Raw genomic sequence first — 57,671 nt, forward strand, 5'->3', positions numbered from 1 at the left:
CATTGTTCAAATTTTTCTTCTTTAGAAGAAAAATCTTCCAATTAGCGTTTCAACGAGCTGGGAGATATGCTCGCCAGCTGTTGTAGTTTGTTTTCCCCCACCTAAAGAGGAAGGGGACATCTTAAAGCTCGTTATTTTTTCCAAGGCAAATGAGATTTTTGCGGCTGCTTATTCTTCCAGGCAACGATTACTTCCAGCACGGACCCTGAAACACATCTTGTTTTCGCAGAAATACTCATGCAATTTGCCGGCTTGGTACTTGGGTCGATCTCAGCTATTTTCAATCCGGTACGAACCGGACAGTCATCGTGCAGCATTCCTCTCAGGACACCATCTATAGGAGACTTTAACTCCAGGACATGTCCCCCTTCTACATGTAATTTGCCGATTACTTCATTTTTACTGATAAGATATGCCGTTGGGTGTCCAGCTTCCAAATATCCATCACAAGGAGAATTAATGGAATGAGAGGCCTTCATAAGTGCCCTGAGCTCGGCAAGCTCCCTTTCCGGCATGGCAATCCCCTCGCGAATTATCCGTCCAAGATTGTGGCCCCTGGCAGTTTCAATTACACAGTTTACATCCTTTCCAGCAACAAATCCAGGTCCAACACCTATGGTAAGTGGTGCCATTTTCATATTGGTACCCAGATTTCGTTTTGCGTAGATGGCATCTACCACCACTTCCGGTTTCAGCTTACTGATGCATTTTGCCTCAGGGTCAATCATGATTACCAGCTTGCCCTCCTTGAGCATTTTCTCGGCGTGCTTCAAATCATCTGCCCTATAGCAGACGGTTCGCTCTACACTGGTTTCACCATCATATATGGCCTCTGAAAAAACAATATTACGCCGAATTGCTGAAGGATACTGTCTTTCAAGCATAAGAACCCTATGACCGGTATGATACAAACGATGTGCGATTCCTGTAGCCAGCTCACCGCCGCCACGAATAACAACAAGTTTTTTCATTACCTGATACACATCCTTTCCAGAATCAGCTGTCTTCGTATATACGGACACGGAGCTTCAGCCCGCGTTCATCACATAGCTTTCTGCACAAATCAATCTCCTGCTGATTTTCAACCTTTTCCACCACAGTCATGACCACATTTGGAATATACTCCTTGCAATTCTCAGCAAAATTCAACATTGCTTCATAAGATTCCACACCATATTTTGCCCTGGTGAGTTCCAAATATCTGTCCGCATTGGATGCATTTAAACTGATTGAAATCGTATCCAATATCCCCCCGGAGAAATCCGCCGCAGTATTTCGCTTATGTTCAAGATCTGCCAAGCCATTTGTATTCAATCGTGTTGGTATCTCAGGATGGATGGTCTTCACATAATGCAGCAGCTCCACCAATACGTCCAACCTCATAGTAGGCTCACCAAACCCACAAAAAACAATCTCCGATACATATTCCCACGGCAAATCATCCAATGCCTCCTTGACTTCATCAGCCGTAGGCTCTTTTTTCAGCCACAGCGAACTGGCCTCAGCCATTTTTTTCATGTTGCGCAGACAGAAAGTACATGCACAATTACACTGATTGGTCAAATTAATATATATTCCACGCTTTCCTGCAGGCTGTTCCTTCAGACTGTCCTCAATCTGCAGATACCTGCCTCCTGAATGAGTTGCATAAACTATCATTTCCATTACTCCATTACATTTTCTTCTGTTTTCCGGCACTGAACAGTATTTCTTTTACCATCTTCAATCCAAACAGCAACAGCCTGACAACCGGAAAAGCACACCATATCCACATAAATTAACCTTTACGGAGGATAACATCACTTTATTTTAATTCTGTAAGAAATTCTTCAAAGGCCAGGCCATAATTCCATGGCAGATTCAGCTCCACAGTATATTCCAATGCCTTATTGATAAAATCAGCGGCCTTTTCCACGGACTCCACAAGGGGCAATCCATTGACCAGACTACCGGCCACTATTGCCGCAAAGGCATCCCCGGTACCTGAACGGTCGTCCCCCACCTTTTTCCGTACAACATAACTGGAACCGCCATGCTTTTCGTATACATAATTTTTTATATTTGCAGCATCATTTAACCCTGTAATGATTACCTGATCAGGCCCCTTATCCGAAAGTGCCTTTGCCATACCGGCAAGAGCTTCTTCAGTAATGCGTCCATCCCTTGGATACTCCAGATCCAACAGCTGACAGGCTTCTGTCAGATTAGGGGTCACCAAATCTGCACACTTCAACAACCGTCGCATTTCATGGCACATTTCAATAGAATATGAGGAATACAGCTTGCCGTGATCACCCATAACAGGATCTACCATAACCCGCGTATCATCTTTTTTGAAACGCCTGATAAATTCTTCCACAATATATATCTGCTCAACAGACCCCAAAAATCCGGTACAAATTCCATCGAATTCCAATCCATGCTGTTCCCAATTCTCCATATACGGGACCATTCTTTGCGTATAGTCATCAATAAAATGTGGCTCAAACCCTGTATGGACTGATAATATCGCCGTAGGCAAAGGACAAGCCTGTATACGCATAGCTGAAATCAAGGGCAGCTCCACCGTAATAGAGCATCTTCCAAATCCGGTAATATCATTTATTAAGGCAATACGCTTTTGTCGTCTGATCATTGGTCAACCAACCTTCTAACATCATTTTGTCCTATTTAACCCGCCTTAAAACAGGTCGTTTTATTTTATTTTCCTGTCGCAGCAGCTGGGCAATATATTGTTTTTCCCGCAACCGCTGGGTCTGCCTGCTGATATTAATTAAAATTCCCACCGCAAACAGGGACATAATCAGTGAAGACCCGCCATAACTTATAAAGGGTAGTGGTACCCCGACTACAGGAAACATCCCTGACACCATAAAAAGATTGGCCACTGCCTGTCCACCAATCAGCAATAATATGCCAATACCCAAAAATTGCCCATAGCTGTCATTTGCCTGACGGGCAATGTTGGAGGTATACCGGCAAAAAGCGGCATATACAAATAAAACAGCCAATACAACTATAAAGCCCATTTCCTGACTGAACACGGCAAAGGCAAAATCAGTATGTGCTTCCGGCAAATAGTCGTATTTGCTCAAGCCCTGTCCTATACCCATGCCAAACCAGCCACCGGAGCCTATTGATGTAAGCGACCGTACCGTTTGGTAGCCCTTATCCTGCGCATAAGGCCACGGATCATAAGTAACCATTATACGCTGCATACGATATGGCTGCATATAACACATGAGTCCCAAAGCAATTAAGCCAAATATAATCAACCATTTCAGTTTACGCCATTTAAGTCCACCTACCACCATCATAAGCGCCGGTATACCTATAACAATACAGGCAGTTCCCATATCCGGTTCCAGATAGACCAACAGCGCCATAGCCGTGATAATCCCATACTGTCGGTTTATAATATTGATTTCCTTCCCATAGGTATTGCGAAAGGATAAATAGTAGCCTGCCAGCATTATGCTGCACATCTTGGCGAATTCAGCCGGTTGAACAGAAAAAAAGGGGAGAGTAATCCACCGCTTTGATCCATTGATCGCCACACCAAAAAGCAGTACAAAAGCCAGGGCCAAAATAATCAGTCCTGTTACCGGAGTAATCCATGAACGCCATTTATGATAATCCACATTGGCTGCTATGAGACAGGCCACTATCCCCAATAATGTACTGAACATGTGCCTGAATAAAAAATAGTAGGGGGATGAATAATCCCTTTCAGCCATTACAAAGGTAGAGCTAAAAACATTAAACCATCCGGCAATCACCAATATAGTTACCATTGCAATAATAGCTTCATGATTGTTCTGCCATATTTTATACCTTTTTTTCTCTTCCAGCTTCTCTGATTGTTTCACGAAAAGGTTACCTCACACCTGTTGATTTTTTCACCTAAACTGCTGAATTTTCTTTCGTATTCGGTCATGATATTATCCGCGCGATTTTCCGAATGCAAATCAAAGGACACATCCTCCACTTTGAGATTGGCAGCCTCAAACTGTTCCAAAGAAAAATCAAAAAGAGGCCTGTTGTCCGTCTTAAATATCAATTTGCCCGGGTGCTTAAGTAACCTGGCATAACGCCGCAGGAATCCCACATGGGTAAGCCTTCTCTTGGCATGGCGTGCCTTCGGCCAGGGATCACAAAAATTAATGAAAAACCTGTCTACCTCACCCTCGGCAAAAATCAATTCAATATTATTGATATCAAAGACTAACAACTTCACATTGGTCAGTCCAAGCTCCCTGATTTTTTTTGCTGCCATATAGAGCACATCCTGTTGTGCTTCTATACCAATAAAATTAATGTCAGGATTTTTCAGGGCCATTTGACTGATAAAATCCCCCTTGCCTGTACCCAATTCAACATACAGCTGCCCATCACGGCCAAATATTTCCTTCCAATGCCCACGCTGTGCTTCATCTGCAGCATTATCCTTGGCATAAACAAAATCATCAAAATCATGGATGGCCTTATCCACCCATGGTTTTCTTCTTAAACGCACAATATCTCTCCCATTTCATTAAAAGTATAATTATTTTTTTTCGAAACCATATTTTTTCAGATATCTATATAATGTAACACGACTGACATGCAAAAGATTTGCCATGCGGCTCACATTTCCACCGGCAGCCTTCCAGGCCTTTACGAAGATGTCCTTATCTTCCTTCCACTTGTTATCAGGCTTAACATCCCCCATAAGATTAATGTCTGACGGCCTGATTACTCCATCAGCAGTTTTAAAGAATGCGACCTCCAAAACTCCCTGCAGCTGCTTAATATTTCCCGGCCAATCGTAGTTGGTAAGCATCTCCACGGTCTCATCGGCTATTTCTTTTTTGTTCATCTGATGCTGATTTGCCAGCTCGGTAATAATATGTACTGCCAAATCCTTAATATCCTCCCGGCGATTTCTCAAGGAAGGAATTCTGATTACACTGCGTGAGATAATATCATATAATTCCCGTGAAAACAAGCCCCTTTCTGTAAGTCGCTTCAAATCACTGTCACAGGCACATATTATCCGCACATCTATAGACCTTTCAACATTTTCCCCAATGCGGTTTGATTGTCCTGTATTAAGGGCAACAGCCAATTCCACGGCAATATTTCGTGGCATTTTTTCTATTTCATCAATAAACAGAGTTCCTCCGGAAGCCAGCTCTAATTTCCCTGGATGGCTGATTTCGGAATTCAGGGAAACCCCAAAAAGCTCCTGTTCCAGTATCTCCGGTGTAGTATCCCCGCAATGAATAGTAATCAACGGCCCGGCAGCCCTAGGGCTGGCCTGATGAATACCATGAGCCATTCTCTGTTTGCCGGTCCCTGCTTCCCCCTGAATCAGCATATGATGTTTGTTCCTGGCGATTCTCAACGCTTTATCCTTGATGGATGCGAAATTAGTCCCCGCGCTGACCAGGGAATTCAAGCTGTATTTTGCAGTAAAGCCTGCTGCATGCGCCACTAATGTCCGCAAATCCTCAATTGGCATTGATACGGCCACAACACTATGAACGGTATTATCCATATTATAATCCAGTGGAACTACCGTGGTAATGTCCTCATAGGTTTTTGCCTGGGTAATCCAGGTCACTTCTTTATTATAGGAAGGAATGCCCTTAAAGCCACGATAAATCGGAGTATGACGATAATTCATAATCACATCGTTGAGATTAGTTTTGACTGTATTATCCTTTTGCTGAACACCAATACCCATCAATCGGCTCATTCCCAGTTTATTGGCATAGGCCACTTCATCCCCGGCCATAACATGATAAACAGCAAAAGGAGTTGCATCCAATATGGCCTCCTGGGCCTTTATCCTGGTATACTGCTGCAGGTGTTCCTCCAATGCCTGCTTAACAGTAAGCAGCATGGCTATAATGGCATCCTGGGGCATATCTGTTTGCTCCACAGCCACCAGAGTTATAATATATGCCAACTGGTTATCCACTATAATAGGCGCTGAACAGGCATCACTCTGCTGACACTCCTCAGCCCACATCTCAGGGCCAAACAACCAAAATGGTGCCTTATGCTCATGAGCAATACTGATACTTGATGTACCAATATCCTCAATGCCTACCCGAACGCCCTCAATTTCTCCGGGAGTCATTTGGTAAAACGGCATTGAATAGCTTTTCAGTACGGTACATTCAGCATCCAACAGCAACAGGCTTATATTATACTTTTGAAAAAATTCCCTTACATTTATACTGATATTTTCAAGGTAATCAATGGCCGGCTGATGCTGTTTCTGCAGTTCATTAAACTCCTCATCCGATAATCTGTTGTCCGTTGACATTTTATCAGAAGCCACTTTTAGATGGGCACTCTTTTCCCATGACCTGGCTACCCATGGATGCACATTAGGATTGATTTCTCCTGTTTCGATAAACCGATGATAATATGCCTCCAGCTTCTCCCTGCTACGCCGTTCTCTAATCATTAATCAAAACCTCACTTCCCGGCAGTAATATGATATAACGCAATAAAAGCTGTTCCCGAGGGGGCCCAGCTATGATTTCCGATTTTACATATACTGTTATTTTATCATTAGTGATTTTGCTCTGCAAATTTTACACAGGAAAAAGTTACATTTTTATGCAATAAAATATCATTTATTGGTAATATATTGTTCACTGCTTTATTCAATATAGGAATTATGCTATAATCACCTTGTGTTGTTTTAAATTTTATCAAGATAGGTGATTCACTCTTATGTCTACACAATATAAAAAAATTCAGAAAAAAAATACCCATACCAACCCTAAGGCTGAAAAAACAAATTTAAAGCCTAAAGCCAGCAGGGATTTATTGCTCATAATTCTCATAGTCTTTACGGCAGTTATACTTGTATTAGCCTGGCCAAATATGGATGTTCTTGGGCGCAGCATGTATGTGTGTCTCAGTATAGGTATGGTGATAGTGTATGTCAACAGGCATGCCAACTTCAGCGAAAAAACCCATAAAATTCTGATATATGTCAGCTTATTCACGCTTTTTTCCTCTGTAGCCCTCCTGGCACTCAGCGTTTATCAGCAATTCTTTTAAATTACATCACAGAAAAGTAGTTTCTGAAACATAAAACAACAAGGAAAAGGATCGTTAACTCATCATGAGTCAACGATCCTTTTTTATCCATTTCTGTCACAGCTGCTGAAATGTACCAGACATCAGCTTATCTGGTCTATTACCTCACCTATATCACCATTAATGCATATACTCCTGGCCTGAATATTCTCCGGACAAGCTGCTTCTCCATCATTTATACAGGCATATACAGCCTCACGGTTTTCCAATGTCTGTTCCCAAAATGGGTATTTGATTATTCCTGGAGTATTATAACCTACCCCCAGCTCCAGATATAAAACATGTCCATTTTTGCTCCTTAAAAAATTTGTATATCTTTCACTGGCAGCATGCCACCCTGCATCCTCCACAAAAGTATTATCTGAACGAAGGTTCATGGTAAGAGGCTTGCCACAATAAGGACATTTAGGAATAAGTACAGAAGGTATTCTCATATTCTCCTGACTCTCCACCATATCCCGGATAATCTCTTCATTATCCAAGGTATAATCACGACAAGGCTCACTGCATTGAAAAAGGCCATAATCACCCTGAGTGTAAAATAATCGGTCTTTGTCAAAGCCTGCTTTTTGGAAACAATGATCCACATTTGTCGTAATAACAAAATAGTCTTTCCCCTGTATCAGAGAAAGGAGCTGTTCATAAACCGGTCTGGGTGTATCCAAATATCTATTGATATATATATACCTGGACCAATAAGCCCACATTTCTTCAGGGTTTTCATAGGGATAAAAGCCACCTGAATACATATCCCTAAAGCCGTATTTATGTGAAAAATCCGAAAAATATTTTTCGAATCTCTCACCGGTATAAGTAAAGCCTGCAGCTGTGGAAAGTCCCGCGCCGGCACCAATCACCACCACCTCGGTATCCCTGAGAACATCCTGCAGTCTTCTGATATTATCCCAGTAATCTCCGATAGATTTCATAATCAATTCCTTTCCATACATTAAAAATCACCTTTATTTTACTTCCCGTGCGTTCCTTAAATGCTTTTACCGTTTCAACGGCAATTTTCGCTGCCCTGTCATTGGGAAACATAAATACCCCCGTTGATATACAGCAAAAAGCAATGGATTTTAATCCTTTATCATATGCCAGTTTCAGGCATGAATCATAACAAGACCTCAACAAGCGTTCATGCTCTCTGGTAAGAGCTCCATGAACAATAGGTCCAACTGTATGTATCACATATTTACAGGGAAGGTTAAATGCCGGAGTAATTTTACCCTGCCCTGTAGGCTCGCCATAGCCTTGGGCATCCATTAAATCCTGACAATAAATTCTTAGCTGAATGCCTGCATAGGTATGAATACAGTTATCAATACATGCGTGGCAGGGCTGATAACAACCTGTCAAGCCACTATTGGCCGCATTTACTATGGCATCACAGGAAATCCTGGTTATATCCCCCTGCCACAAATACACCCCAGGCTTCATTTCTTCCATATCGGCAATTTCCACTATTCCTCTATCGCGAATTATGCCCTGGAGATATTCATCCTGTACTTCCCGGAAGCCCTTTGGCATCGGTGCTGCCGGCCTTATGTTCATTAAGGACCTCAGTTGCTTTCTGGCAGCATTTGTTTCCCGTTCCACCTGAACCTCGGCAAATTTAGGATTTTCACCCAGAAGCATTTCAATAAGGAATTTCCGCCTTTCCTGCTGATTCATACCAACACTGCCAACCTTTCATCATAAGCAACCATGATTTCCCATTATTGATTAAAAGAATCATCACGACTAACCGTGTTATAACGCCATTGTTCAAATTTTTCTTCTTTAGAAGACAAATCTTCCAATTAGCGTTTCAACGAGCTGGGAGATATGCTCGCCAGCTGTTGTAGTTTGTTTTCCCCCACCTAAAGAGGAAGGGGACATCTTAAAGCTCGTTATAATGCACTTTTTTACTGCCAGTGACATTTTTAGTTTCCATGAATTCCTCTATAGCGGCCCAGGTAACCCTAAAATTATCTATAAATGCCGAATGCCATGCCTTTGGAACTACACAAAGACGAGAATCAGGGATTGCCTGATGTGCTGCCAGAACTGTAATAACAGGTGCATGATCATCTTCATCGCCTACTATTAATAAAACAGGACATGTTATCGTATTAAAGAACTCACTGTCTACTCTCATTCTACTCCAAAAACTCATATAATTGGTACAAAATTCCTGGTAACGCTCAGGCTCAGGCATAATCTCCTTCTGTTGAGCAATAAAAGCAGCATCTATTTTAGCCAAGTCATCTACTTTCATGTCTCCGCTAAAAAATCCTGGTTTAAGAGTCCCTGCACCGATTGCAATCACACGGTTAACTCGTTCCGGACACACAGAGGCTACTTTGTAAGCCGTATAAGCCCCATCACTGAAGCCTAATAATACTGCTGGTTCATCTGTCACTTCTTTCATCACAGTCAGCATATCCTCGGCTTTCTGCTCATAAGTGAGTCTCGTATGACCTATCTCTGAACGGCCATGTCCACGGGTAGATACAACAATGACCTGATAATTTTTACGCAAATTATCAATCAGCTGTCCCATCTCATACGGACTGCCCACTCCTCCGCCATGAAATACGAATACAGGCTTCCCTTGACCATAGACTTCATAATAAAGTCTCGCATCTCCCACTTGGCAATAATGACCGACCTCAAGATTATTACCATAAGCCTCATTGCTTTTATATGCACCTGGTTGCTGCATAAAGTATCGTATATTATTTTCATCGTCATTTTTAGCTGCTCCATCTGCCATTGCTCCCCCAAAAAGCATAACGCCTACCAGAAAAGCAATCATTCCAGTTAATATTTGTTTTGGTTTCATAGTCGCCCTCCACTTTATCGATTTACATGTATTTTTAAAGACTGCTTACCCGCCTGCGGTAATTATGCAAGCTTTCTTCTCCTCTTTCATCCAATACCTTCTGAAGCTTATTAATCATACCATCTTTATCTTCAGGAATACGGCCATTAATCCTGATAGGCATGGTAACATGTTCTGCCCGGAATATGGTTGGGATATTCAGGCATCGAATAAATTCCTGCATTTCCTGAATGCGTTCTGTCTCTGTAGCCTCTTCATATTTTCCGGCAGCCACATCAGCAGACAACGGTGTATCAGGAAATAATGTCAGCTCTGACGCATAAATCATGGCGGGCTTCAACTGATTATAAACTTTAGCGGTCTCCCGCGCATGTGAAAGCCCCCAGTTATGACCTCCCAGCCCTCCTAAAAAGTTGCCGATCCAGGGCATCCCGGCATTATCCATCTTTCTACACTGTTCCAGCACAAAATCGGCATGATATCCTTTATGCATACGGTCAAGGAGTTTATCATCTCCGCTTTCCACACCAAAGTAAAAATAACCATATCCTATGTCAGCCAATTCCTTCAGCTGCTCCACTGTCTTATTCTTCAGATTGTCCACTCTAGCATAACCGCCGATAGACCGTACCTGGGGCAAATAATAATGAATCAAATCAGCAATTTTAATCAAATCCTCTGTGCGCCGAATAAAAGGATCAGCCCCCTGCAAATAAATACGGTCAAAATCCCAGTCAGACTGCATAAGTTCCTTGATATCTGACTCGATTTCCTCCATCGGTGAGAGCTTAAATGGACTATCCTTATAGAATGTACAAAACTCACATTTTCCATGACTACAACCTGAAGTTATCTGCAAAAAACCATCTGAAGCTTCATACGGTGGACGATTAATTCCACTTGAAAAATGCATCACTAAAACACCTCTATAAATAACAACATATTAATATCATTCAACCAACATAACCCGTCCCGGCCTTCGCGGTTTGCCCTTGGGGTATTCCCCATCAATATATCCCAATATAACAAAGGCCCTGCATATATAATTTGACGGAACCTTCCATTCCTTTAAAAGAGCCTTACCTTCATCTGTAATAAAAGTTTCCTCGCCCCGGGAAATTATACAGGAACCCAACCCCATATCTGTTGCCATAAGTACCATGTTTTCTGCTGAGCAGAAAGCATCAGCTACACTGAAGGGGAAATCAGCCTGTCCGAATAATACTACTACTGCAGGAGCTCCATAAAATCCGTCCTCAATGCGGGAATCATCTATTACACTTGGCTGTTCATCAGAAACATGACCCCCTAAAAGCTTACTGCGATCAAATGGTAAAAAATTTAATCTCCCTATTCGGCGTACTATTTTTTCATCTCTGATTCCCACTAAATAGCTGCGTTGACCTCCGCCGGCATTGGGGGCGTAAGTCCCAGCCTCCAGTATTTTCACCATTGCTTCATGAGAAATCTGCTTTGATGAATATTTTCGTATGGAGCGGCGTTTTTTCACCAATTCAAGAACATCCATGACCATTCTCCTCACTTTATCAGCAAGCCTTCCAAAGAATCCGCCCAACATTGCGGATCCTCTGCATAAAAATCGCCCCCACTGCTGCAGGCCACTGCCGGACACCCCCTGCACCAGGCCAAAAGTTTACATTTACTGCACTTTTTGAAATTATCATAATTTCTATATTGCTCCAATTCATTAATCCATAAATCCGACAATTTATCGCTAAATACATTGCCTACACAACTGTTTTGTACTCTGCGGCATGCATATACATCTCCAGTGGGGAGAATAGTCAAATGGCAATTGCCACAATTACAGCCACCATAAATCATCTCCGGCTCTGCATCTGCAGGAATATGGAAACGACCCTTTTCGTAATCAAATAATGTCCATAAGTGATCCTTACGATTAAAATAGGTTTCACACCCTTCTTCTTCATAAGAACGATATATATTGTCACAATCCTCCAACAATTTCCGATATCGCTTTGGAGAGATGCTATTTTCTTTATCATCACTTGTAGGGCAATAGCGGGCGAAGGCATATACATTTGCTCCGGCCGCCACCACTGCATCAATAATATCAGGTATTTCATCTATATTTTTATCGGAAACTGTTGTCATTATAATAGACCTGATACCAGCTCCATTTATAATCGCAACTTTTTCCAATGTAGTTTTAAAGGACCCGGGCTTACGAAACCAATCATGGGTTTTCTCAGTACCATCGATTGACATTTGATACCGCAAGCATCCGCAATCCGCTAGCTTCTTACAAACCTCCTCCGTAAGGTGGAAAGGATTTCCCATAATAGTAAATGGAATTTTCTTTTCTTTAAATTTGTCTAATAATGTCCAAAAATCCGGGTGTAAAATCGGATCTCCACCTGTGAGGTAGAAATAAGGTTGACGGCCATATGTATCACAAAAATCCAGGCAATTCTCCAATACCATATCCATTTGACCTATATTCATAAAGTCAGGACACTTATGAGTATTCTCAGCAAATATATAGCAATGCTTGCATCTTTGGTCGCATTCATCAGTGATATGCCATTGGAAAGAAAAATATGGTTTCATACAGCCGTCCTCCTTACCTCTCTACTTATTTGTCTCCTGAACCACAGGATGAACCGCAACCGGAAGCTGCCAGTTTATCCCCTGACCCACAGGACGAACCACAGGCTGCGGAGTACTTGTCCCCCGAGCCACAAGCAGAGCTATTAGTTCCACTTACTGCTGATTTGCCAGACTTCATGTTCCAGGCTGCTAAATTTTTTAATGCCATAATAAATCATCCTTTCTATAAATAGGCTGAACTAAACTACAGGTACATCTTAGCATCTGTTATCCGCCCTGTGAAATGATTTTATCGCATAATTAATGCACCAAACGCATTAATATGATATTATAAAAACAAAAATGAGGTAATACAATGAACACTCAACAGCTGGAATGCTTTACTACTCTTGCCAATACCCTGAATTACGCAAAAACTGCCGAACAGCTCTCCCTGTCCCAACCAGCTGTTTCCAGACAAATACAAAGTCTGGAAATGGAACTTAATACCAAATTATTCAACCGCACCACCAGATCTGTAAGTCTTACTCAAGTAGGCTTTCAGTTTTTGGGCGATGCTCAGCAAATGTTATCCCTTTACTATCATTCCCTGGAATGGATTTCCACCTTTCACAAACATAAGCGCTCTGTGCTGCGGATAGGATACGCCGATTCACATGCCAACTGGCTTATAAGCAAAATACTATCGGGATTATTAGAGGAAAATCCTCAAATTGTTCCTGAACTTAATCTGGATCAAACTGATGCCAACCTTCAACGCCTTTCAGTCAGTCAATTGGATCTTATTATAGGGATCAAGGATGCTAAATTCTCCGATGACGATATCATATTTGAACCATTACATAATGATGCCTTTGTCTGCGTAGTGAACAAAAACCATCCTCTTGCAAAATATAAAAAGAGACGCCCCAAAAGCGTCTCCTCTGAAGATATATGGCCCTTCCGTCAAATTATTGATATTCCGCCATACTTGTTAAAACATGTCTTTTCCCGTGGACATCATATAGTTCCTGTAAATGATGACCTGGATAATATCATTTGTACCACCACCAGTGAAGCCTACAACCTGGCATTGGCCGGTGCCGGTTTTGCACTTATACCCCAGCATTTAACCCTCCCTCACAAAGAACTGATATTTCTCCCCTGGAAGGAATCCCCCCATGCCCCTATGGGAATATACTATCGCAAGCAGACTGCCCTGGATAAAAAATCAACGATTTATAAATTTGTACAGATTGCCAAAAATTGCATTGATTCAGCCATGCCACACAACTGATTTTACTGTCGCCGTACAGTATAAAACCAGCTGACCTCCTCCAATAATGTAAGTCAGGCTTTATTTTATCAGCACATGAAAAAACAGGTGGTATGAAATACCACCTGTAAAATCACAAAATCACTCAATATGACTGCCAGTAGCGGTCAGTCTTGCCACAGCACGCTTCAATGCTGCTTCAGCACGAACCATATTGATATCCTCTGCTCCGGACTTACCGGATTCTATGCGCTTTTTGGCACGGTCAAATGCCCTTTGGGCACGATCCGTATCAATATCCTCTGGCAGCTCTGCCACAGATGCCATAACCGAAATTTTATCCGGCTGGACCTCCATGAAGCCACCACCTACAGCCACCAGCTTTTCATCACCATCAAGCTTTACCCTCATGGCATGAGGCACAAGACTGGTTACCAATGGTGCATGATGGGGTAAAATACCCAGCTCACCGGCAATAGAGCGGACAATCAGCATATCAATATCAGCAGCGTAAACCATCTTATCCGGAGATACAATCTCTAGCTTTATTGTAGCCATGGATTATCCCTCCTTTTTCATCTTCTCAGCCTTCTCCAGAACCTCTTCGATGCTGCCTACCATGTAGAATGCAGCCTCTGGGAGTTCATCGTATTTACCTTCCAGAATTTCCTTAAATCCACGAATAGTATCGCGAAGCGGAACATACTTACCAGGTGTACCAGTAAAGATTTCTGCTACAGCAAAAGGCTGAGACAGGAAACGCTGAATCTTGCGGGCACGGGCTACAGTCAGCTTATCTGCATCGGAAAGCTCTTCCATACCCAGAATTGCGATGATATCCTGCAGTTCCTTATACTTCTGAAGAACTGCCTGAACCCCACGCGCTACCTCATAATGCTCAGTACCAATAACATTTGGATCCAAAATTCTTGAAGTGGAATCCAGCGGATCCACTGCCGGATAAATACCCAACTCAGCTATCTGACGGGACAAAACTGTGGTAGCATCCAGATGGGTAAATGTACCAGCCGGAGCCGGGTCAGTCAGGTCATCTGCAGGAACATATACTGCCTGAACAGAAGTAATTGAACCCTTGTTGGTAGATGTAATACGCTCCTGCAAGGCACCGATATCAGTACTCAGAGTTGGCTGATAACCTACGGCTGATGGCATACGACCGAGCAGCGCAGATACCTCAGAACCAGCCTGAATGAAACGGAATATATTATCTACGAACAAAAGCACATCCTGCCCCTGAACATCACGGAAGTATTCCGCCATGGTCAGTCCGGTCAGGCCGACACGCATACGAGCTCCAGGTGGCTCATTCATCTGCCCATAAACCAGGGCAGTCTTATCAATAACGCCTGATTCAGTCATTTCTGACCACAGGTCATTACCCTCACGGGTACGCTCACCTACACCGGCGAATACAGAATATCCACCATGCTGGGTAGCAATATTATGAATCAGCTCCATGATCAAAACTGTTTTACCTACACCGGCACCACCAAACAATCCGATTTTACCACCACGGGAATATGGTGCAATAAGGTCAACGACCTTTATACCGGTCTCAAGAATCTGAGTTGCAGTCTCCTGATCATCGAATTTTGGAGCCGGACGGTGAATAGGCCAGAACTCCTTGTTGCCAACTGGTTCAGGATTGTGGTCAACAGTCTGACCCAATACATTAAATACACGACCAAGGCAGGCATCTCCTACTGGAACTTTAATAGGAGAACCAGTATCCACAGCCTCCATGCCACGAGTGAGACCATCGGTAGAACTCATGGCGATACAGCGGGTAACAGAATCACCCAAATGCTGCATTACCTCGACTACCAGATCTATATCTACATCGCCGGCTTTACCCTGGATTGTAATTGCATTAAGAATCTCTGGCAGTTCACCTGCAGGAAATTCAATATCTACGACAGGTCCTATTACCTGTACGACTTTACCGTTTGCCAATGGTAAACCCCCTTACTTCAATGCCTCAGCACCGCCCACGATTTCTGTGATTTCGCGGGTTATGCCGGCCTGACGAACTTTATTATAGTGCAAATCCAATTTTGCGATAAGCTCCTGAGCATTATCCGTAGCGTTACTCATTGCATTCATACGGGAACTCAGCTCACTGGCCGCAGCCTGGAGCAGAGCAGCATAAATAGTAGTAACAAGATACTGTGGCAGCAAATATCCCAGAACATCTGCAGCATCAGGTTCATAAATATATTCGGTACGGATTTTGCCTTCCTCCCCGGCCAAGCCACTGAAAGGAAGCAACTTTACCGTTTCCGGGACACAACTGATAGCTGATACAAATCTAGTATATACCATATATACCTCTTCGATATCACCGGCCTCAAAGCGGGAAATGATATCTTCAGCTATAGTCTTGGCATTTTCATACTTCGGTCTCTCACTGATACCGGTGTATTCACTGCATATATTATAGCTACGGTTGGAAAAATACTCTTTTACTTTACGGCCCACAGTAATAAGCTGTGTATTGCCCTTATCCTTTATCTGGGCAACAGCTTCTTTGATGGCATTACTGGAATATGCTCCGGCAAGACCTTTATCTGAAGCCATTACCAATATAAGGCATTTCCCCCCGGGATGCGTCTCCAGCAGGGGATGACTGAAATCAGTCACATTAGAAGCAACATCAGATACTATCTGAGCCATTTTTTCTGCATAAGGCTTATTGGCAACAGCAGCTTCCTTGGCCTGACGAAGGCGGGAAGTTGCTACCATATTCATGGCATTTGTGATTTGCTGTATACTTTTTACGCTCTTAATACGACGGCGTATGTCCTGTAAACTAGCCAAATAAAATCACCTCACTGCCTTATGCCATTTTATAGGTTACAGTTTCCTTAAATTCCTCAATACACTTGGAAATTTCTGCTTCTAAGGCATCATCCAGCTTCTTCTGGTCCATAATCTTCTGAAGGACATCCTCATGCTCACTGTGCATGAACTTCAACAGATCAGCCTGGAAAGCAACAACCTTCTCCACCGGAATATCAGTGAGGAAGCCACGAACTGCTGAGAAGATTACTACTACCTGCTCCTGAACGGCAAGCGGTGCATATTGAGCCTGCTTCAGAGTCTCAACCATTCTGGCACCACGATCAAGCTGTGCCTTGGTAGTTTTATCCAGGTCTGAAGCGAACTGGGCAAATGCAGCCAACTCACGATACTGTGCCAAATCCAAACGCATGGTACCAGCTACCTGCTTCATGGCCTTGATCTGAGCACTACCACCTACACGGGATACTGACAAGCCTACGCTGATTGCAGGACGGATACCGGAATAGAAAGCGTCTGTCTCCAACATAATCTGACCATCTGTTATGGAGATAACATTGGTTGGGATATATGCAGATACATCGCCTGCAAGAGTTTCAATAATTGGCAAAGCCGTAATTGAACCAGCGCCCATGGCGTCTGACAATTTAGCGGCACGCTCCAAAAGACGGGAATGTAGATAGAATACATCACCCGGATAAGCCTCACGCCCTGGTGGACGACGAAGCAGCAGAGACATTGCACGATATGCAGCAGCGTGTTTTGTAAGGTCATCGTATACACAAAGTGCATGACCACCTTTATACATAAAGTATTCTGCCATTGCAACACCGGCATATGGAGCCAGATACTGCAGCGGTGCACTGTCAGATGCAGTTGCAACAACTACTATGGTATATTCCATAGCTCCACCGTCCTCGAGGGTCTTAACCACACGGGCAACGGTAGATGCTTTCTGACCAATGGCTACATATACACAGATACAATTCTGTCCCTTCTGGTTGAGGATTGTATCAACAGCTATAGCTGTCTTACCTGTACCACGGTCACCGATAATCAACTCACGCTGACCACGGCCGATAGGAACAAGGGCATCAATTGCCTTCAAACCAGTCTGAAGTGGCTCATGTACAGACTTTCTGTCTGCAATACCAGGAGCCTTATATTCTACTGGACGATATTCAGTTGTGTTAATAGGTCCCTTACCATCTACCGGGCGTCCCAAGGCATCGACTACACGGCCGACCATTGCTTCGCCAACAGGAACCTGCATGATGGTACCGGTTCTCTTTACAAGATCACCCTCCTTGATGGCTGTATCACCACCAAGAATAACTGCACCAACATTATCCTGCTCCAAATTCAGAACAAGACCATATATATCGTTACCGAAATCCAAAAGCTCTCCTGCCATAGCCTTGCTGAGACCATGAACATGGGCTATACCATCACCGATTTCGATAACAGTGCCTACATCATCAACATTCAAATCAACATTGTAATTTTTGATTTGATCCTTGATAATGGCTGTTATTTCTTCCGGATTCATTTTCATACTTCGCTGTCACCCCATTTTCTCAATTACTTGCCATCAATTCAGCCTTTAGTGCCTGTAATCGCCCGGTAACACTGCCGTCAATCCGCTTATCACCGATTTTGACAATCACACCACCAATAATCCTGGGATCATTATGCATGCGCAGTTTAATTCTCTTACCGGTTACTCTCTCCAGCTTTCTCCCAAGGCTTTCCTTGAGCTCAGACTTCAAATCAAATGCACTGGTTACATCAGCAATCATTATGCCCCGTGCCTTATTTGACAGCTCCTGATAGCACTCATTAATGGCCTCCAGCAGTACAATACGACGCTTGTCCACCAGAAGCAGCAAAAACTTAAACATCAAGTCCGAAATTTCTCCCTGCAAGAGCTTGGAGAGGATATCCTTCTTAGCCTGAGGCTGTACCTGCGGGTTGGTCAGGAAGCCCTTTAAATCAGCATGAGAAAAAAGGTCTTTGCTAACCTTGGCCAGCTCATTACCATATTTCTCTAGCTTTTTTTCTTCTTCAGCAATCTCGAAGATTGCAACCCCGTATTTACGGGCAAGCTGTATATTTAACATGGCAAATCACCAATCTTATCCTTATCGAGCTGATCTATAAATTCCTTGATAAGCACTTCATTTTCAGCAGCATTAATCTTCTTGGAAACGATTTTCTCAGCAGCCGCTACGGATAATGCAACGACCTCACCCTTGAGTTTTTCAACTGCCTGGGCGCGTTCCCTCTGGATTTCCTGCTGAGCAGCTTCTTTCATCTGCTGAATCTCAGTCTTTGTTGCCTGAATGCTGGTTTCATGCTCCTCATTTGCACGCTTTTCAGCCTTATCCATAATATCCTGAGCCTTTAAGCGGGCACCAGCAAGCTGATCCTGATATTCTTTCAGGGTTGCCTGAGCAGCAGCAGCATCGTCATCAGCCTTTTTGATGCTATTAGCGATTCTGTCCTCGCGCTCTTTAAGGACCTTGACAATAGGCTTATAAGCAAAAATACGAAGAAGTACAACCAAGAGAAGGAAGTTCAGCATCTGCGCAATTAAGGTTGCGTTAATATCTATCAATTCTATTGCCTCCTCTACTTATCACCTCATCAAAACGCTGATTATTTAATAAGTGGGTTAGCGTACAGTATAATCAGGGCAATAACGGTTGCTATAATACACATTGCCTCGATCAGACCTACAGAAATCAGGGTGTTGGTAAACAGTGCATTCTTGGCCTCAGGCTGACGGGTAAGGCCCTCAATAAACTTACTGGTAACCAGGGCATCACCCAATGCAGCACCAACTGCTGCCAATCCCATAATAATACCTACACCGATCATAGCTGCCGCTATCATAATTGCATTTTCCATTAGATAATCCTCCTTATAGTCATAACGATAATTTACCGCCTGTCAGTGGCATTCCACTGCAGCAAAAACTGTTACTACTCTTCACTTTCCTTAACCGCATTGGCCAGATAAGCCATGGAAAGGCTGGTGAAGATAAATGCCTGTACTCCGCCGATAAATAAGCTGAATGCCAGCCATGCTACTGATGGAATTGGCATCCAAATTGGAACCAGCTTCAGCAGGATAATAATCAGAATTTCACCTGCAAGAATGTTACCAAATAAACGGAAGGCCAGTGTGATTGGCTTTGCCACTTCTTCAATGACATTGATAACTACAAATATTGGAAACGGCTGAAAAAAATGCTTAACATAATGCATTCCCTTCATATACAATCCCAATACATGAACTATCAGCACGATCAGAAGCGCCAATCCTAATGTGGTGTTCAGGTCGTTTGTCGGTGATGCCATTGTAGGCACCAGTCCTAACCAGTTAGCTACAATCAGGAAAAGAAACAGGGTCACAATCAATGGACACAGGAATTCTCCCTTTGGTCCGAGATTTGTTGCAACCTGCTCCCTCAGCCAAACGATAAGTGCCTCAACTATATTCTGGGCACCTGTTGGTACCAGCTTGAGATTTCTGGTGGCCAGCACGGCAATGAATAACACTATTGCCATACTCAACCAGGTCATCACAAGGGTTTCCCAATTGAAGGTCAGTCCGGCAAACTGCACTGTTTCGCGAACACCGATTTCGTGCATAACCTATACCCCCTTCTGCTGCGTCTGCATAAAAAAATGCATCTCTTGAGAAATTACATTGACTTAAAGATATTTACTGTAATTGGTATGAATTAACAACAGCAATCCCAATACATAAACAACGGCAAAGCCCGTGACCACTGCCACGAACTGCGCCATTGAAACATGAATGGCTGCACCAAATACAGCAGCCAGCAATAACAGCCGTATAATAAGTCCAGATGCCATAGTGCTTTTTGCCCTTGCTACAGTCATATCCGCACTACGCCAAAGTCGTCCCAACATGACACCATACCAGGCAGTTCCCATAAGATAACCCGCAGCCAGTCCAAAAATAAGAACACCCTGATCATATGCCAGTAAAGAAACAACAAGCATGGCTGTAATTATTGCCAATATACCCAGCATTTTTCTGATGCCGGCCAATACAACTTCCCTCATATTCCTCCTCCGACAAGGCACAACCTCATCTTCGTTGAATACTTTATTAAACCATATAGGAGTACAAACTCCTATACAGATTAATTATAACATATTTTAACCTTAATTATCATTAATATTTTAATGACAATATCGTTGCAAAATAACCATCAGATTATTTCTTTAAGCTGTTTCCATATCAGGTAGAAGGCTATCGGGAATCCCAACAGAATCCCTGTCAGTTTTCCGGCATATTCCAACCCCAGCCATTCATCTGCCATGGACCCCAAAAAAATGCATATACCAATGACAACAGCAAAAAAAATTCCCGTGCCCCCTAACACTCCAAGGATTTTTAATCCCTGAGCCAAGCCACCGGATTCTGGTTTTCTGCTCATAAAAAGATCTCCTTCAATGATAAAAGAACAGCTTATTATTGCTCAAAAAGCTAATATACTCATTATATCAAATTATTTTTTGGAAAAAAAATATTACAATATAATGCAGCAATATGTTTTAATAAATATCATTTATCAAAACATGCATTTCCTTCTTCTCCTTAAAATACCGCAAAAATGGATGCTTTCTGTATTACACAGTCCAGCATCCATTTCTGCAGTGATAACAAACCGGCACCATCGGCACAATAATTAGCCCCTAGGTCTTTCACCATAAAAGATATATTTCGGCTGGAACAGCTCAAAATATTTTGTGTATGGTATGTTTATCTCCATTGTTCCTATAACATATGGTCCAATATCATAATCACTGAAAAAAACAATCATTCCGTCATTATCCAACCCAAAGGCCAAGGTATTATCATCCAGCATTTGTTGAATTTCACCTACCATGGTATTATAGTCCAACATTTCTACCCGCTCACCCATTTGCTTTTTCGTCTCAGTAGCAATAATTTCAGCAAGCCCTTCCTTTGTTTTGAATATATCACTCAGTTTTAATTCCCTGCCAGACTTGGTATCAAATGAATGAGTTATGTAATAATGTCCCGGATGGGCTCCACCCATATAGATATATTCCATCGCAGCAAAGCTGCAAACCGCAGTGTCCACTCTCAGCCCTTGAAAATCATGCTCATAGGCAAAGGGAACCACAGTGTCGTCTGCATATAACCCATTGGCCTTCCCCAGCTCATACTCCTCTATGAGACCGCTCCGGCAATCATTGACCATATTTTTCAAATCATCCAGGTTTTGACCGGATAATTTTTTTAAGGATTGCTGCAGACGGGGATGGTCAACGGCACTGCTGCCATCCAGCTGGACCTCATAGGTAAAGGCATCCATCAAAAGCTTATGGCCTGATTCGTCATAAAGCATCTCATGGTTCTCCCTGGAGCTATATGCCAACGGCCTGCTGTAAGGAATTCCCCCAGGAGTGCTGAGGCTGGCATTCCCCTCTTCACAGGCATTGACAATGGGAATGCCGCTGCAATCCCCGAAATCTGCAAATAAGCCCAAAGCCAATACCGCAGCCCCTGATGCCAACATCTTTTTCCACATATACTTTCTCCTCCCTTATAACACAGTTGTTCAAAATTTTCTTCCCAGAAGAAAATATTTTCCTTAATTTAGAAAACAGGATATAGGACACATTCTTTTTATCACATATTATACGAAAAAAGATAAATATACCAGCTTATTTAAAAAAATAGCACCTTATTCCCGTCATGTCCGCCCTTGGGCCTATTAAAGGGTAAATCCCCCAAAATTAAAAGACACATTGAAGCACATGCGTCTTCAATGTGTCCTGGAATATTTTAATTACCAATTTGCAGGATTATTTCGCTATAAAACGATCAGGCTTCTCCTTCACGATACCATATTTGTACAAAATGGCCTGGACAATGCGTCTTGAGGCCTCACCATCACCATAAGGGTTGCAGGCTTCTGCCATGCAGGTATACGCTTTACTGTCGGTCAAAAGTTTTTTTGCTTCGTCATACACAACTTTTTCGTCAGTGCCAATCAACCGTACAGTACCAGCCTCAACAGCCTCAGGCCTTTCAGTGGTATCACGGAGTACCAGTACAGGCTTGCCAAGAGCAGGTGCCTCCTCCTGCACCCCACCGGAATCAGTCAGAATCATATACGCACGATGCATAAGATTGGCAAACGGTTCATAGTCCAAGGGATCAACCAGATAGACCTTGTCCAAGCCGCCTAATTCAGCCTTGACCACTTCCCGTACCTTAGGATTTTTGTGGACCGGGAAAACGATTTCCACATCGTCAAATTCCTGAGTCAGCTGTCTGAGGGCCTTATATACATTGCGCATAGGTTCACCCAAATTCTCACGCCGATGTGTAGTTACCAAAATGATGCGCTTGTTTCTATAATCTATGTCCTGAAGCATTTTATTATCAAAAACAAAGTTTTCATTAACTGTCTTATGCAATGCATCTATAACAGTATTGCCTGTTACATAAATATCAGCATCATCAACAGCTTCTGCCAGCAGATTTTTCTCTGATGTATCTGTCGGTGCAAAATGAATATCTGCAATAGAACCTGTGAGCTTCCGATTCATTTCTTCAGGAAATGGCGAATACTTGTTATGAGTCCTTAATCCAGCTTCAACATGACCTACAGGCGTTTGATGATAATAAGCCGCCAACGCCCCGGCAAAAGTAGTAGTGGTGTCACCATGTACCAGTACAATGTCAGGCTTTGCCTGGGTAAGAACCTTATCCAGCCCTGTCATAGCTCTGGAAGTAATATCAAACAGGGTTTGTCCGGCCGACATGATATCCAGATCATAATCCGGCTTAATATTGAATAGCTTCAGCACCTGATCCAGCATATCACGGTGCTGGGCTGTTACAGCAACTATTGGTTCAATGGCTTCAGGATACTTCCCCAGCTCCAATACAACCGGTGCCATTTTGATTGCTTCCGGGCGGGTACCAAATACAGTCATTACTTTTATCTTTTTACCCATCATTATCCCCTTCTACACTTGATACAGAAATGTACATGCTTACGGATTTTTCATCCTGAGAATTCCCAGCTTCTTTGCTCCCAGGAACACAGCCAAAATCACACATACAACGATTGCAATTGCGACTCCACCGGATACCTCATTAAGCAATACCGCACTCAGGCCAAGCAAGGCACTGATTATGTACATCAACAAAACGGCCTGCCGCTGATTAAAGCCTAAATCAAGCAATCTGTGATGCAAATGACCTTTATCAGGCTTAAATATAGGCACGCCACCACGATAACGACGAATAATTGCAAAGGAGGTATCCATAATCGGAACGCCCAATGCCAATATTGGAACGATCAACGCTATGGTTGCCGCACTTTTTACTGCACCAATTACCGATATTCCGGCCAACATGAACCCCAGGAACATACTTCCGGTATCACCCATAAAAATCCTGGCAGGATTAAAGTTATAACGCAAGAAACCTATGGCAGCTCCAGCCAAAGCAGCAGTCAACAGTGTTACCAGTGCAAAATCATTCTGCAATGCCACCAGCAGGATTGTCAATGAAGCAATTGTTGAAACCCCTGCTGCTAAACCATCAAGGCCATCAATAAGATTGACGGTATTCGTCAGTCCTACAATCCAGAAAATAGTAGCCGGTACGGCAAAATATTCCAAATAGAAATAATCACCGAAAGGGTCTGCAATAAAGTCTATCTGGGCACCAAAGGCCACCAATATGCAGGCCGCAACAATCTGTCCCAGCAGCTTCACCTTAGCCGGCAAATTCTTGTAATCATCTATAATGCCCAACAGGACAATAAATGTACCCCCTGCCAGCAGGCCCCATACATCCATGCGAATATCCTCAGGCAAGGCCCCAAAATCCAATGTAGCCATCACCCCGGCAACAAACGCAATATATATTCCTATCCCACCAATCCGAGGGATTGGTTTTTGATGAACCTTTCTGGCATCCGGTGCATCCAAAGCACCTGTTTTGTCTGCAAAGATTATAACAAATGGTGTAACAATAAAGGATATCACCAATGCGACTAATAATGCCCATATAAAATCTGGCATATAATGCACCTTCTTTCTCAAGACCATACCGATTTTACATCACTGTGCCCCCGTTGTCAATATTACCCAATTTTCTGTAGCTGTGCAGTACCCACAACAGGCGGATTCACATGCCATCAACCAGTATGCTGTTCCTGAGAGAATTATTTTATGTCCTTTGGAGCTACCTCGGTTACTGAGCCATCAGGTTCAAGATAGATAACCTTGTCCAGCATTGCATTTCTCAGCATCCTGCGACATAACAGGCAGGGTTTTCCTGATGCCAGTGTGCCATCAGCATTATAGCCCACAATATATGCCGTAGCACCCTTCATTTTTTCCGGATCACCATTGATAATGGCATTTTGCTCCGCATGAACAGCTACACACAGCTCGTAATTCTGGCCTGGCTTTATACCCAACCGCTGACGCTCGCATACTCCGGTATCAATACAGTTAGCCTCACCCCGTGGAGCTCCATTATAGCCGGTACTGATAATTATCTTATCCTTGACTATAATTGCCCCGTATCTACGCCGTAAACAAGTTGATCTTCTGCCTACAGCCTTGGCAATATCAAGAAAATAGTCATTCCATTCTGGTCTATCCTGTTTGTCAGCCATTACAGTCTCTCCTTTATTTCCGCAAAATATCGTTTCGCCAATATCACTGCCACAAAATCATCCACGGGCTCCGGAGGAACCTGCATACTGGTAGGCAATAATTTTCTCCACCCCCTTGGAGGCTTTGCCTTCCAGTATTCCTTTCTTGCCAGCTGGGTAGTATAATACTCATCCCTAACCGCAAGCTGTATATCCGGGAACTCACTCTGCAGCCGCCTGGAGGCTTCCTTGCTGGTAGTACCATTACCTATGATAATCATGCTGAAATTATACTCATCGTACAGCCTATGGACTTCCTCCAGCAATCTGCCCGTATCAACCACCTGCTGGCAACATACCTTGTCAGCAGCCGACAATATGGCCACACCACACTTATCACGCCCCGGGTCAATTCCCAAAATACAAGTATCAGACATCCTTTACCCCAATATATCTACACATTCGTTAATACCACTATTGAAATTTACACAGAAAGTTTTTCCCCTGATATATCCTGGTACTCCGGTATCACATCAAAAAACCTGTCCCGTACCAATTATTTTCAGCTTTAATCTCAAAGGCCCAAAAACCTCACAGGTTCCCTTGGAATAGGCATATATCATGCCCTTACCGTTATAAACATGCAGTGTATCTATGGCCTTATAAATCTCTTCGCCTTCTATTACACCAACATTGCCTGAAATAGGATCAGGTAGCATTCCCTTGCGGGTAGCAATCCCATTTACCCGTTTAAGGAAGGAGGTAATAGCCATATCCACAGCTTCCTCATCGTTGATATCTACATCAATACTGGTACTAGTAATCAGCTCATCCGCATCGAATACCTTTTTATTCCGGTAGAGCTGAAGAACTGTACGGACGTTTTCACCACGAATCAGATTACCAACAGATACGATACGCACAATCATATCATCCTTGCTTGCAGATATGACCTTTGATGCCTGGAGATAATCCGGCTCCAGTATCCAAATCTGCTTTTCAGCCTCACTCGCCTGGTCTCCCAATCGTCTGGATATATTGTTTCTGGCGATTTCCGTTAACACCTGGAGATCACTGTATATTTCATGCTCGTCCCTGCCAGCCTTGATTACACCACTGGACAGGACTTCCCCTGCCCGGAAGGTTATATCGCCTTCACGCATGATCTGTATACCTGTAGTCAGGCTTTCATTGCGTGATTCCAGCTGTTCATTGGTCTCCACCAGTTTGCGGTTGCTTTCCTCAAGCTTCCGGTTCCCATCCTCCAGCTTTTTATTGCTATCAGCAAGAACGGTGTTTTTTTCTGTCAGTTCCTTTTTAGCTGCCTCCAGCAGGCTATTACCATTTTGCAATTCCCTGGTTCTTTCCTCCAGCTCATCACGCTGAGCATGGAGGTTGGCCACGGCCGCCTTTGCCTTCTGCAGCTCTTCATCAGTATATTTCTGCTCAGCCTTTGCCCTTTCCAGCTCCTTGGCAGCTGTTCCCAAACGCTGTTCAGCCTCCACCATGGATTGCTGCAGCTTATCCATGCCAAACAGGGCAGTACGGACATTGTCGGATACAGTGGTCATCACTGCCAATGTCATCGTGGTAATACTTATACCGGTTAATATTGTAACCAAAATAGATGTATATTTAGGCCTCATGCCGAATACAGTCAATTTTTTCTTGCCGACCTTTGATCCCAGTCTGTCACCAATAAAGGCAATGGCCCCACCTGTAACTACCAGAACCATGATCAAAAACACACCATACATGCAGAGTCACCTCCTACATAAAAACAGATGATCACCTTGATGCCCTGTGCATCAGCCAGCCACCGGCAAACAGCCCGATAATATTAGGCAGCCACACAGCCAGCATAGGATCAACTGCTCCACTCTGTGCTATGGCTCCTGCCATAGTCATCAAACTATAATAGATAAATATAATTATGATACTGATGACAAATCCCCTTGAAGAGCTGTTTCTGTTCGGCTGCATCCCCAATGGAATAGCCACCAGTGTAAATATCAGACTGGCCATTGGAATGGTAATTCTTTGATACAATTCAGTTTCCAGCTTCTTCGTATTGACATACTGAGCCTTCATGATATCAATCTGTGCCTTAAGCTCCTTCATGGATAACTCCTCAGGCTTCTTCTGCTCCCTGATGATTTCACGGGGGCTTTCATTAATAGGTAATATCTGACTGGAAAAATGCATCGTATGATTTGTCTCACCCTTCGATACATCATAAATAATCCCGGAATACATAGTCCACTGATTATCATGCCATTCAGCATATTCTGCATTTTCAACATGACTCAGGCTGCCATTTTCAAAGGCCTGCATGGAAATACCATACATGGTATTTGTCTCAGCCTCGTACTGTCTGGCATACACCAGTCTCTGAATCGTGCCATCCTTAATTTCCTTGATAATGATATGTTCCTGGGATTGAGGTGCCAGATTGCCCTTGATTTCATAATTCAATACATTGCTGTAAGCCTCATTGGACCACGGTACCACATATTCATTAAAGGCAATGGCAAACACACTGACCAGGGCGCCCAGAATAACAGCCGGCATTGAAATGCGGTAAAAGCTGATACCACATGATTTAATAGCTGTAATTTCACTATTACCGGACATACGGCCAATGGTCAGCAGGCTTGCCAACAGCATGGACATAGGAAATGTCCATATGATAACCCCTGGCAGGCTAAGAACAAAAATCTTGGCCACGGAAGCAAGGGATGCCCCATATTCCGTTATGTACTGGGCAATACGAAACAGAGTACCAGACCCAATAAATACAGCAGAAAACGCACATATGCCAAATATAAAGGTCTTGAATACTTCTATAAAAATATACCTGTCTAAAATTCGAATCCGCATGCGCTTTACCCCTATAATTTAAAGTCCTTGCCAAGATAAAATTTCTTGGCCAATTCACTGTTCGCTATTGTTTGGCTGTCACCTTCAAGAAGGATTTTACCATTATTCAGAATATAGGCCCTGTCAACGATGTGCAAGGTCTCCCTTACATTATGATCTGTGATCAGAATACCCATTCCCCGTTCCTGCAGGTACTTGATTATCCCCTGAATATCAGCTACAGCCAAAGGATCAACACCGGCAAAAGGCTCATCAAGCAATATAAACTGTGGCTCTAAGGCCAGGCACCGTGCTATTTCCACTCTACGGCGCTCACCTCCGGACAATTCCGTCCCCAACCGATCTATCACATGGGATACATGGAACTCCTCCAAAAGCTGATTCATCCTTTTTTTGCGGGCTTCAGGATCCTTTATGTGGGCTTCAAGTATAGCCATAATATTTTCTTCCACCGTCAGATTTCGAAAAATGGAGGCTTCCTGTGCCAAATAGCTTATTCCCAATTGAGCCCGCTGATACATAGGCAAATTACCGATTGGAATCTCTGACAAAAAGACCTCACCGGAAGTAGGTTTTTCCAGCCCTACAATCATATAAAATGTCGTAGTCTTACCGGCACCATTTGGTCCCAACAAGCCAACGATCTCTCCCTTGTATACCTTAAGGGTTACATTATCCACGACATTTCTTTTTTTATATGTTTTTACTAAATTTCTGGCCTCAATGTGCACTGATCAGCCCTCCAAAATCATTTTGCAATCCCTGTTATTGAACCTTTGCCTTACCATTATCAGCCAGGAATACAGTGAGTTTTTTACTCTTTAATGTATTGTTATCCTGAATAGCCCAGGCATTACCGGTAAGTACAGCCTTTCCCGTACCGTCACCATAATAATCCACCTTGTCACCACCGGCTTCCATATTGTTAGGTGGACTTACCATATGGGCATTTCCTGTACCAATAATGTGATTGGACTGCAGATATCCCTCCATGCGGTCAGCTGTAAAGGTTCCCTCCGGAGCAGTTATGCTTCCCCCGGAAGGGATCAGCACATACTGGTTTGTATCAAAATATTCCACCCTTGGTCCGGCAAAATGCTTGTCCGCTTTTGTTCCCCGCACTGAGCCAACAGCTATCATATGCTCACCGCCATCAGTAGACACCATTTCTGCAGACATTCTCATATCATCCTTAACAGCTACAACATTTCCTGTTACCTTGCCGTCTTTTGTTTTTGTATTAAATTCCGCATAATTTCCGGTCACAGTGGAGTTGCCCTTCACCATGACCACATTACCGGTCGCGGTAGACATGCCGGTTTCCATATTGTATTCTACAACCTCTGCATCCAGAGACGCCTTTTCCGAGCTGTTCTCAGCCGCAAAAAGGGTACCTGATACTGTCAGTAAAGCTGCACAGGCCATAACACTTATTTTTTTCCCAGACTTCATATCCATAGCTAGTTCCCTTTCTCCAAGTGAGCATTTCCACTTATCTTAAAATTCCTGAATCCATTAGCACTTTCTATTCTGTCACCTGAGGCCTTTACTGCCTCCTTTTCATATTCAATGCTGGCATCGCCCTTCATGGCCAGCAATTCTTTCTCAGCCAACCATTCTATCTCAGTACAGGAAAATCTGCCACCATCGCTGCTCTCGCCTGATACGCCGTTTAAGACCTCCAGATGATGTGTCTTATCATTGAATATTGCCTTAGGAGCTGTCAGGTTTACCGTGCGTCCATCCTCAAAATTAAACACAGCCTTAACATCAGTCAATGAGGCATCCTTGGTATCAATATCCATCTCAATATTAGCAGCAGTAATGGACCATAAAATCCGGCCATCCTTTTCCTCCTGAATGGTATTCCCCTCAAAACTTACAACTCTTTTTTCCAGAGGAACACGATTAATATCAGGTCCATCAGGTATATTGTTGACTGCCCAGGCAATCAGCACAGCCAGCAATATGGAAAAAACAGCTATTATCGCCTTGCCCTTTTTACTCATTATCCTGTACCTCTGCCTTCACTGTATGATGCTTGTGAACCTGCTGCTCAGGCGGCGTATTCCACCTTTTCTGAAACCATAACCACTGTGTGGGATTATCTATAATAACCTTTTCAAGTATTTTTGTCATCTTGTATGTCAAATCAAACAAATCTTTATCTGCATCCCCTGTATCTTCATAGCGTAATACTTCACCAACCAGAACCTTGTGATGGCCATCAGGCTGACGAAGAATAAATGCCGGAATGATTGGGGAATTAAACTTTCTGGCAAATACAGCAGCCCCCATGGGCGTGGATGCAGTCTTACCGAGAAAGTCGATAAATGCACCGCCAGGACCCGCATCCTGATCCGCCAAAAATCCTAAAATCCTACCTTTTTTCAATGCCTTGGCCGCCGAAAGAAGCTCACTGGTCCCACGGGAAAAAATCTCGACATTGATAGTTGCCCGAAGGTCATTCAACGCATTGGTATAATCCATATTTGGCTGTTGCTTTGCTATGGCACTGACAGGCAAATCATTCATGGTAAAGGCTGCAGAGAGCCATTCCCAGTTTCCAACATGTCCGGTCAGTACCACTACCCCATGCTTTTCCTTCAGGGCATTCTGCATTCTCTCCAAATGCTCTATCTGAATATGTTTATGAAAATTCTTCTTGTTCAGGGCAGGCATATACAAAACTTCCATGAAGTTTTTCCCCATATTTATAAAGGATTCCCTAATGAGCCTTTCAGCCTCAGGCCTTTCAATCTTCAAGGACTCCATCATCTGCTTGATAGCCAGATTCCTCTGCTTTTTTATGAATCTGTAATATAAAATTCCCAAGCCCTTACCTGCTTTCATCAGGAAGCTGTACGGCATCCTGCAGGTAATCCAGCTCATAAGCATAAGAAGTTTGTATACCATAAAAAATCCCTCACCAAAAGAATACACTTATTGCCCAATGTTATCAACAGGGTGGCTGGCCATAAAGCTCTCTACCAAAGCTTTCCATTTGCCCTGTTTTTTCAATATATACTCAATAATCTCCCTTACTGCTCCGGTGCCCCCATGACTTTCAGCCACCAGCATTGCATATTTCTTGATTTCCGGTATGGCATCACCAACACCACAACCCAGCCCTGCTGTTATGATGAGCGGCAGGTCGTTCAGGTCATCCCCCACATAGGCAATTTCCTCATCCTTCAAATCATATTTCTGCTTAAGTTCACCATAGGCTTTTCTCTTATCAGCACAGCCTTGGGACACAGAGGAAATTTTCAGCTCGGCTGCCCGCCTTGCCACTATCTGGGATTCTCTGCCTGTAATGATGGCGCTTTGCAGTCCGGCCTTATGGAGCAGGGTGATTCCCATACCATCCCTGGCCGAAAAGGATTTGGCGATTTCACCTGAAGGCCCCATATAAATCTGCCCGTCAGTAAGAACGCCATCCACATCAAAAATGACCATTTTGATTTTTTTTGCAGCCTGTTCTGCTCCTGCACTAATAACCATATCAAACAACTCCCTGACGCAGCAAATCCGTCAAATGTACGATACCTACAGGTTTTTTATCAGCATCCACCACTGGTAAAACCGTAATAGGCCTTGGCTTATGCTTTTCCATAATACTCAGTGCTGAAGCCGCAAGCTTTTCCTTGGATATGGTCAATGGTGTCCTGGTCATCAGCTCCTCCACTGATTCATCGAGGAATTGACTTCCCTTGGCCAGGCACCGTCGTATATCACCATCAGTGACAAGTCCAATAAATACCCCATTATCATCTACTACAGAGGTAGCACCCAACCCTTTGTCCGTCATCATAAAGAGTGCTTCCTTGGCAGTAGCACTGTAATGTATAATCGGATTGTCCTCCCCACTGTGCATGACATTTTCCACGGTAAGGAGCAACCTCCTGCCCAAGGAACCTCCCGGATGAAACAATGCAAAATCCTGACGGGTAAAGTTCCTTGCCTCAAGGAGTGCCACCGTTATGGCATCTCCCATGGCCAAAGTGGCAGTAGTACTGGCCGTAGGTGCCAATCCCAAAGGACAGGCTTCCTTTTCCACACTCACATCCACATAAAAATCAGCATTTTTCCCAAGGGAAGAATCACGACGCCCTGACATTGCTACAATTTTAGCCCCTATACGCTTGATAACAGGCAATATATTGACGACTTCAGCACTTTCTCCGCTGTTAGATATGGCAATAACCACATCCTCGGCAGTCACCATTCCCAAATCACCATGAAAGGCCTCTGCCGGATGCATAAAGAAGGCCGGTGTACCTGTGCTGGCCAGGCTGGCAGCAATTTTCCTGCCAACATGTCCTGACTTGCCCATACCAGTTACTATGACACGCGCTTTACAGTCCAGTATACACTGTACCACGCGTTCAAATTCATCATCCACATGATTAATAAGCTCAAGAACCGAATCTGCCTCTATACGCAGCGTAGCAATTGCCGAATCCTTTATCATTAATATGACTCCTCTATCTTATGACGCATTGTTCAAATCCTTATTCTCCACAAAAACCATATGCTGATACAATCCGGGAGAAAAATATCATTTTCTTACCACATCATGTATTGCTATAGCACTCTTTAAAAGATCTTCCAGCTTATCAAGATAAACCATGTTAGGACCATCGCACAAGGCTTCCTCAGGATTATCATGAACCTCCATAAAGAGAGCATCCACGCCGGCACCCACTGCAGCCCTGACGAGATGAGGTACATATTCACGGTTTCCCGCTGAGCAGGTACCTGCTCCACCAGGTAACTGCACGCTATGAGTACCATCAAAAACTACAGGATAACCAAAGGACCTCATGATAGGGAATGCACGCATATCTACAACCAGATTGTTATAGCCAAAGGTTGCACCACGCTCAGTAAGCATAATCTGTGAGCATCCACCCTCGTGGAGTTTGTCAACAACATTGCGCATATCACCAGGCGCCATGAACTGTCCTTTTTTGACATTGACCACGGCACCACTTTGGGCAGCAGCGTATAAAAGGTCAGTCTGACGGCATAGGAACGCAGGAATCTGGATAATGTCTGCCACCTTGGATACCGGCTTTACCTGCTCCTCAGTATGAACATCCGTAACAATAGGCACCTGCAGTTCATCCTTGATGGTCTGAAGCATTTCCAGCCCCTTTTTCAAGCCAGGACCACGGAAGCCATTAAAGGAAGACCGGTTAGCCTTATCAAAGGAGGCCTTGAATACATATGGTATACCCAGTCTGCTGGTTATTTCCTTGATAGTACGGCCTATCATCAGGCAGCGGTCCAAACCTTCCAGTACACACGGACCAGCCAACAACGCCAACGGCTTGCCATTACCAATCTCAAAATTTCCCACCTGAACCGTATTCATATTCCTTACCATCCTTTCTAGGCTTTATGCCCATTTAAACGCTTTTCATATTCTATATTGACCAACTCCAGATCCTCCGGTGTATCTACACCAACAAAGTGGAAGTCAGTTTCTATAACCTTTATCCTGTAGCCATTTTCCAGGGCCCGAAGCTGCTCAAGAGATTCGGTCCTTTCCAAATCTGTAGGTTCCATTTTGGCATAACGCAGTAAAAAGTCCCGTTTATAAGCATATATTCCGATATGCTTATATACCTTCACCCCAGTATTTTCCCGGAAAAAAGGCAATACCGATCTGGAAAAATACAGTGCATAGTCCTTTTTGTCGGTTACCACCTTTACATTATTTGGATTATCAATCTCGGCTTTATCCAATATCGGCGATTTCACTGTTGCCATCTGCAGGTCCGGATCCTCGTCAAAAGCCCTTGCCAGGGCATCTATGATGGCAGGCTCTATCAAGGGCTCATCCCCCTGAACATTTATGATGAGCTCTGCCTCCGGATGTGCCGCTGCCACCTCTGCCAGACGATCTGTCCCCGTAGGATGATTTTTTGCTGTCATCATGGCCTTGCCGCCATTATTCACTACAGCATCATAGACCCGTTTGTCATCAACGGCCGCTATTACATCAGTAATTCTTTTCGCCTTTGCTGCCTGCTGGTATACTCTGACAATCATAGGCTTACCGGCTATATCTGCCAAAGGTTTACCCGGCAGTCTGGTTGAGGCGTATCGCGCCGGAATAATACAAAGAGTATTCATAAAATCAGCCTTTCTTCCTGCGACCCTCAAGCTTTTCCCTGAGCATCGCCTCAAATTCATCTTTTCCATCCTGCAATACCACCTCTACAGTGAGGATATACACAGGAATCGCCTTATCCTCCGGTACAGCCGCCAAAAATTCCATAGGCAGCTTTACCGCATCCTTCTCAGTAGTAACAATAGCCTCTGCACCTTGGCGTACAGCCTGTTCCATGGCATCGACCATTTCCTCCTGGGTATACTCATGATGATCCGGGAAACGGAAGCTTTCAATTATGACGGCACCGGTACTGCAGACAGTCTGCTCAAAGGACACCGGATTGCCAATAGCTGACAGGGCAACTACCTTTTTCCCTTTGATTATTGTTACAGGCATTCCCTCGTCGGCAATATTCCGCTTCCACTCACACAGTTCAATACAGGACTGCGGATGATGTATACTTTCGACAATAATAGGCTGTTTACCGTATTTTGCTATCTGATCACGGACATATTTATTATATCCTGGTAATCCCTGATCAACCTTGGTCATCAGGCACACATCAGCCCGTTCCAGATGATTCAGTGGCTCCCGCAGGGTTCCCCTTGGCAAAACATATCCATTGCCAAATAAATTTACTGAATCTATAAGCACCACATCTATATCCCTTACCAGCTTCCAATGCTGAAAACCGTCATCAAGGATTGCAACCTCTGCCCCAAAGTTATCGACTGCATACTGTCCGGTTTTGGACCGATCCGCCCCAATGAGTACAGGTACATCCGGCAAATGCTTTGCCAGCATGTACGCCTCATCACCAGCCTGATCAGCCTCCATATAAATATGTTTGCCGTCAGAAACCAATCCAACCTCCCCCTGCCATTTGGCACGGTAACCACGGTTCAGTATTACCACCTTGTAGCCCATATCCCTGATATACCTTGCCATTCGCTGTGCAGTAGGCGTCTTGCCGGTACCTCCAACAGTTATATTACCAAGACTGATAACAAAGCAATCAAGCCTGGTACTTTTGCAGATACCAAATTTGTAGCTGTCCAGCTTAATGTTGACCAACAAGCTGTATACATGAGACAGGAGATAGAGTATATGGACCACACAACGGGTAAGAAAGCCCTGGGGTTCTTTATTATGCACTATCTGCATGAAATAGGTCTGGAAGTTTTCCAGCTTATCTGTAGCCTTGACCTTATTCTGCTCAACCTTTTGCAGTAAATCACCCAATATTACAGCGGTCCGTTCTGCAGCTCCCTGGTTTTCACTTACGATGGACAGGGTTTCACGCTCCATACGATGACGCTCATCATCATCCTGAAACAGTCTTTGCACCTCATCCACCAGCTGATTACCGTCACTGACAGTGACAACTGCATTGCGGTTCTTGAACAGCGTATGGGTATCCTTGAAGTTAAACATATTATCCCCCACGATAATCGCCTTACCGTGAGCTGCCGGCTCCAGTATATTATGTCCCCCATGGGGTGCCAGGCTGCCCCCCACAAAGATAACATCCCCTACACTGTACATCTTGCCAAGCTCGCCAATTGTATTGAGTATTACCACATCATGATCTGTGGAATATTTTTCCTGCAGCTGGGTTCTGGTAACAGCCTTAAAGCAATATTGATCACAAAGCTCCAGGATTGTATTGGTGCGCAGGATAGCCCGGGGAGCAATAACCAGCTTAGCCTTCGGAAACAGCCTTTTCAGATTGTTATAGGCCTTCAGGACATGCTCCTCCTCCCCTTTATGGGTAGAACCAGCCAAAAAGATTCCCTGATTGTCATCCAGGCCCAATTCCAGCAGCAGATTATGTTTTTCCTCTTCGCTTACATTTGTGTAGGTCTGATCAAACTTGGTGTTGCCTGTAACAGTAACAAGCGCAGGGTCTGCACCAAGCTTTATTATATTTTCGGCATCCACACTGGACTGCATGGCAAAAACCTTAATGGTACTGAGAATTTCATCCCACAGGCTGTACATATAGCGATAGCGCTTTACGCTTTTATCACTGATACGGCCATTTACCATCAATACCGGGATATCCAGGCGTTTGCAGGCCCTGAGAAAATTGGGCCATAACTCAGTCTCCACAGGCATAAAAACCCGTGGGCGGACACGATAGAGGAGATTTGCTGATAACCAGGGCAAATCAAAGGGAAAATGGATAATACTGTCTGCATCCTTTATTATGCGATTGGCCATTTCATAGCCGCTGTTGGTAAATACAGACACCAATATCGGACTTTGCGGAAATTTACGATGAAATTCCGTTATTAAAGGACTGGCGGCGACTATTTCCCCCACCGAAGCAGCATGAACCCATATACAATTTTTACGGACAACCTTGTCCAGGGAATGCTTCGGCAAAAAACCAAGCTGCTGTTTGATTCTCTGAACAAATCCTTTTTCCCGGACAGCCCGAATACAGAATACCGGTGTCATCAGTATAACAACCAGTATAGCTGTAATATTGTACACTAAATGCAGCATTAATATATGTCTCCTCGCTTATGCGTTGTTATTACGGAACTGTATGTTGTATAGGTTACTATACAGACCATTCATGGCCAACAGCTTCTCATGAGTACCATGCTCAACAACATGCCCATTCTCAATGACAAAGATCTGATCGGCATTAAATATCGTGGACAGCCTGTGGGCAATCACAAAGGAGGTACGCCCACGCATCAGCTTATCCAAAGCATCCTGAACGATTTTCTCACTTTCAGTATCCAAAGCTGATGTGGCTTCATCAAGGATTAAAACCCTTGGATTTTTCAAAATAGCCCTGGCAATAGCCAGTCGTTGGCGCTGTCCACCGGAAAGATTCAGCCCCCGCTCACCAATTTTGGTATCGTAGCCTTCCGGCAGTTCAACGATAAATTCATCTGCATTTGCAGCCTTGGAGGCAGCAATAATTTCCTCATCAGTTGCATCCAGCCGGCCATATCTTATATTCTCCATCACAGTGGTGCTGAACAGCATGGTTTCCTGTGGGACCAACCCGATTTGTTCCCTAAGGGAATCTGTGGTGACATCTCTTACATCATAGCCATCCACACTTATACTCCCGGAATCAATATCATAGAATCGGGGAATAAGGTTAGCAATTGTGGATTTACCGCTGCCGCTTGGACCCACCAGGGCTATCATCTGTCCGGGCTCTGCTTCCAGATTTATATTGGACAGTGCATTCTGTCCTTCCTTGTAAGAGAAGGTAACATTATCGAACACCACCCGGCCCTTAACAGCCGGCAATTCAACGGCACCAGGGCGGTTTTTGATTTTCTCATCCATATCCATTACATCAAACACCCGGTCAGCAGCGGCCATGGCCTTCTGGATACTGCCATATACACGGCTGAGGCGTTTGACAGGGTTGGCCAAATTGACTGCATAAGTCAAAAAGGCCACCAGTTCACCGGCGGTAATAGTCTCGTTAACCACTTCATATCCGCCAAACCAAACAATAAAGGTAACTGCCACAGCAGCCAAAAATTCTACGGTTGGTGTAAGCAGACTCATGAGCTTTACATTTTTCATGGCCGCCTGGAAATTCAAAATATTTTCCCGCTCAAACCGTTTTATTTCATAGGCTTCCCTAACAAATGACTTGACCACCCTGATAGCAGAAATGCTTTCCTGAAGCATGGAGGTAATATCTGCCATTCTCTCCTGAATCAAGGTTCCTGATGATTTGAGCTTGCGCCCGAAAATCTTCATAGCATATCCGACCAATGGAATAGTCATCAATGTCAGCATGCTAAGCCGCCAGTCAAGGTACACCATCATCACCAGAGAACCTATCAGAATCGATGACTCTGTGACCATTTCAATAAGATTGTTGACAATGGCATTCTGCATGGCAGAAACATCATTGGTGACATAGCTCATAACCGTACCTGTCTGTGTCTTATCATAGTAAGACAACGGCATGCGCTGAAACTTTTTAAACAAAACGCTTCTCACATCTATGATAACGCGCTCACCTACATAGGATACAAGATAACTCTGCCCATAATAGAATACGCCCCTGATGAACATAACCACCAAAATACCTATGGCAATAAGATTCAGCATATACATATCCCGGTCCAGGAGTACCTTATCTATCATGTCCTTGATGATCCAAGGCAGATAGAGATTGGCTCCTGCCGCCATAATAATACACACCACTGCCATCAGCAGCCGTTTAATATATGGCTTTATATACATAAGCAGACGCTTATAATTCTTCATTGATTTACCTCCAGCTCAGCCCCATTATCTCGGGCTGCCGCTATAATCCTTTCAGCCACACGGGACGCAGCCCCAGGCTCGCCCAGCTGTTTTACCGCAGCAGCAAGTCCATCTATGACCATATTGCGGTAATCCGGTGAAGCATAATACTTCCTGGCCTGTCTGAATATCTCAGCACCGGTAACCTCATCCTGCAGAAGCTCCTTTTGGACCTCCTTGCCTGCCAAAATATTAGGCAGCGTGAAATAATCTATATCCACCAGCAGCTTGCCTATGGCATAATTTAACGGTGCCATACGGTACAGGGCTACACAGGGCAATCCCATAATAGCTGCCTCCAGTACCACTGTACCGGATGTAGCAATAGCAAACTGACAGATATTCATTAAATCATAAGTATGATCCCGGGTATAGTGAATAACCACACCACAATCCCCGGCAAATTCCTCCAAAAAGTCCTGGCTTATTCCCGGGGCCACAGGCAAATAAAATTCGAGCTGCGGATTATCCTCCTGTAGCAATTTAGCCCCATCCAGCATTGGTGGCAGCAATTTGGCAATTTCCTGTCTTCTGCTCCCAGGCAAAAGAAGCACCGGTACAGCTTCCGGCGAAACCGAAAAATATTTTTTGGCCTCATCAGCTGACATAGATGCCTTCACAGTATCAAGCATTGGATTGCCACAAAATGATATATTCGCCCCTGCTGCCTCATAGACAGGCAGCTCAAAAGGAAATATGGCCACCAGCTCATCTGCAACAGCAGCACATTTCCTTGCCCGGCCCTTACGCCATGCCCAGGCCGAGGGCGGAATATAGGAAAAAACCGGTATTCCCATTGCTTTTGCCTTAGCGGCCAACCGCCAGTTAAAATCAGGGTAATCAATAAGTACCAGAAGATCCGGTTTTTCACTGCGCATAAAATCACATAACCTGTTTAAAAGGAGAAAAATGCGTCTAATGTTTTTAATTACTTCCCAAACGCCCATTACGCTATATTCACGCATATCAGCACACAAGCGTACCCCGGCATCTGCCATTTGCGGACCCCCAAAGCCAATTAATTCAGCATCAGGACATTTTTCCAGCACAGCCTTGGCCAAGCTGGCCCCGTGCAGATCGCCGGAGGGCTCACCGGCAGAAAACATTATCTTTAACATTTTCCCCCTCATTTCTGAAGCATAATGATTTATCATACAAAATGCGTTACACTATATTATCGCACATTTCCTGTTTATGCACAAGAAAGGGACTGCTTCCGTCAGCCCCTTTCTTTTAATATGAACTAAATTTCTATTCCATGACAACAATAGCTATGTCATTTGCATCTGCCAGCTCTACCACCCTGGCCTTATCGACCAGCAGCGTTCGCCCGGCCTCTATTACCAACGCCTTGGCTCCTACAGCAATCATACTTTCCAGTGTAGTAACTCCCACTGCAGGAACATCAAATCTGAAATCCTGTTTTGGTTTTGCCACCTTGGCAACAACTGCGCCTCCCCGTGCCAGCTCACCGCCACGACGGATACACGCATCTGTACCCTCTATAGCCTCCAGGGCCATAACCCCCAGATTCTTGACCACTGCAGTCTGCCCTACATCCAAGCGTCCTATTTCCCGGGCCATTTCCATACCGAATTTCATATCTTTTATTTCATCATCAGTAGGTTGACGCCTGGTAAGCACTCCGGCCGCAGGCATCAATGACTTGATCAGTTCAGTCTGGTCAAAGGCCTCCAGCCCGTCCTTTGCCAACTCATTAATAAAGGCCAGCATCAAGGTATCATCCTTACGGTCCGGCAAGGTAAATATAAGTGACAGCATCCTTAAATCCGGCTGAACATGTTGGCCACTATATAAAATCTCCTTGGTAACCTTGCCCAACATGGTAACCTTATGGACACCATTCTCTTTCAAATAATCTATTATAGCCTGCAACTGGGCAACATTGATATCTGTATATCCGGCCACACATTCCTGCAGTTCTTCATCCACTCCGGGAATCAGACCAACAGCATATACCTCATATCCCAGCTTCCCTGCAGCTATTGCACACTCTACAGGCAACCTGCCAACACCGGCCAACAGCCCGATTTTTTCCATATTTAACCTCCGCCAATTAATCCTCAGCGTCGTCTGCCGAATCCTTGGAATTATGTCTGTTACTTGGACGGCAGATTCCCCGGTCAGCATTCTTCAGGAATGTAAGGAGGTGCTCTACCTCCTCACAGGATTCCACCTGATTTTCGATTTCCTTAATGGCATCATCCAGCCTGAGCCCGGAACGATACAGCAGCTTGTATGCCTGCTTTATCTTTTTGCGTGATTCGATTGAAATGCCTGCCCGGGACATACCTATAGTATTAAGCCCACAGGCCTTGGCAGGAGACCCCTCCACCAATGTAAACGGCACAATATCATGCACATTCCGGGACATGCCACCCACCATGGCATTGCGCCCAATACGCACGAACTGATGAAAGCCTGCCATTCCACCAACAACGGCCCGGTCCTCGATGATTACATGCCCTGCTATCATAGCTGCATTGGCCATAACTACATGATTTCCCAAAACGCAGTTATGTGCTATATGTACATATGCCATCAGCAGACAGTCATCACCTATACGGGTCACTTCATCTTCCCCGCAGGCACGATGCACAGTGCAAAATTCATGAATCTTGGTACGATCACCTATTTCAACGAAGCTGCGCTCTCCCTTAAACTTCAGGTCCTGAGGCTCCTCACCTACAGATGCCCCCTGAAAAATATGACAATCCTTACCAATTTTGGTCCATCCGGTAAGCACTACACTAGGTCCAATCTCAGTACCATCACCTATCTCGACATGCTCGCCAATCACCGAAAATGGTCCTATCTTGACATTTTTCCCCAGCTTGGCATTTGGATGTACCACAGCAAATTTATGTATATCTGCAACAGAATTGTTATTATCTGTCATAAAACTACACTCCTTTAGTATGCCCAATAATATGCACCTACTATTATATAAATTAATATAATGTCATAAGCAGTTACATCTCATTTTTGGCGAAAATAAGCCATATATGGGCAAATACTAAAAATTATTCCATTTTTCACAGCAATATACCCATATTACTGATTTTCTGGTCGCTGCAGGGCAAAAGTAAAATCTCCCTGTGCCGCAAAAACATTATCAACAAAAGCCTCTGCATGAAGGCGGCCATAGTCGCCATGCACTTTCATAAGCTCAGCCTTCATAATAAGCTGATCCCCCGGAACAACCATTTTTTTAAATTTAATATTATCCATGCCCCCAAACAGAGCTATTTTCCCCCTGTTTTCCTCAGGATAAAGCATGGCAATGCCCCCCACCTGCGCCATGGCCTCAAGGATCAGAACGCCAGGCATGATGGACTTATGAGGAAAATGACCATGAAATTGCGGTTCATTGAAAGTTACATTCTTGATGCCTGTTGCTGATTTAAAAGGATCAATTTCTATAATCCTGTCAACCAGAAGAAAAGGTGCACGATGAGGCAAAATTTTCTTAATCTCGTCTATTTCTAATATCATGGTAAAAACCTTCTTTCTTTTAGCGTAGTTTTCTATTTATATTTACTTTCTGCAAAACTGGTCATATAAACATTTTGCCAATGTGGTATTCAATGCATGGCCCGATTTCACTGCAATAAAATGTCCCTTTACAATGCCGGTCAGCCGCAAATCGCCAACTATATCCAAAATTTTGTGCCTCACCAGCTCATCGGGATAAATCAACTCATTCATCCAGCCCTCATCATTATACACAATGACATTTTCCATTGTGCCCCCAAGGCCGAGTCCCATTTTGCGCAGGGCCTCCACCTCTGCTTCATAAGCAATAGTTCTGGCCGGAGCAATCTCCCGTTGAAAGACCTCCCTGGAAATCTCATAGTCTCCATACTGTATGCCAATGAGCGGATGAGGGTTTATAGAGGTAAAACTCACCCTGAAGCCATCATAAGGCAATGCAATGACAAACTTATCCCCATCATCAACGCGGTATAACCTGTCAATAATTATTTCCTTTCGTGGCGCCTCCAGGGATTTAACCCCTGCCTTCTGAATCAGCTCGCAAAAAGCTCTGCAGCTGCCATCAGCCACAGGCGGTTCCTCCGCATTCATGAGCACTCGGCAATTATCAATTCCCATGGCATGAAATGCCGACATCAGGTGTTCAATGGTAAACACCTTGATTCCATTATCTTCAATTGTCGTTGCCCGCATAGTCGATGTCACATTAGCTGCGATTGCCCTTACCTGTGGATTCCCTGGCAAGTCACTTCTTACAAACACTATGCCAGTATCAGCAGATGCCGGCTGCAGCACCATTTCAACATTTATTCCTGAATGCAGGCCAACCCCTGTATAACTCACTTCTGAGTTAAGGGTAGTCTGATTAACCAAATTCAGCCCTCCTTAACAAAACGTATCATCTTAATTTTAGCGAATAATTATCAATACTGCAAGTTTACTAATCAAGGCCTATACTGCGAACAGACTTCCATCTGTCATGGAGCCAGAACCAGTCCTCAGGATATTTTCTGATATGGCTTTCCAGCACATCCATCAAGTGTTGTGTCGCAACTTCAATATCCTTTTTCTTATCCTTGGTCCGTTCAACATAAACAGGCGGATAAACCTTTATATGATGACCGCCATCCGGCCTGTGCATCATTTGAGCATGAAAGATAGGTGCTTTCTTGGAGCGTGCTATTGTAGCCGGTCCCACAAAGCAATTGGTCTTACGGTTAAAGAATTCTATGATAATTCCATCCCGAAGGCTGGGATCCTGATCAGTGATTAAACCAATCATCCACCCCTCCTGAATCATATTAAACATTTCCCTGACCCCACTTGTATAGGTAATATGCATGCCCACAAGAGTCCGATATTCATTAATAAACCTGTCCATGGCGCTGTTTTTCTGCTTGCGTGCCACCCCCACCAGGGGAACACCATAATAGGCCAGAGCTGCTCCCATAAGCTCCCAGCTGTCGCTGTGGGAAGTTGCAATTACCGCCCCCTGCTTACGGTTAATAGCCTCCATTAAATACTCAAGGCCTTCAATGGACACATATTCCTTCATAAAATCATTTTTTATCAGCTCAGGATACCTTAATACCTCCATGAGCATTGGGCCAAACTGTATCCATGAGGCTCTTGCAATCCGCTCTGCTTCCGTCTCCTCAACGGTCAGGCAGCGGATAATATTATCGACTGCCATTCTTTTCCTTTTTGCCGGAACAAGCAGCCAGGTAACTTTCCCCAACCATCTTCCAAAACTGTTACAGGAATCCATGGAAAAACGACATGCCAGCCAGCTAAAAAATTTCATCAAATAATATCCCATAAAATTTCCTTCCAACCCGAATCTTTTCCTGAATAAGCATATAAATCGACCATTAATATAAATTTTACTCTTGAACAGCGAATAGTCAAGCCAACACAGGTCACGAAGGACATGGCTGTCCATCATCATTGGCTGTCCCTGTTAAAGGAACAGGTCAATGCCTGCCTTATCGGAAAAAAAGCTGCCCCAAGGCAGCTTTTTTTATTTTGTATTCAGTTCAGCCAGCTTTTTTTCCAAAGCCTTAATTTTCTTACTCATATCAGTTATCTTCTGCAAATGGGCCTGCATTCTCAGCCACTCCTGGTGAGGACGGGCCGGGAACCCGGCGTAAAATACTCCCTCCGGAGTATTGCCGATTATACCGCTTCGGGCAGCAAACACAGAATTCCCACCGATATTAATATGACCGACTGTACCTGTCTGACCACCAAAGGTAACATTGTCACCTGTATTGGTGGAACCGGATATTCCCACCTGAGCAACGATCAGATTATTGGCTCCAATATGGCAGTTATGTCCAATGTGTACCAGATTATCCACCTTGGTACCATGACCTATTATTGTAGATCCTATAGTGGCCCGGTCGATACCGGCATGGGCCCCTATTTCCACATCATCCTCCAGAACAACATTGCCAACCTGTGGTACCTTGGTATGGATACCATCCTTTGTAGTGAAGCCAAAACCATCGGCCCCTATTACAGCAGAGCTGTGAATGATTACCCTTTTACCGACCTTACAGTGTTCCCTAATGGTAACACTGGAATACAGTACTGTGTAATCACCAATCTCAGAATATTGTCCCACATATACATGAGGATATATGGTAACGCCATCGCCTATCACCGCATGGTCATCCACATAAGCAAAAGGCAGGATAGTAACGCCTTCACCGATTGTTACATCCTTGCCAATGTGGGCATCTTCACTTATTCCCTTTTCATGGCGTATTGGAGGGAAAAATGTGGTCAACAGAACTGCAAAAGCTGCTCTGGTATCCTCCACATAAATCGCCGGCAATGGAAAATCTGTTTTTACAGTATTTGGCAATAACACTGCACCGGCCTTGGAAACGGCAGCTGCCTCCACATGAGCCTCATCAGCAAAGGTAATGGAAGCATTGTCAGCGCCCTCTATGTTATTTACACTGCTGATAACAATGGAAGAATCGCCTTCAAGGCGACCACCTACCAGCTTCGCGATCTCCTGTAGTGTCATTTTCATAATATTTTCTCCTCTTACTGGAGCTTTGCTATGACCTCATCAGTAACATCAATGCCACCAGAAATCATACTGTCCTTACCATTGCTCTTAATTACAGCATCCAACTTCTTTTCCTGGGCTATGCCATCCATTGCTGCATAAATCTTTGTCTGCACCTGGGTAGCATACTGCTGCTGAATACCTGCACCCTGCATCCTGAGCTGCTGCTGCAAATCCTGCAGTTTCTGGACATCCTCTTCAGAATTAATATTGGCAGCGTGCTCCTGGAGCTGCTTTTCTGCATCCTTCTGGAAATCCTCCATACGGGTCTTCATCTCATCCATAGAGCTTTTTACCTGAGGAGCCTCCTGCTGTATACGGGTATAATCAACATAGCCTATATTGACCTTGCCACATCCGGCAGTTACAAGCATAACACAAACTGCCATTAACATTAAAAATAACGATTTTTTCTTTGCCTTCATCGTACATTTCCTCTTTCCATTACTGTATATTTTTCATTTCCTGCAGCATTTCATCGGTAAGATCCATGGTATTGATTCCAATAACCGGAGAACGCAGCTCACGCCAGTCACCGATCCCCAAAGAATCATACTCCATCCCCCGAATATTATCCACAGGATCTGCAATAATCAGACTAAGATGATGAATGATTGCCAACTTGGCTGCCCTGCCGGAAATATCATCAAAAATTTTCTGCCTTAAAAGTTTTATTTCCGTCAGCTTAATTTCCAGTGCAGCCCTTTTCTTTGCCATATTCATCTTTTGCTGTATAGGCTGTAAAGCATCATTAACCGCCTGGGTGTTGCGGTCCTGTACCTGCGTCATGTGCTGTATTGCTTCCATCTGGGACTGATTTCTTATGGTATCCCTTTCAGCAATCATCCTGCGTCGTTCTTCTCCAATTTCTGCTTCGACCTGCTGTTCAAAACGGGCCTGCTGGGCCTCCAGTAATTCATTTTGCTTTTGATTGCGTTCTTCCTTGAGCTGTTTCCATTCGGCTTCTATGGCCTTTTTCTGATCATCACTCAATTCCAGAACTATTGCATTATCAGCCTTGAGCTGGAGATTTAATATCCTGTTCCCATACTCTTTGTCAATCGCATCACGCTCCTGATCAAACAGTGGCTTCATTCTTTTGTATATTTCATCAGAACGGGCCTGCAGCTCCTCCATCTTCTGAGAATGTCTGGTAATCATCTCCAGATTGGTCTTTTGCCGGGCCTCGTCATCAAAGAGCTTTTTCTCTGCATCCATCTGTTTCATGGTGAATTCAAAATTATCAAGGCTGACTTGCGCTGACAGACTGGCTGCCTCCCGCATCATGGTCTGTAGCTTTCCATAATCACGATGGGACCTGATCAAAGTCTGCATATCCAAAACCCCGATTTGTGGCTCATCCTGCTGGGGGTGGGAATCATTATTTTTGAAGAAAAGGAAAAGAACCACTATAACAATAACAGCAATAGTGGCCATACCAGCACCCAAGTACTTCGTTCTTAAGCTGTTATTTTTCTTTTCTGCATTACGCTCCTCAACAGCCATAAGAATCCCCCTCTAGTAATAAAGTACCGAGCACCTACTGTGCTCGGCACCAAAATAATTATATTACAGACAAAAATTACTTATTCAGCTTCTTGATAACATCCTGAGTAAGGTCAGTACCGCCATAAACAACAGCTTCCTTATTCAGAACTACGGTGATACCCTTTGCTTCAGCAACCTCTTTTACGGCTGCATCAATCTTCTGGCGGATAGGCTCCATCATGTCGTTGTGCTGCTGCTGAAGGCGCTGCATGGTCTGCTGATAATACTCCTGCTTCTGCTGATCATTCATATTAGCAGACTTTTCTTTAAATTCAGCCTCTGCATCCTTTGCCAGCTTTTCCATCTGGGCCTGTACATCAGTATAATCCTTAAGGGCACCAAACTGCTGATAATCAACTACGCCAACATTTGAAGATGCTGCTGCAGAAGCGATGCTGTTATTGGACTGTGATAATGCCAGTGCCACAACACTGCCTACAAATACCAGTGCAATAAGCACGCTGATAATCTTAACCTGAGTTTTCTTTAACTGAATCATATTTTTCTCCTTCTTTTCACTTAGAATATACGCTGCTGTCCCCCATGTCCTATTTCATTGAACACGGACAAGCCAGCCACATAACTGCACTTATTATAACAAACTCTCATTGTTCATTCAATAAGATAATTAAAAATAACCTATAAATCGCAACCATTTATCATGATTATCCATTGCACATTCCACACTTAAAAAATCGTGAAGTTTATAGCGCAGGGCAATCTCGTTAATCGAGTTTTTCTCCCGGTATTCATACAAAACAGACCACCGACCGGTAAGGTCATATTGCAGGGCGCCTTTCCAATACTTATCCTTGATATCATAACGGACATGCCCCCTAAGACCTGGAAGCAGGTCCCTGTAATAACCAATATCCCAGTTCCAATGAGCATGCTGCGGGAAAAAATCCAATAGGGTAAATACTCCATCACCATTATTGAATTGTTTGCCAACAATGCCGCGAACCATAACTCCACTATCATTTTCACGATCATCCCTGCTGTGACCGATTTCGGCCCGCCCTTCAAACCGCAGGAAATATTTATCAGAATTAGACCTGCTCATTACACCCATGCGTTCTTTTGGAATAATGGTCACCGTAGTATGGACACCCCAGCTTCTGGCCCCTGAAGTATCATCCACACGCCTTTCCAATAGCTGTTGAATGACATCCTGATGTCTGCTCACAAAAGCCACCGGTACACCAACAAACATATCGGCACCGTCCTGCATATTTTGCCGCTGTGTCAGCAACGCTGCATTTGGCAATGTATCAGAACGCATACTTAAATCAACGGTCCTCACCACAGGCAGCAAAGGATAAATATCTATGAATACCTTTGTATCCTCATCTACCGACAGTTCAAAATCAGCCCTGAATTCAGGTGCCCTCTTGGCCATAAACTCATTCAGCCGATGCTTAACAACACCATTTGACCAGTCCACTGCTGCTACCGGCAAATCCAGAAGCAGGTCATCAAACAAAGTGTCAATACCGGATATATCCTTCATCAGCAGTTTTTCAACCTCTTCAGGCATACCTATAATTTTAGTTTCAACAGAAAGCTTATCTATCCTGTCATTCCAGGATAGCAGCTTCACCGAAATTTTCAATGAGGAATCCGCTGTTATACTTGCTCCCTCAACGGTATATCCCACCAGAACCTTATCAAACACCTGCCGGATAATGTCTTCATAATGGGTCTTCCGTTGCTTTACTTCCTGAACAGTATGACCTTCCAAAAGCTGCACGCCAATTGCCTGCACGCTTTTTTCCATCCGCACCTTTACATCGGTAGGTATGTGGATATTACCATATACCTCAGCAGAAACCACCTCTACTCTGGCACCTACAGGACCGGAGGCTGCCTGACAGCTCCCACTGCCTGGCATACAGGTAATAGCCAGCAGTAAAAGCAGCCTGATGGAAAACCTTATGAACTTGGTATGGTCTATAAATACGGCAACCATCAGAAGGATGTTCCAATATTAAAGTGCACTCTGTTGCCCTGAGAGCCGTGACCCAAATCAAGGCGTATAGGACCTACAGGCGTATCAATCATCATTCCCACACCTATACTGCTGTGGAAGTGCTTAGGGAGCCAGCCATTATTCCAGGCAGCACCATGATCTGTAAAGATAGCACCCTTCATTTTGCTACCCAGAGGGAACCTGAATTCAATGGTTTCCAGGAACATACTGTTACCACGGAACTGATCATCACGGTAACCACGGATGGAATCCTGACCACCAAGACGGAACTTGGCGAATTCAGTCAAATCACTTGTAGAATGACCATAGGAGGTATGGAACGCCAATATCTGATTGCGTCCGACCTTTCTGTAAACAGCATCATCAATGGTATACTTCCAATACTTGAAATCACCGCCAAGTCCTGCCCATTCAACACCCAGGGCCACACTGTGCCCGGAGGTAGGATACATGATGTTATCCCTTGTATCTGTAGCATGGGTAAAGGTAATAGATCTGGTAAGGCCGAAATTCTTATTGCGCCAAGCAGCATAGTCGGAAGTACTGCGATCTACAGAGCCGCTCTTATGCTGATCATAAGTATCCTTCTTGTTGCGGAAATAAATGCTGTTTGAAGAATACTCACTCTGTGGACGGGTAAAACCAAACTCAAAGCCGGAAGCCTTACGGAGCATTTCCTCCACCAGGCTACCACTTTCATTATAGTCATTATAAACATAAGTACGGTTATACAGTCTGATTATTCCCGATGTTTCCCGCTTATCCAGCCATGGGCGACGATAGGAAAATGACCATCCACGGGCATCCTTGGAGTCACCACTCATGGTGAACACCAGGTTTACAGCATCTCCAACACCACGGAAATTGGTATCACCGACGTTTATCATTCCGATAATACCGTCTGATGTACTATAGCCGGCACCTACACCAAAGGTTCCGGTATTTTTCTCTGTAATATCAATCTCCAGGATACACGCATTTGGCTCGACTCCTGGGATTGGCTTCATATCCACGGATTCAAAATAATTCAGGTTGGTAATGCGCTGATAGCTGCGCACCATATCCTTCTTGTTCAATGGCTTACCCACCACAGTACGGAGCTCACGCAAAATAACCTTTTCCTTGGTCTTTTTCAGGCCCTTGATTTTATAGCCTTCCAAAACACCTTCATTAACCTCAATACTTAATGCGCCATCATCACTGATACCCATGTCATGAACCTTGGCCATGACATAACCATCCTTGGCGTACTTTTTCTTTATGGCAGCCATATCCTCCTGCAGGGCATGTCTGTTAAGTCTGTCACCTGGCTTGAGCTGCATGACACCCAGCAAGCTGTCTGTGGATTCAATGGATGTATTGCCCTTGATCTCAATTGACTTGACTATAGGTGTGGAAAACACATGATAAGTCAGCACAACACCTTCAGGAAGCTCCTTGAAGCTTGGGTACAAATCATAGAAATATCCTGTATCATAAATATTATTGGCATCCTTGGTGAGCATATCAATGGTTAATTTATCGCCCACCTTACTGCTTAATGATGCCTCAGCAGTTTTGATTACATCATCTGTAATGCCTTCAAATTCGATAGCCATAATAGTCCGCCCGACCAAACGCTGGGCTGCATTGGTAACAGTGGCATCCGAAGGTCTCTTTGCTTCCCATTTGCTCCTTGCCAGGGCGGATGCACCACCAACCTCATTATCATTAGCTGCAGGGGCGTTATTGGTTACTGCAGCAGCTTTTCCTGCCTCATTAGTCTCTGCAGGAGCTGCCGGAGCTTCACTTGTCACAGCCGGCGCATCAGCCACCGTCTCTGCACTGGCAGTCTGAACCATGGTAAAACTAGTCATTACAGCCAAGGCACAAGCCAAAGACCTATAATTCTTTTTTGAAAGCTTTGAACTAAATCTCAAAGAAAATACCTCCCACATTCTTTGTCTATAGAAATCTCTAAAATAATTAGATTATTCCCTCAATGTTTTTCCTGCAGACTGCATCAGCCTCTGCATATCAGCCTCAGGAAGTTTCCCCGCCTGATTTTCCGGCGGCTCGTCAACTTTTACATCTCCCGAGGCACTGGATGATTCACTCTTTACAGCAGATGCTTCAGGACTCACCGGTTTGATTTCATCCACAGTCCCACTCCCTGCCCCGGAAGGCAATATCACATCTACCTGAATTCTTTTATCTGCATCCTTAACAATTACATTTTCCTGACCGCCAACACTTTCATCAGCAGTCACTGGTATATCTGCACGATTGTAATGCAGAAATAAAATATAACCTGCGCCTATCAATATAGCCAAAAGCAAAGGAGCTGTCCGCAACAGCCATTTTTTCCAGGCACACCTCATTTTGGTCTCCTGTGCATGCTGCAGCTCAGCCTGAGCCAACATCATATCTAAATCACTGCGCACGTCATTTTCCTTATCTATGGAATTTTCCGCGCGTCCCAGCCAATCCTTTGCAGCTGATATATGTTTTCTTACCTTTTGCCGTCTGTTCATATTTGCCTCCTAAAGCTCCTATGAATAAAGTTACACATATCACTTCAGAATAAAATGGCAAATTAACGAATTTTAGCTTAAATTTCCCAATATTTTGAAAAATTCTTCTGTTTCCTACCGTAATCAGCTTATTTCCAATTATGCATAAATTTGGACAACATCCCCCTGATACGGCGGACACCACTTTTTTGCAACCTGTATATATGGGCTGTACTGACATTCATCATATCAGCCACGCTCTTGACATCCTTGCTGTGTACATATACCTGGTCAAGAACCAGCTGCTCCCGGGTAGGAAGTCTGTCCATAGCCTCCATGACAATATCAGATGCGGCATGAATCTCGGCTATTTCCGGCACGGAAGTCCCCGTATCGGCCAACATATCCAAAAGAGAGCCCCCGGATTTCTGGTTGTCCTCCAAGCAGGCAATATCAGCTCTACCTTCCTCCTTCAGAAACCGATACATCCTTCCCCTTATGCGGAAGACAGCATACAAGCTGAACGCCACCCCCTTATTGGGGTCAAAGCTCTCAACCGACTCAATCAGACCCACCGTTCCTTCCTGGATAACATCCATGATGTTGTCTAATGAACGGAAGGGAAGTGCTGTTCTGAAAACAAGGGGCTGATAGGCTTCAATCAAACGGCTGCGGGCATCCATATGGTGATTCACCTTAAAATCATGCCACAGCTGTCTTTCAACATCAGGTTCCAGAATTTTTACCTTATTTAGTTCCTGAACATAATCTGCCAAATTCATAGTTCTTACCTTCTAACACTACGATAGCCCATATTATCCCTGTATATCTTCTCATCATCCACATCACTTCTCGGCGATGCCGTTGAGAATCGGAATTGTGCCTTTAATCCAAAAACATTGGCATTCTTTTCATCCCTGTAATATGCAAAGCTCATATTGTCATTCAGCTCATATTCAAAGCCGGCCCTGTATTTATCAGAGTTAATGCTCTTGGTATACTGCAGCATAAACCTGTCAGTTATCTCCTTACCCATCTTGATATTATACACTTCGAAATAATTTTTGTCGCCTGTTTTTTCATCACCAAATTCAGTGGTATCCCGTTCTACGCTGAACAAGTCCAGATTAAGAACATTTCTCATGGCAGTTTCCACCTCTGAGAGGATAGTCATCTGCAGGCCAACACTGAACATGGAGGAAAATTGACTGCTGTCACTTTTCTTTGAATTGTATTCACTGCGCAGGGTCAGCAGCTGTATAATTTCCTTTTCAGACATTGCCGGTGATGACATGAGTCTGAACTTCATGTTCTCCACCGGTCCTGACAGGCTGGCAAAAACCCTGGTATTGCTAATCTTTGTACCTGCCTTCAGGCTGATGGACGGCAACAGTGTCTCAAAGCGATCAAATTTAATAACACCCTCAACCACATTAAATGGAGTTTTCAGATAAGTAATGGTCCCCTTCTTGACAGTGATGGCCCCGCTGGTTTTTGGCTGTAGGGTAGTACCGCCAAAATGAGCACTTCCAACCAATCGCAGGTCACCCAGATTGGCACTGACAAACCTCACACCCTTGCCCAGCTCAACATCATAATCCAGGGCTACCTCAGGCATATCTGAACTGTCGTCCAACAAAGGTGGCGTTGACAAAACAACATTTTCCAGGAACAGCTTACCGGAAATTTTTGGTATTACCCTTTCCTCCAGCTGCTCATCCCCTACCATACCAGCAGGCATTTTCACGCTGTCAATCTGGACTGTACTGTTTAAAGCCCCTTTGAAGAAATTGCTTTTTACATTTAATCCGTCGGAATCGAAAACAAAATGGTAATCAACAGGCTTAAGCCCATCAAGGGTAACATAGCCTGACATGGAATAACTGCCCTTGCCCATGATACCAACACATTTTTCCAGTGTAATATTATTTCCCATGAGCATAATCTTCATGGAAGCATCAGTCACCGGTTTTTCAATCCCTTTTATCTTGTAGGCACCATCAGGTATCGTAACTATCCCCTCAAAGCACGGATGACTCAGGGTTCCGGTTATTTTTACCGAACCATCGGTGCTACCCACAGCCCAATCAATATAGTTGGAAATTGTCGGCAAGAGACTCAAATCTGCATCCTCAAGAGAAATGTTAAGATTGAGCTGAGCCTCATCATCCTCATCATCAGTCAATAATGCCCGTATAGGCATTTCTCCGGTTATCAGTACCTTATTATCTGTTTTTCCCACCATTTTACGGGCAACCAGCTTATCAACTATCCTGATTGTCTTGTCCTTTACCAGGAACTTGCCTGTCATGGTATCCAGCTTAGCCCCATGGGCACCAAAATCTGTTACCAGCAGATCTATCTGGGCAACCGGATTGTCCAGCTCCCCTGCAGCTTCCAGATGGCAGTCTATTTTTCCATCAACAGGGCTGGTATATCCTGCAGCCCCTGCCACAGCTCCTGCATCAATCTGAGACATATCCGCAGTGAGGGATATATCACCATCAAGGTCAACGGTGCCCAGCGCGGTAAATTTACCCGTCTGACCTTCCTGACCTGACAGACTGGAAATTGTTATCACCCTGTTTTCCATGATGGCCTCACATGCCACATCCGTAAGGGAGTAATTCCCCAGCTTCCCATCATCCAGATAAGCTGACATACTGACACTTGGGTTATCAACAGTACCGCTGACATTAAAATTACCATTCAGCTTGCCGGTAACCTTGTTGTCCTTCCAACCGCCCATAGCCACCAGAGATCTTATATCCCCTCGGATAATCTGAACATTACCGCCAATCATGCGGTAATTCATATTATACTCGGCATTCAAAGTATATTTTCCGGTCCCCTGTTTCATATACATATCGGAGAAATAAACAGTATGATTTCTGTAATCTATATTTCCTGATACATCGTCAAAGCTCTCACCACGGATACTCAATGATTTGGAGGCTACCGTACCATGGAAAAATGGTGATTTTATATTACCTGTAAGCTGACCCTCAAAATCAAAAAGTCCAGTAATTGGAATTGGCAGCTTATTGCTAAAGGCATCTATATCCATCCCCCTGGCAACCAGCTTTATGTTCATGTCGCCATTAGAATTAACAGTCCCGTTATCAATACGCCCAATAATGCCCGGAGAAACAATATTTACATCCTTCAGGGTGAGCACATCATCCTTGTAATCGTATGTCCCCTTGATGCTCTGTATAACTATTTCACTGTTATAGGATCCCAAATGATAATCAAACTGCCCTGTAAGCACAGGATCATCCAAAGTACCTGTTATCTTTATGATATTATCAACATTACCGGTTAACGGGAAATCAATCCCCATGGACTTGAGCATGTTTTCCATGCGGGCATTTTGTGTCACTACCTCCAGGTTTACGCCTTTCTTACCCATAAAGCCCATTACACCCTTGACGCTCCACCTGTTATCCTCGCCATGCTCCATGACAAAGTCAGATATCTTGATTCCCCTGAGGCTGCCACCAGCCTTGCCATGAAGCCTGTCAAATGGCTGACTGAAAATACTTCCATCCCGTGCGGCAAAAGAGGCCTTCACCTTCGGGTCATCAAAAGTTCCCTTGATATGTCCCTTTATATCTGCATAGCCGGAAATATCAATCTTTTCATCGATTGCCCTGGCCATGGACATATCCAGTCCGGCACTATAAAAATCAATGTCCAGCCCCTGATTGGCAATAATATCCCCATGAAGACCCAACTCACCACCGGTGGCAAAAATCAAGCTGATATAATCAATGTGAATATTATTATTTTCATATATAAATGATCCGTCAAGCGCTGTAGTCTCAATGCCATTCCAACCCATATCAGAAGACTTCACGGTCCCTACCGCCTTGGTCCCTGCAATGTTATTAATATTTCCATCCAAAAGCACCTCACCGGATATTCTGCCTGATATTCCGGACAAAGCAGGCAGCACATTGTCCAACTGCCGTGGTTCAATACCGGCCACCTCCGCCTTAACGGCAAAATCACGGCTTTTAGCATCAAAATTGCCAACACCAGTAACACGACCACCAAAAACATCAGCGCCGAACTCATTGACAGCTATATTACCCTCATCATATCTCACCTTGGCCGTGCCGTTATGGAAGCTGTATCCATCTACACTGCCCTCATTTATTCCCACAAGGGCATCCACAACAGGGTTAGTTGCATCTCCTACCACCCTGGCAGAGAATTTCACCGGACCACTATAAGGAATATCTGCAATCAAAACACCTGGCTCAAAACCATCTGATGCCACTGTCAAATCCAATATTGGACGGCCCTCGACCAGCTTCACCTTTCCTTTGGCCGTTGCCTCCTGCCCGGAGGTGGAGGCGCGCATAAACACCTGTGCCTCTTTTTCATCAAATAAAACCAGTCCACCAATGTCCTCCACCCTGGTATCCAGGATAGTCACATGGCCATCTCTTAGCTCCAGTTGCCCGGTATAATAAAGATCATCTTTGACCTTTTCCCCGGAAACCATAAGGCTTGTCACATTACCGGAAATATCCCTGACTATGTCCTCAGGAATAATTCCGGCAGGAATCATTGGTACATAATTAGCCAAGGCTACATCATGCAGCTCCACATCAAAGGTCTCCCTGGCCCCGCCGATACTGGCAGTCAGTCTCATATCCGCGCCCTGGTTTTTCCCGGAACCTTCCAGCCTTATTGCAGGATAGCCATCGAAATCAAGATTGGCATTCAGGTCCTCCAGCAGCGTCTCCTGCCCATTAATGCCAAGCAACAGTGAACTATTGGTGATATGTACCTTTCCAACAAATTTGTTCTCACTGGGCTCCTCCGATATAAGGTCAGAAAAATTCCAGCTGCCGTCACTTCTCTGGCGAACAGTACCTTCCACTCCATCCAGATATACATCACTTATACCTTCAGCAGGAGAATCCTTAAGCATGCCAAAAATACTGAAACCAACTTTGGCATCAGCAACCTTGGCAATAAGCTCATTCTGTTTATCGTATACGGATATATCCTTTATCTCTACCGTATTGAAGGCATCCACCCGCACCAGGCCGATATCTACCCTTGTCTCCAGCACATCACTGGCTGTGGCAGCAGCATTTTCAGCTGCCATGGCCATAAAACTGCTGCTGGAGGAAAGATACCAATATGATGCCGCCAGTACCAAAGTGATACACCCAACTAAAATACCGACCAATCGCACCAGCTTGCGGTCCATTTAGTGTCCCCCTAAAATAAATGCCACGCAAAATAGCGTGGCATAATAATTAAACTTGTTCAGCGCTAACAATCACTCCGCTGAAGTCCAGTCGAGTTTACCCATTGAATAGCAGAGCCTCATTCTCCCAAGAGGAAACAGCTCCCCCATCCATTAACACCGGATAAAATTATTTATACAGCATATTTCCATTACAGTATATCATAAACCTCTGGACACTATATAAAAATTAAATTAATTTTTCGTTTCACTAAGCTTGAATTTATCAATATTGGTATCAACCATAATACCCATGGCCCTATCCAAATCAGCCTTGCTGCTGTTGTATTGATAAAGGGCATTGTAATAAGTGCTCTGGGCCGAGGTAAGTTTTTCTTCTGCATCCATTACATCAAGATTAGTACCTACACCAGCTGTATATCTTACCTGGGCAATCTTATAATCCTCTTTGGCCTTTTCCACTGCTACCTTTGCAGTGTCAATACTCTGAGCAGCAGAGGTCAGGTTCAGATATGCAGTCCTTACCTCCAGATCCCCGGTTTCGCGGGTACTCTGGGCAGCCTCCTTGGCCTTGGCAATAGCAGCCTTGGACTGATTTACCTTGGCCTGGGTCACATTGTTGTCAAAAATATTCCAGGACACACCAAGCCCCATATACCAGGAATTCTGGGAAAAATAATACTGATTTTTCTCATCATCACTGCCAAAAGGCTTCTCGCCAACTATTGTCTTGGATACCTCAGCTTGCACCTTGGGCTTTGTCCCGGCACCGGCAATTTCCTTTTTCTCTTCGGCAATCTTTACCTGATAATCGGCGACCAAAATATCAGGGCGGTTATCCCTGGCATATTGGGTACACTCATCGAGGGAAATCTCATAGGGAATATACCCCAGTTCATCTTTAGGATTCAGCTTTGTATCAGCCGGCAATCCGATTATATTGTTCAATTTTGATATGGCAATATTATAGTTGTTCTGGGCAGAAACCAGTTTCAGCTGAGCATTGGACAGCTGTACCTGGGATGCCAGCACATCCGTTTTAGCCACAGTTCCCACACTGTATTGAGCATTAACATTTTTTAAATGCTCTTCAATAGTTTTAACGGAATCCTCAGACACCTTTATCATGTTACGGCAATTCAGTGCGTTGAAATATGCAGCCTGAGTGCTCGCCTTAATTGCCTGCTTGGTTGCCTCCAGGGAAATTTCACTGGCATTCA

Annotated in this window: 58 protein-coding genes (1 of these 58 running past the window's edge); 2 read left to right on the forward strand and 56 right to left on the reverse strand. The window is 44.1% G+C overall.

Annotated elements, in window-relative coordinates:
* Nucleotides 1–131 precede the first annotated feature (131 nt).
* The 6 genes from yqeB to K6C05_RS04805 all read right to left on the reverse strand — a co-directional run bounded on the left by yqeB (nucleotide 132) and on the right by K6C05_RS04805 (nucleotide 6,460).
* Entirely contained in the window at nucleotides 132–971 is an 840-nt protein-coding gene (yqeB, locus tag K6C05_RS04780; protein ID WP_296731893.1) for a selenium-dependent molybdenum cofactor biosynthesis protein YqeB, read from the reverse strand.
* 25 nt (nucleotides 972–996) lie between these two features.
* Nucleotides 997–1,659 carry a TatD family nuclease-associated radical SAM protein gene (locus K6C05_RS04785; RefSeq protein WP_296732045.1) on the reverse strand — a complete coding sequence of 221 codons (663 nt, stop codon included), beginning with the start codon at nucleotides 1,657–1,659 and terminating at the stop codon, nucleotides 997–999.
* 145 nt (nucleotides 1,660–1,804) lie between these two features.
* A complete protein-coding gene (locus K6C05_RS04790) occupies nucleotides 1,805–2,632 on the reverse strand; it encodes a pyridoxamine kinase (RefSeq protein ID WP_296732047.1) in 828 nt (275 codons plus the stop codon).
* Nucleotides 2,633–2,666: 34 nt separating this feature from the next.
* Nucleotides 2,667–3,869 carry a putative peptidoglycan glycosyltransferase FtsW gene (locus tag K6C05_RS04795; protein ID WP_296731895.1) on the reverse strand — a complete coding sequence of 401 codons (1,203 nt, stop codon included), beginning with the start codon at nucleotides 3,867–3,869 and terminating at the stop codon, nucleotides 2,667–2,669.
* Entirely contained in the window at nucleotides 3,866–4,516 is a 651-nt protein-coding gene (trmB, locus tag K6C05_RS04800) for a tRNA (guanosine(46)-N7)-methyltransferase TrmB (RefSeq protein ID WP_296731897.1), read from the reverse strand. Before trmB ends, K6C05_RS04795 begins: the two co-directional genes overlap by 4 nt.
* A 30-nt stretch (nucleotides 4,517–4,546) precedes the next feature.
* On the reverse strand, nucleotides 4,547–6,460 hold the full coding sequence (locus K6C05_RS04805) for a sigma 54-interacting transcriptional regulator (protein WP_296731900.1): 1,914 nt from the start codon (nucleotides 6,458–6,460) through the stop codon (nucleotides 4,547–4,549).
* A 272-nt stretch (nucleotides 6,461–6,732) separates the two neighbouring features.
* Between K6C05_RS04805 and K6C05_RS04810 the strand changes: the two genes are divergently transcribed.
* On the forward strand, nucleotides 6,733–7,065 hold the full coding sequence (locus tag K6C05_RS04810) for a hypothetical protein (protein ID WP_296731901.1): 333 nt from the start codon (nucleotides 6,733–6,735) through the stop codon (nucleotides 7,063–7,065).
* Between the two features lie 122 nt (nucleotides 7,066–7,187).
* Here K6C05_RS04810 and K6C05_RS04815 read toward each other — a convergent pair whose 3' ends face one another.
* The 7 genes from K6C05_RS04815 to K6C05_RS04845 form a co-directional block, all read right to left on the reverse strand.
* The gene (locus K6C05_RS04815) at nucleotides 7,188–8,033 is read right to left on the reverse strand and encodes a Sir2 silent information regulator family NAD-dependent deacetylase (protein WP_296731904.1); all 846 of its coding nucleotides are present in this window, start codon (nucleotides 8,031–8,033) and stop codon (nucleotides 7,188–7,190) included.
* Complete coding sequence (locus K6C05_RS04820; RefSeq protein ID WP_296731906.1) at nucleotides 8,005–8,778, reverse strand: protein-ADP-ribose hydrolase; 774 nt, start codon at nucleotides 8,776–8,778, stop codon at nucleotides 8,005–8,007. The genes K6C05_RS04815 and K6C05_RS04820 overlap by 29 nt, the downstream gene beginning before the upstream one ends.
* A 208-nt stretch (nucleotides 8,779–8,986) precedes the next feature.
* Complete coding sequence (locus K6C05_RS04825; protein ID WP_296731909.1) at nucleotides 8,987–9,931, reverse strand: alpha/beta hydrolase; 945 nt, start codon at nucleotides 9,929–9,931, stop codon at nucleotides 8,987–8,989.
* Between the two features lie 34 nt (nucleotides 9,932–9,965).
* A complete protein-coding gene (locus tag K6C05_RS04830) occupies nucleotides 9,966–10,844 on the reverse strand; it encodes a radical SAM protein (RefSeq protein WP_296732050.1) in 879 nt (292 codons plus the stop codon).
* A gap of 36 nt (nucleotides 10,845–10,880) precedes the next feature.
* The gene (locus K6C05_RS04835; RefSeq protein WP_296731911.1) at nucleotides 10,881–11,459 is read right to left on the reverse strand and encodes a nitroreductase family protein; all 579 of its coding nucleotides are present in this window, start codon (nucleotides 11,457–11,459) and stop codon (nucleotides 10,881–10,883) included.
* Nucleotides 11,460–11,470: 11 nt separating this feature from the next.
* On the reverse strand, nucleotides 11,471–12,523 hold the full coding sequence (gene acgM / locus K6C05_RS04840; protein ID WP_296731913.1) for a radical SAM/SPASM domain protein, ACGX system: 1,053 nt from the start codon (nucleotides 12,521–12,523) through the stop codon (nucleotides 11,471–11,473).
* Nucleotides 12,524–12,548: 25 nt separating this feature from the next.
* On the reverse strand, nucleotides 12,549–12,731 hold the full coding sequence (locus K6C05_RS04845; RefSeq protein WP_296731915.1) for a hypothetical protein: 183 nt from the start codon (nucleotides 12,729–12,731) through the stop codon (nucleotides 12,549–12,551).
* 147 nt (nucleotides 12,732–12,878) lie between these two features.
* On the opposite strand from K6C05_RS04845, the gene K6C05_RS04850 reads away from it, so the two are divergent.
* Nucleotides 12,879–13,799, forward strand: a complete 921-nt coding sequence (locus K6C05_RS04850; protein WP_296731917.1) for a LysR family transcriptional regulator — start codon at nucleotides 12,879–12,881, stop codon at nucleotides 13,797–13,799.
* Nucleotides 13,800–13,919: 120 nt separating this feature from the next.
* Here K6C05_RS04850 and K6C05_RS04855 read toward each other — a convergent pair whose 3' ends face one another.
* The 43 genes from K6C05_RS04855 to K6C05_RS05065 form a co-directional block, all read right to left on the reverse strand.
* Entirely contained in the window at nucleotides 13,920–14,336 is a 417-nt protein-coding gene (locus K6C05_RS04855; RefSeq protein WP_296731919.1) for a F0F1 ATP synthase subunit epsilon, read from the reverse strand.
* Between the two features lie 3 nt (nucleotides 14,337–14,339).
* Nucleotides 14,340–15,752, reverse strand: a complete 1,413-nt coding sequence (atpD, locus tag K6C05_RS04860; protein WP_296731922.1) for a F0F1 ATP synthase subunit beta — start codon at nucleotides 15,750–15,752, stop codon at nucleotides 14,340–14,342.
* A gap of 12 nt (nucleotides 15,753–15,764) precedes the next feature.
* Nucleotides 15,765–16,616 (reverse strand): ATP synthase F1 subunit gamma, encoded by an 852-nt coding sequence (gene atpG, locus K6C05_RS04865; protein WP_296731924.1) that lies wholly within the window; start codon nucleotides 16,614–16,616, stop codon nucleotides 15,765–15,767.
* A 19-nt stretch (nucleotides 16,617–16,635) separates the two neighbouring features.
* The gene (gene atpA / locus K6C05_RS04870; protein WP_296731927.1) at nucleotides 16,636–18,153 is read right to left on the reverse strand and encodes a F0F1 ATP synthase subunit alpha; all 1,518 of its coding nucleotides are present in this window, start codon (nucleotides 18,151–18,153) and stop codon (nucleotides 16,636–16,638) included.
* 22 nt (nucleotides 18,154–18,175) lie between these two features.
* Nucleotides 18,176–18,718, reverse strand: coding sequence for an ATP synthase F1 subunit delta (gene atpH, locus K6C05_RS04875; protein ID WP_296731928.1), 543 nt, complete (start codon nucleotides 18,716–18,718; stop codon nucleotides 18,176–18,178).
* On the reverse strand, nucleotides 18,712–19,215 hold the full coding sequence (atpF, locus tag K6C05_RS04880; RefSeq protein WP_296731931.1) for a F0F1 ATP synthase subunit B: 504 nt from the start codon (nucleotides 19,213–19,215) through the stop codon (nucleotides 18,712–18,714). The genes atpH and atpF overlap by 7 nt, the downstream gene beginning before the upstream one ends.
* Nucleotides 19,216–19,256: 41 nt before the next feature.
* Nucleotides 19,257–19,508, reverse strand: a complete 252-nt coding sequence (gene atpE / locus K6C05_RS04885; RefSeq protein ID WP_296731933.1) for a F0F1 ATP synthase subunit C — start codon at nucleotides 19,506–19,508, stop codon at nucleotides 19,257–19,259.
* A 74-nt stretch (nucleotides 19,509–19,582) separates the two neighbouring features.
* Complete coding sequence (gene atpB / locus K6C05_RS04890) at nucleotides 19,583–20,254, reverse strand: F0F1 ATP synthase subunit A (protein ID WP_296731936.1); 672 nt, start codon at nucleotides 20,252–20,254, stop codon at nucleotides 19,583–19,585.
* A gap of 63 nt (nucleotides 20,255–20,317) precedes the next feature.
* Nucleotides 20,318–20,695 (reverse strand): hypothetical protein, encoded by a 378-nt coding sequence (locus tag K6C05_RS04895; protein ID WP_296731938.1) that lies wholly within the window; start codon nucleotides 20,693–20,695, stop codon nucleotides 20,318–20,320.
* 149 nt (nucleotides 20,696–20,844) lie between these two features.
* Entirely contained in the window at nucleotides 20,845–21,072 is a 228-nt protein-coding gene (locus tag K6C05_RS04900) for an AtpZ/AtpI family protein (RefSeq protein WP_296731940.1), read from the reverse strand.
* Between the two features lie 252 nt (nucleotides 21,073–21,324).
* Complete coding sequence (locus tag K6C05_RS04905) at nucleotides 21,325–22,194, reverse strand: DUF3298 and DUF4163 domain-containing protein (RefSeq protein WP_296731943.1); 870 nt, start codon at nucleotides 22,192–22,194, stop codon at nucleotides 21,325–21,327.
* Between the two features lie 277 nt (nucleotides 22,195–22,471).
* Nucleotides 22,472–23,635 (reverse strand): UDP-N-acetylglucosamine 2-epimerase (non-hydrolyzing), encoded by a 1,164-nt coding sequence (gene wecB / locus K6C05_RS04910; protein WP_296731945.1) that lies wholly within the window; start codon nucleotides 23,633–23,635, stop codon nucleotides 22,472–22,474.
* 36 nt (nucleotides 23,636–23,671) lie between these two features.
* Complete coding sequence (locus tag K6C05_RS04915; RefSeq protein ID WP_296731948.1) at nucleotides 23,672–24,709, reverse strand: MraY family glycosyltransferase; 1,038 nt, start codon at nucleotides 24,707–24,709, stop codon at nucleotides 23,672–23,674.
* Between the two features lie 143 nt (nucleotides 24,710–24,852).
* Complete coding sequence (locus K6C05_RS04920; RefSeq protein ID WP_296731950.1) at nucleotides 24,853–25,311, reverse strand: dCMP deaminase family protein; 459 nt, start codon at nucleotides 25,309–25,311, stop codon at nucleotides 24,853–24,855.
* The gene (locus tag K6C05_RS04925) at nucleotides 25,311–25,727 is read right to left on the reverse strand and encodes a pre-16S rRNA-processing nuclease YqgF (RefSeq protein WP_296731952.1); all 417 of its coding nucleotides are present in this window, start codon (nucleotides 25,725–25,727) and stop codon (nucleotides 25,311–25,313) included. Before K6C05_RS04925 ends, K6C05_RS04920 begins: the two co-directional genes overlap by 1 nt.
* Nucleotides 25,728–25,823: 96 nt before the next feature.
* On the reverse strand, nucleotides 25,824–27,047 hold the full coding sequence (locus K6C05_RS04930) for a DUF3084 domain-containing protein (RefSeq protein ID WP_296731954.1): 1,224 nt from the start codon (nucleotides 27,045–27,047) through the stop codon (nucleotides 25,824–25,826).
* Between the two features lie 31 nt (nucleotides 27,048–27,078).
* Nucleotides 27,079–28,170: an LptF/LptG family permease gene (locus K6C05_RS04935; RefSeq protein WP_296731956.1), complete on the reverse strand. Its 1,092-nt coding sequence runs from the start codon at nucleotides 28,168–28,170 to the stop codon at nucleotides 27,079–27,081.
* An 11-nt stretch (nucleotides 28,171–28,181) separates the two neighbouring features.
* On the reverse strand, nucleotides 28,182–28,901 hold the full coding sequence (lptB, locus tag K6C05_RS04940; RefSeq protein ID WP_296731957.1) for an LPS export ABC transporter ATP-binding protein: 720 nt from the start codon (nucleotides 28,899–28,901) through the stop codon (nucleotides 28,182–28,184).
* A gap of 34 nt (nucleotides 28,902–28,935) precedes the next feature.
* Nucleotides 28,936–29,628 carry an LptA/OstA family protein gene (locus K6C05_RS04945; RefSeq protein WP_296731960.1) on the reverse strand — a complete coding sequence of 231 codons (693 nt, stop codon included), beginning with the start codon at nucleotides 29,626–29,628 and terminating at the stop codon, nucleotides 28,936–28,938.
* A gap of 2 nt (nucleotides 29,629–29,630) precedes the next feature.
* Entirely contained in the window at nucleotides 29,631–30,179 is a 549-nt protein-coding gene (lptC, locus tag K6C05_RS04950; protein WP_296731962.1) for an LPS export ABC transporter periplasmic protein LptC, read from the reverse strand.
* On the reverse strand, nucleotides 30,172–31,086 hold the full coding sequence (locus tag K6C05_RS04955) for a lysophospholipid acyltransferase family protein (protein WP_296731965.1): 915 nt from the start codon (nucleotides 31,084–31,086) through the stop codon (nucleotides 30,172–30,174). The genes lptC and K6C05_RS04955 overlap by 8 nt, the downstream gene beginning before the upstream one ends.
* A gap of 27 nt (nucleotides 31,087–31,113) precedes the next feature.
* On the reverse strand, nucleotides 31,114–31,674 hold the full coding sequence (locus K6C05_RS04960) for an HAD-IIIA family hydrolase (RefSeq protein ID WP_296731967.1): 561 nt from the start codon (nucleotides 31,672–31,674) through the stop codon (nucleotides 31,114–31,116).
* 1 nt (nucleotide 31,675) lies between these two features.
* The gene (locus tag K6C05_RS04965) at nucleotides 31,676–32,644 is read right to left on the reverse strand and encodes a KpsF/GutQ family sugar-phosphate isomerase (RefSeq protein ID WP_296731970.1); all 969 of its coding nucleotides are present in this window, start codon (nucleotides 32,642–32,644) and stop codon (nucleotides 31,676–31,678) included.
* 87 nt (nucleotides 32,645–32,731) lie between these two features.
* A complete protein-coding gene (gene kdsA, locus K6C05_RS04970; protein ID WP_296731972.1) occupies nucleotides 32,732–33,550 on the reverse strand; it encodes a 3-deoxy-8-phosphooctulonate synthase in 819 nt (272 codons plus the stop codon).
* Between the two features lie 17 nt (nucleotides 33,551–33,567).
* On the reverse strand, nucleotides 33,568–34,314 hold the full coding sequence (gene kdsB, locus K6C05_RS04975; RefSeq protein WP_296731974.1) for a 3-deoxy-manno-octulosonate cytidylyltransferase: 747 nt from the start codon (nucleotides 34,312–34,314) through the stop codon (nucleotides 33,568–33,570).
* Nucleotides 34,315–34,318: 4 nt separating this feature from the next.
* Nucleotides 34,319–36,802, reverse strand: a complete 2,484-nt coding sequence (gene lpxK / locus K6C05_RS04980) for a tetraacyldisaccharide 4'-kinase (protein WP_296732052.1) — start codon at nucleotides 36,800–36,802, stop codon at nucleotides 34,319–34,321.
* Nucleotides 36,803–36,823: 21 nt separating this feature from the next.
* Nucleotides 36,824–38,554 (reverse strand): lipid A export permease/ATP-binding protein MsbA, encoded by a 1,731-nt coding sequence (msbA, locus tag K6C05_RS04985; RefSeq protein ID WP_296731977.1) that lies wholly within the window; start codon nucleotides 38,552–38,554, stop codon nucleotides 36,824–36,826.
* Complete coding sequence (gene lpxB, locus K6C05_RS04990) at nucleotides 38,551–39,711, reverse strand: lipid-A-disaccharide synthase (protein WP_296731979.1); 1,161 nt, start codon at nucleotides 39,709–39,711, stop codon at nucleotides 38,551–38,553. The genes msbA and lpxB overlap by 4 nt, the downstream gene beginning before the upstream one ends.
* A gap of 133 nt (nucleotides 39,712–39,844) precedes the next feature.
* Nucleotides 39,845–40,654, reverse strand: coding sequence for a UDP-2,3-diacylglucosamine diphosphatase LpxI (gene lpxI, locus K6C05_RS04995; RefSeq protein ID WP_296731980.1), 810 nt, complete (start codon nucleotides 40,652–40,654; stop codon nucleotides 39,845–39,847).
* 16 nt (nucleotides 40,655–40,670) lie between these two features.
* Nucleotides 40,671–41,513 (reverse strand): acyl-ACP--UDP-N-acetylglucosamine O-acyltransferase, encoded by an 843-nt coding sequence (lpxA, locus tag K6C05_RS05000; protein ID WP_296731982.1) that lies wholly within the window; start codon nucleotides 41,511–41,513, stop codon nucleotides 40,671–40,673.
* 155 nt (nucleotides 41,514–41,668) lie between these two features.
* Nucleotides 41,669–42,109, reverse strand: coding sequence for a 3-hydroxyacyl-ACP dehydratase FabZ (gene fabZ / locus K6C05_RS05005; RefSeq protein ID WP_296731986.1), 441 nt, complete (start codon nucleotides 42,107–42,109; stop codon nucleotides 41,669–41,671).
* A 42-nt stretch (nucleotides 42,110–42,151) separates the two neighbouring features.
* A complete protein-coding gene (gene lpxC, locus K6C05_RS05010) occupies nucleotides 42,152–42,982 on the reverse strand; it encodes a UDP-3-O-acyl-N-acetylglucosamine deacetylase (RefSeq protein WP_296731988.1) in 831 nt (276 codons plus the stop codon).
* 67 nt (nucleotides 42,983–43,049) lie between these two features.
* Nucleotides 43,050–43,928: a lysophospholipid acyltransferase family protein gene (locus K6C05_RS05015; protein WP_296732055.1), complete on the reverse strand. Its 879-nt coding sequence runs from the start codon at nucleotides 43,926–43,928 to the stop codon at nucleotides 43,050–43,052.
* A gap of 201 nt (nucleotides 43,929–44,129) precedes the next feature.
* Nucleotides 44,130–45,152: a UDP-3-O-(3-hydroxymyristoyl)glucosamine N-acyltransferase gene (lpxD, locus tag K6C05_RS05020; protein WP_296731992.1), complete on the reverse strand. Its 1,023-nt coding sequence runs from the start codon at nucleotides 45,150–45,152 to the stop codon at nucleotides 44,130–44,132.
* A gap of 14 nt (nucleotides 45,153–45,166) precedes the next feature.
* Complete coding sequence (locus K6C05_RS05025) at nucleotides 45,167–45,616, reverse strand: OmpH family outer membrane protein (RefSeq protein ID WP_296731994.1); 450 nt, start codon at nucleotides 45,614–45,616, stop codon at nucleotides 45,167–45,169.
* A 19-nt stretch (nucleotides 45,617–45,635) separates the two neighbouring features.
* Nucleotides 45,636–46,697, reverse strand: a complete 1,062-nt coding sequence (locus K6C05_RS05030) for a hypothetical protein (protein ID WP_296731996.1) — start codon at nucleotides 46,695–46,697, stop codon at nucleotides 45,636–45,638.
* Nucleotides 46,698–46,773: 76 nt separating this feature from the next.
* Nucleotides 46,774–47,238: an OmpH family outer membrane protein gene (locus K6C05_RS05035; RefSeq protein ID WP_296731997.1), complete on the reverse strand. Its 465-nt coding sequence runs from the start codon at nucleotides 47,236–47,238 to the stop codon at nucleotides 46,774–46,776.
* Nucleotides 47,239–47,367: 129 nt separating this feature from the next.
* A complete protein-coding gene (locus K6C05_RS05040) occupies nucleotides 47,368–48,708 on the reverse strand; it encodes an acylphosphatase (RefSeq protein ID WP_296732000.1) in 1,341 nt (446 codons plus the stop codon).
* Complete coding sequence (locus K6C05_RS05045; protein WP_296732003.1) at nucleotides 48,708–50,648, reverse strand: BamA/TamA family outer membrane protein; 1,941 nt, start codon at nucleotides 50,646–50,648, stop codon at nucleotides 48,708–48,710. Before K6C05_RS05045 ends, K6C05_RS05040 begins: the two co-directional genes overlap by 1 nt.
* 51 nt (nucleotides 50,649–50,699) lie before the next feature.
* On the reverse strand, nucleotides 50,700–51,242 hold the full coding sequence (locus K6C05_RS05050) for a hypothetical protein (protein WP_296732006.1): 543 nt from the start codon (nucleotides 51,240–51,242) through the stop codon (nucleotides 50,700–50,702).
* Between the two features lie 128 nt (nucleotides 51,243–51,370).
* The gene (locus K6C05_RS05055) at nucleotides 51,371–52,003 is read right to left on the reverse strand and encodes a sigma-70 family RNA polymerase sigma factor (protein WP_296732012.1); all 633 of its coding nucleotides are present in this window, start codon (nucleotides 52,001–52,003) and stop codon (nucleotides 51,371–51,373) included.
* Nucleotides 52,004–52,008: 5 nt separating this feature from the next.
* Nucleotides 52,009–56,451 carry a translocation/assembly module TamB domain-containing protein gene (locus K6C05_RS05060; protein WP_296732018.1) on the reverse strand — a complete coding sequence of 1,481 codons (4,443 nt, stop codon included), beginning with the start codon at nucleotides 56,449–56,451 and terminating at the stop codon, nucleotides 52,009–52,011.
* Between the two features lie 234 nt (nucleotides 56,452–56,685).
* A protein-coding gene (locus K6C05_RS05065; protein WP_296732021.1) for a TolC family protein crosses the window boundary here: on the reverse strand, nucleotides 56,686–57,671 show its 3' portion. Its footprint extends 370 nt past the window's final position; 986 of the gene's 1,356 nt are visible here — the last part of the coding sequence; its start codon lies off the right edge, out of view; it ends in the stop codon at nucleotides 56,686–56,688.

Origin of the sequence: Anaerovibrio sp. (assembly GCF_024697385.1) — a bacterium.
Classification (GTDB): Bacteria; Bacillota; Negativicutes; order Selenomonadales; family Selenomonadaceae; genus Anaerovibrio.

What these genes read in the sequence shown, in the direction of transcription:
- atpE (WP_296731933.1), bottom strand. Translation starts at nt 19,508, where the DNA reads ATGGAAAATGCAATTATGATAGCGGCAGCTATGATCGGTGTAGGTATT.
- wecB (WP_296731945.1), bottom strand. Translation starts at nt 23,635, where the DNA reads ATGATGGGTAAAAAGATAAAAGTAATGACTGTATTTGGTACCCGCCCG.
- K6C05_RS04905 (WP_296731943.1), bottom strand. Translation starts at nt 22,194, where the DNA reads ATGTGGAAAAAGATGTTGGCATCAGGGGCTGCGGTATTGGCTTTGGGC.
- K6C05_RS04930 (WP_296731954.1), bottom strand. Translation starts at nt 27,047, where the DNA reads ATGTATGGTGTGTTTTTGATCATGGTTCTGGTAGTTACAGGTGGGGCC.
- yqeB (WP_296731893.1), bottom strand. Translation starts at nt 971, where the DNA reads ATGAAAAAACTTGTTGTTATTCGTGGCGGCGGTGAGCTGGCTACAGGA.
- K6C05_RS04925 (WP_296731952.1), bottom strand. Translation starts at nt 25,727, where the DNA reads ATGTCTGATACTTGTATTTTGGGAATTGACCCGGGGCGTGATAAGTGT.
- atpB (WP_296731936.1), bottom strand. Translation starts at nt 20,254, where the DNA reads ATGCACGAAATCGGTGTTCGCGAAACAGTGCAGTTTGCCGGACTGACC.
- lpxB (WP_296731979.1), bottom strand. Translation starts at nt 39,711, where the DNA reads ATGTTAAAGATAATGTTTTCTGCCGGTGAGCCCTCCGGCGATCTGCAC.
- K6C05_RS04835 (WP_296731911.1), bottom strand. Translation starts at nt 11,459, where the DNA reads ATGGATGTTCTTGAATTGGTGAAAAAACGCCGCTCCATACGAAAATAT.
- atpH (WP_296731928.1), bottom strand. Translation starts at nt 18,718, where the DNA reads ATGTTAAATATACAGCTTGCCCGTAAATACGGGGTTGCAATCTTCGAG.
- K6C05_RS04815 (WP_296731904.1), bottom strand. Translation starts at nt 8,033, where the DNA reads ATGAAATCTATCGGAGATTACTGGGATAATATCAGAAGACTGCAGGAT.
- lpxI (WP_296731980.1), bottom strand. Translation starts at nt 40,654, where the DNA reads ATGGAAAAAATCGGGCTGTTGGCCGGTGTTGGCAGGTTGCCTGTAGAG.
- K6C05_RS04830 (WP_296732050.1), bottom strand. Translation starts at nt 10,844, where the DNA reads ATGCATTTTTCAAGTGGAATTAATCGTCCACCGTATGAAGCTTCAGAT.
- lptC (WP_296731962.1), bottom strand. Translation starts at nt 30,179, where the DNA reads ATGAGTAAAAAGGGCAAGGCGATAATAGCTGTTTTTTCCATATTGCTG.
- K6C05_RS04785 (WP_296732045.1), bottom strand. Translation starts at nt 1,659, where the DNA reads ATGATAGTTTATGCAACTCATTCAGGAGGCAGGTATCTGCAGATTGAG.
- K6C05_RS04810 (WP_296731901.1), top strand. Translation starts at nt 6,733, where the DNA reads ATGTCTACACAATATAAAAAAATTCAGAAAAAAAATACCCATACCAAC.
- K6C05_RS04965 (WP_296731970.1), bottom strand. Translation starts at nt 32,644, where the DNA reads ATGATAAAGGATTCGGCAATTGCTACGCTGCGTATAGAGGCAGATTCG.
- K6C05_RS05035 (WP_296731997.1), bottom strand. Translation starts at nt 47,238, where the DNA reads ATGATTCAGTTAAAGAAAACTCAGGTTAAGATTATCAGCGTGCTTATT.
- K6C05_RS04960 (WP_296731967.1), bottom strand. Translation starts at nt 31,674, where the DNA reads ATGGTTATTAGTGCAGGAGCAGAACAGGCTGCAAAAAAAATCAAAATG.
- fabZ (WP_296731986.1), bottom strand. Translation starts at nt 42,109, where the DNA reads ATGATATTAGAAATAGACGAGATTAAGAAAATTTTGCCTCATCGTGCA.
- kdsB (WP_296731974.1), bottom strand. Translation starts at nt 34,314, where the DNA reads ATGAATACTCTTTGTATTATTCCGGCGCGATACGCCTCAACCAGACTG.
- K6C05_RS04935 (WP_296731956.1), bottom strand. Translation starts at nt 28,170, where the DNA reads ATGCGGATTCGAATTTTAGACAGGTATATTTTTATAGAAGTATTCAAG.
- K6C05_RS05040 (WP_296732000.1), bottom strand. Translation starts at nt 48,708, where the DNA reads ATGGTTGCCGTATTTATAGACCATACCAAGTTCATAAGGTTTTCCATC.
- K6C05_RS04920 (WP_296731950.1), bottom strand. Translation starts at nt 25,311, where the DNA reads ATGGCTGACAAACAGGATAGACCAGAATGGAATGACTATTTTCTTGAT.
- lpxD (WP_296731992.1), bottom strand. Translation starts at nt 45,152, where the DNA reads ATGAAAATGACACTACAGGAGATCGCGAAGCTGGTAGGTGGTCGCCTT.
- lpxA (WP_296731982.1), bottom strand. Translation starts at nt 41,513, where the DNA reads ATGACAGATAATAACAATTCTGTTGCAGATATACATAAATTTGCTGTG.
- K6C05_RS04900 (WP_296731940.1), bottom strand. Translation starts at nt 21,072, where the DNA reads ATGAGCAGAAAACCAGAATCCGGTGGCTTGGCTCAGGGATTAAAAATC.
- K6C05_RS04895 (WP_296731938.1), bottom strand. Translation starts at nt 20,695, where the DNA reads ATGAGGGAAGTTGTATTGGCCGGCATCAGAAAAATGCTGGGTATATTG.
- acgM (WP_296731913.1), bottom strand. Translation starts at nt 12,523, where the DNA reads ATGAAACCATATTTTTCTTTCCAATGGCATATCACTGATGAATGCGAC.
- K6C05_RS05055 (WP_296732012.1), bottom strand. Translation starts at nt 52,003, where the DNA reads ATGAATTTGGCAGATTATGTTCAGGAACTAAATAAGGTAAAAATTCTG.
- kdsA (WP_296731972.1), bottom strand. Translation starts at nt 33,550, where the DNA reads ATGAATACGGTTCAGGTGGGAAATTTTGAGATTGGTAATGGCAAGCCG.
- msbA (WP_296731977.1), bottom strand. Translation starts at nt 38,554, where the DNA reads ATGAAGAATTATAAGCGTCTGCTTATGTATATAAAGCCATATATTAAA.
- K6C05_RS04855 (WP_296731919.1), bottom strand. Translation starts at nt 14,336, where the DNA reads ATGGCTACAATAAAGCTAGAGATTGTATCTCCGGATAAGATGGTTTAC.
- K6C05_RS05015 (WP_296732055.1), bottom strand. Translation starts at nt 43,928, where the DNA reads ATGGGATATTATTTGATGAAATTTTTTAGCTGGCTGGCATGTCGTTTT.
- K6C05_RS04820 (WP_296731906.1), bottom strand. Translation starts at nt 8,778, where the DNA reads ATGAATCAGCAGGAAAGGCGGAAATTCCTTATTGAAATGCTTCTGGGT.
- K6C05_RS04845 (WP_296731915.1), bottom strand. Translation starts at nt 12,731, where the DNA reads ATGGCATTAAAAAATTTAGCAGCCTGGAACATGAAGTCTGGCAAATCA.
- K6C05_RS04955 (WP_296731965.1), bottom strand. Translation starts at nt 31,086, where the DNA reads ATGGTATACAAACTTCTTATGCTTATGAGCTGGATTACCTGCAGGATG.
- K6C05_RS04915 (WP_296731948.1), bottom strand. Translation starts at nt 24,709, where the DNA reads ATGCCAGATTTTATATGGGCATTATTAGTCGCATTGGTGATATCCTTT.
- K6C05_RS05025 (WP_296731994.1), bottom strand. Translation starts at nt 45,616, where the DNA reads ATGAAGGCAAAGAAAAAATCGTTATTTTTAATGTTAATGGCAGTTTGT.
- K6C05_RS04945 (WP_296731960.1), bottom strand. Translation starts at nt 29,628, where the DNA reads ATGGATATGAAGTCTGGGAAAAAAATAAGTGTTATGGCCTGTGCAGCT.
- K6C05_RS05050 (WP_296732006.1), bottom strand. Translation starts at nt 51,242, where the DNA reads ATGAACAGACGGCAAAAGGTAAGAAAACATATATCAGCTGCAAAGGAT.
- K6C05_RS05030 (WP_296731996.1), bottom strand. Translation starts at nt 46,697, where the DNA reads ATGGCTGTTGAGGAGCGTAATGCAGAAAAGAAAAATAACAGCTTAAGA.
- K6C05_RS05060 (WP_296732018.1), bottom strand. Translation starts at nt 56,451, where the DNA reads ATGGACCGCAAGCTGGTGCGATTGGTCGGTATTTTAGTTGGGTGTATC.
- K6C05_RS04850 (WP_296731917.1), top strand. Translation starts at nt 12,879, where the DNA reads ATGAACACTCAACAGCTGGAATGCTTTACTACTCTTGCCAATACCCTG.
- K6C05_RS04805 (WP_296731900.1), bottom strand. Translation starts at nt 6,460, where the DNA reads ATGATTAGAGAACGGCGTAGCAGGGAGAAGCTGGAGGCATATTATCAT.
- atpA (WP_296731927.1), bottom strand. Translation starts at nt 18,153, where the DNA reads ATGAAAATGAATCCGGAAGAAATAACAGCCATTATCAAGGATCAAATC.
- K6C05_RS04825 (WP_296731909.1), bottom strand. Translation starts at nt 9,931, where the DNA reads ATGAAACCAAAACAAATATTAACTGGAATGATTGCTTTTCTGGTAGGC.